This is a genomic window from Mammaliicoccus sp. C-M13 (assembly GCF_022386845.1).
GTDB classification, from domain to species: Bacteria; Bacillota; Bacilli; order Staphylococcales; family Staphylococcaceae; genus Mammaliicoccus; species Mammaliicoccus lentus.
Genome location: NZ_JAJNHQ010000001.1, coordinates 115,343 through 173,013, shown reverse-complemented (window position 1 = coordinate 173,013; position 57,671 = coordinate 115,343). Strand labels below are relative to the sequence as shown.

Here is a 57,671-nt window from a genome sequence, read left to right as displayed (position 1 = left end):
ACGATTACAATTTAATATGTGCTATTTTTAAGTACAACACAATTTAATATAGTTTATAATGAGGGGAATTAAAAAATGGATAACAAACATTATTCAAAAGAGGAAATCATTCAAAGTACGCCACGTACTGGTTTTTTCGGTCATCCTAAAGGTTTATCAACTTTGTTCCTTACTGAGTTCTGGGAAAGATTCAGTTATTATGGAATGAAAGCCATCCTTGCTTACTACATATACTATTCAGTAGCTAAAGGCGGATTTGGTATAGACCAAGGTTTAGCACTACAAATTGTCTCAATTTACGGAGCACTAGTATACATGAGTGGTGTTATCGGTGGTTGGATCGCTGATAGAATTACAGGTACTCGTCATGCCTTATTCTATGGTGGTATTCTAATCATGATAGGTCACATCTTACTATCATTACCAAATAACTTTACTTTATTACTTGTCGCGCTTTTATTCTTAATCATTGGTACAGGTTTATTAAAACCGAATATTTCATCAACAGTTGGTCTGTTGTATGAGAAAAATGACCCAAGATTGGATTCAGCGTTCACAATTTTCTATATGTCTATTAACTTAGGTGCATTAATTTCACCATTAATCATTGGATGGTTACAAGTAAATGTCGGATTCCACGCAGGCTTTGCAGTGGCAGCTGTAGGTATGTTCGTTGGTTTAGTTATTTACTTTATTACGAATAAAAAATATTTAGGTTTAGCTGGTATTGAAGTACCAGATCCACTTAATAAAGAAGAGAAAGCTAGAATAACTAAAATCGTAGCGATAGTTGTGATTATTGCCGCAATTGTTTGTCTCATTTTAAGTTTATTCGACCAATTAACTTTACCTAACTTTGCAAACTTCATTTCAGTATTAGGTGTATTATTACCTATTTATTACTTTATTAAAATTACAACAAGTAAGAAAACTGAAGACTATGAGCGTTCAAGAGTGTATGCTTATATACCGTTATTTATTGCAGCTGTTGCATTCTGGATGATTCAAGAACAAGGATCTACAGTGTTAGCTCAATTTGCTGATACAAAAACTGAATTAAGCATGGCGAAACTAACTGGTGGTGCTATTGATTTCAATATTCCAGCAGCATGGTTCCAATCACTTAATCCATTTTTCATTATTTTACTTGCACCTGTATTCTCAGTATTATGGGTAAAACTTGGTAAATTTAATCCACCAACTGTTTATAAATTCGCAATTGGTGTCCTATTCGCAGGATTATCATATATTATTATGGTCATCCCATTATCAAGTGATTCTTCAATCATTCACCCAATTTGGTTATTCGGTAGTTTCTTATTAGTTACTATAGGTGAGCTTTGTCTTTCACCTATTGCACTGTCAACTACAACTAAATTGGCACCTAAAGCTTTCACTGCTCAAATGATGAGTGTTTGGTTCTTATCAAACGCGATGGCTCAAGGTATTAACGCGCAAATGGTTAAATTATATACAAGCATAAGTACGAACGATTACTTCCTATACTCTGGTATAGTGGCAATCGTAATTGCAGCATTATTAATGGTTGCAAGTCCTAAAATCAAAACACTTATGGCTGGTGTTAAATAATATAAAGAAGACCGAGACAAATTTATGTTTCGGTCTTCTTTTTATATTATATTTTTTAAATATTCATAATATTAGAACTTATACAAATTTTATTGAATTTTTTATTTTAGAGGTTTAAACTATTCTTTAAACTTACCTAAAAATTGGGGGAGAGTTTAGAAAGGAAGCGATTTTTATGGTCAAAATGACGCGCGAGGAAATGGTTGAAACTGTTCCTCAACATGGATTTTTTGGGCATCCACGCGGCTTAGGCATACTGTTTTTTGTTGAATTTTGGGAACGTTTCAGTTATTACGGTATGCGTGCTATTTTGCTGTACTATTTATACTTCTCCGTAAGTCAAGGCGGACTAGGATTAGATAAAATTACTGCTCAGCAAATTATGGCAATGTACGGCTCACTGATATTTATGACAGGTATTCTAGGTGGTTGGGTTGCAGATAGATTACTTGGTTCGAGAAGATCCTTACTCTTAGGTTCTATATTGATTATGTTCGGTCACGTTGTATTATCTTTACCATTTGGATTGGGCGCATTTTTAATCTCTATGATTCTTATTATTGTCGGGTCAGGCTTAATGAAGCCAAACATTTCTAATGTTGTAGGTGGCCTATATCACAAAAATGATAATAGATTAGATGCGGGATTTGTTATTTTCTATATGTCAGTTAATATGGGGGCTTTATTATCACCTCTTATTATTGACAAAGTACGTTTGAATGTTGGTTTCCACCAAGGTTTCTCTATTGCAGCATTTGGTATGTTCTTAGCTTTAATAGCATACGTACTATTCCAAAGAAAAAGTCTTGGTGAAGTAGAGAACTTCCCTTCAAACCCTTTAAATCATAAAGAAAAAATTAAATACTCTAAAATATTTACATATAGTACGATAGGTATTCTTATATTATTAGGTATTTTATACTTAGTTGATCAACTTACATTTAATTCTATAAGTTTAATTGTCTTAATAGTCGGAATAGTAGTACCATTTATTTACTGGTCTATTATGTACCGAAGTCCAGATATTGATAGTACCGAGAAATCTCGATTGTTAGCTTATGTACCACTATTCTTAGCTTCAGTACTTTTCTGGAGTATACAAGAACAAGGTTCAAACGTTCTAGGTGTATTTGCTCAAGAGAAAACACAATTAGATTTATCTGTGTATGGTATTAACTTCGAAATTCCAGCTGGTTGGTTCCAATCAATCAACCCATTTTTCATCGTAATATTTGCACCAATTATTTCAATGCTATGGCAAAAATTAGGTAAATATAACCCTTCTACACCTCTTAAATTTGTAATTGGTCTTACTTTTGCAGGTGTGTCATTCATTGCGATGATGATTGCGATGTCTATGCAACAAACTGAGTTAATGAATCCTATATGGCTAATTTTAAGTTTCTTCTTATGTGTAATTGGAGAGCTATGTTTATCTCCTACAGGATCAAGTGTTTCTGTGAAACTTGCACCAAGAGCATTCTCTGCACAAATGCTAAGCTTATGGTTCTTAACTAACGCAACTGCACAAGGAATCAACGGACAACTTGTAAAATTAATAAAACCATTAGGACACCAAAATTACTTCGGTCTTATTGGTGCAATCGCAATTGTTGTAGCATTAATTGTGCTTGCTATGACACCAAAAATCAAAAAACTTATGCAAGGTATACATTAAAAGAAGCCCAATCAATAGATTGGGCTTCTTTTATCATTTATATTGAGTTTGTTAGCTTAATTCTTGTGATATTAAATAATGAAATACCACAATTACTTTATAGATTCGGATAAGTTTTTCTGTTTATTGTATTCTCCATTTTCACCTAAGAAGTATTCTTCTACTTCTTTCCAATTGTATACTTTTGGCCACTTATCATAATCAATATTATGTGCTGCTGCATACATAATTGAATGATTATTAAAGCTTTCTAATTGTCTAGGATTGTCATCGATTAAGTAATCTGTATTTACAATTCCTTTATCACCGCAAAATACAAAATGTTGTGGATCAATAAATGGTAAGTGTTCTCTTAACCAAGCATATTTATCAGCAAATGATGTAGGTACGTCCATTGCAGCTGTAACGATAAAAACATCATAATATTCGTTTAATTTTCTTACAACATCTACAGCATCATCAAATACTTCTAAATCTCTGAAAAATCCATCTTCCCTAAGAATATCAGTTAAAATACCTTGGTGTTCAGGCATCATATTTCTAATTTTACTACCTTTTAGTTCTTCCATAGTAACGTTTGAAGAAGTTTCTTGATTATAACGCATTAATAATTTTTTAATTGTATCAACTAACACTTCATCCATATCAATACCGATTGTTTGTTTCGCCATTATACCTTCTCCTTTTATATCTCATGTATACTATTATAACAAAGAACTTATTCACTTTCCTTTTTTATGAATTCACTTTTTCGAAAAAGGTTTCTAATACTTTAATCATTTTATCATTATGCTCACTAAAACCAACTGTAATACGAACCCCATTAGGAAACGGCCTTGTGATAAAACCTTCTTTTAATAATTGATTGTATAGTTCTTGAGGTTTATCTGTGTTTACGAATACAAAGTTTGTTTGACTGTCGTATAAATGTTCTTTAAATGAAGAATTTAAGAATTTTTCAATTTCAGTTCTATTCTTGTTAGTAATATCTTTTAAATATTCTTGATCTTGTAACGCTGCGTTAGCTGCAACTGCGGATAGTGACGTTACATTGAAAGGTAGACGAACAATATCAAGTTGGTTGAGTAATGATTCATCGGCAATCGCATATCCAATTCGTTGTGATGCTAAGCCATATGCTTTAGAAAATGTTCTTAATACAACAACTTGTTTATATTTATCTAATAATTCTAAACTTCTAGGCATATCTTCAGCAACAGCGAACTCTATGTATGCTTCATCAATTAACACGATAATATTATCTGGAACTTTTTTAATAAACGATTCTAGTTCCTCGTGTGGTAAATATGTTCCAGATGGATTGTTAGGATTACAAATCCATATTAATTTCGTCTTATCAGTAATTTCTTCGTACATTGCATCTAAATCAAAATAACCATTATTAAGTGGCGTCGTCTTAACTTGTGCACGTTCAATGACAGCATGATGTTTATATTGTCCAAACGTCATATCACTCGTTAATATTTCATCATCTGCTTCTAATACTGCTCTAGAAATAATCATGATAACTTCATCTAAACCAGATCCAAAAAATATTTGTTCTTTCTTCACGTTTAAAAACTGACTCAAAGTATCTTTTACATCAAATTGTTTCACTTCTGGATAATAAAATAACTCATCTAGACTTTCTTGTATTGCATCTTTAACTTTCGGAGAAGGGCCGTACAAATTTTCATTTGAAGCAAGCTTTACCATATCCCCTTCAATGCCGTACTTTTCTTTTAGTTGCCTTGGTGATAAACCAGGCTGATAAGCCTGTAACTCTTTTAATTGTTGCTTCATATCCTATGACCTCCATATTTAAAAATAAGTGTGACATAGAAATCTATTCGTTCTCATAAAATTTCTATGTGTCACTCCGTTAAAGATAACTAGATTGAAAGGCTTGATACAAGGACATTTTCAAACCAGATATCCATTGCAAATATAACATTTAAGGCTGAGTCATTTGTTTATGTCTCAGCCTCAATTAAATAATATTATAGACCTAACCATTTTCATAAATCAATGGCTTTAGTCAATTAGATTATTCTTCTTTAAATATTCTTCTGCAACTTGATATGCATCTTCATCTTTTACCGTAACACGATAATTCATTTCTTGCATTTCTTCGTCACTAATTTTACCTTTTAATTTGTTCATTGCTTTCACTACATCAGGATGCTTTTCAACAGTTTCTTTTTTCATCATTGGTGCGCCTTGATATGGTGGGAATAACTTTTTGTCATCTTCTAATACAACCATGCCATATTCTTTTAATTCAGCATCTGTTGAATATGCATCTATTAAGTCAATATCATTACTTTCAATCGCTTGATAACGTAATTTAGGTTCCATTGTTTTTACATCATTGAATTTCAAGTTGTATTTATTTTGAATGCCTTTATAACCATCTTCACGGTCGTTAAATTCTAGCGTAAAGCCTGGTCTAATATCATCTTCAACTTTTTTCAAATCAGAAATAGTTTTTAAATTATGTTTTTTAGCATATTCTTCTTTAACTGCTAAAGCATACGTGTTGTTGTATTTCATAGGTTCTAACAATTGCATATCAAATTTCTTTTCTAAACTATCATTTGCTTGATTATATACATCTTTTTCTGTTGTTGATTTAGGTGTTTCTTTAGTTAATTCTCCTAATACAGTACCAGTGAATTCAAGATATCCGTCCACCTCATTAGATTTTAAAGCATTAAATAAGAATGAAGTCTTACCCATTCCAGCCTTCACATTTACCGTATTATCTGTTTCATCTTCAATTAAAATTTTATACATATTTGTGATAACTTCTGGTTCAGAGCCTAATTTACCTGCTAATGTAATTTTTTCACCTTTTTGTCCAAATAAAGGAGCGATAATTGTTATTAAGAAAACAAGTAAAATTGCGCCTAGAATAATAATCGATTTCTTGTATGAAATTTTCTCTAACATTCTTAAGAATACGTCGAAGAATATAGCAAGAATTGCAGCTGGTATCGCACCTAATAATATGAGTGATGAATTATTACGATCAATACCGAGTAAAATTAAATCCCCTAGTCCTCCTGCACCAATTAAAGCTGCTAACGTAGCAGTACCAATAATTAATACCATAGCTGTTCTAATACCAGCCATCATTACTGGCATAGCGAGTGGTAATTCGACTTTAGAAAGTCTTCTACCTGTTTTCATTCCTATACCTCTAGCCGCTTCAATAAGGGAAGGATCTACTTCTTTGATTCCTGTATATGTATTTCTTAAGATTGGTAATAATGCGTAAATAACCAATGCAATTATAGCTGGAATACGACCAATACCAAACAATGGAATCATCAACCCTAGCAAGGCTAGCGAAGGGATTGTTTGGAGAACTGCCGCAATGTTAATTACAACTTCAGCAATTTTATCTGTTTTCGTAAGTAAAATACCTAATGGAACAGCGATAACAACTGCAATAAGTAAAGCAATAAACGATAATTGAATATGTTCCAGTAACGTTTCTAGCAATTGTCCTTTTCTACTAGATAATGTTTCGAATAATACATTCATTATGAAACACCTCTATTCTTATCAGCTAAGTAACTAAAAACATACTGCCTAGTTACAATATGGCTTGGTTCCTCTTCGCCTTTATCCATTACAATTGCTTCATGTTCAGCTAACAATCCATATATATCATCAATGGTTTGTGTTGGTGTTACTTTAGGATAAACATCTATAGAAGTTGGATGAACTTCTGAAATAGGTTGCGCGATATCTCCTAACTGTACTTGTTTTAGTACATGAGCATCCATATTACCAATAAATGATTTAACAAATTCATTTTTAGGATGGTGAATAAAATCTTCTGTTGTGCCAATTTGCTCAACATGTCCCTCATTTAAGAGGCAAATACGGTCTCCCATTTTCATCGCTTCTTCTATATCATGTGTGACAAAGATAATTGTCTTGTTAATTTCAGATTGCAACTTCAGTACATCATCTTGTAAATTTTTACGACTAATTGGATCTAAAGCGCTGAATGGTTCATCCATAAGTACTACCGGCGGATCTGAAGCCAAGGCTCTTATAACACCGATTCTTTGTTGTTGTCCACCTGATAATTCACTAGGGTATCGATCTCTAAATATATCTGGGTCTAACCCTACCATATTCAATAATTCATCAACGCGTTTTGCAATATCTTGTTTTTTCCACTTTTTCATTTCAGGTACTTGTGAAATATTTTCTTTAATCGTCATATGTGGGAATAAAGCAATTTGTTGTAATACATAACCTATATCCCATCTCATTTCAGAAACATCATAATCACTAATTGGTTTATCATTAAAATAAATATATCCATCTGATAAATGAATCAAGCGATTAATCATTTTAAGCGTCGTTGTTTTCCCACACCCCGACGGCCCGATTAATACAAAAAATTCCCCTTTATCTACGTTGAAACTAACGTTATCAACCGCTTTTTTAGTACCATATAATTTTGAAACATTTTTAAATTTAATCATCCCAATATACCCCACATTTCCTTTTATTGTTCAAAATTAGATTTATCTTTATAATCATTTACCCTCAATAAACAATAAAATTCATTGTTTTTTAAATTGGTTGTTTATATTTTTTAATTGTATCAATAAATATTGGACAATAGTGTTTTAATTTATAACTACCTATTCCATCTATCATAATCATTTCTTTTTTAGATTCAGGTAGGCGTTTCGCAAATTGTTCTAAAATTTGGTCAGAAAAGATAGATAACGGGGATACTTCTAACTCTTTACTTAAGTCTTTTCTAACTTCAACTAGACGATTAAATAATGAGCGGTCTACATCTGTTATTGTTTGTATATCTACAATCTCTTTAGGTTTAGATTTAAATGGTGTTGTCATAATTTGTACATTACCTCTTAAAACTTCCATCGCTGATTGGTCAACACTCAATACTTCTTTATATTCATTTAAATATCCTTTAAACCTTAACTCGTCTAATAAATGGTGACATTCGTTTGTAGTATAATCTTTTAGTATTCCATAAGTACTTAGCTCTTCATACCCTAAAGATGTTATCTGAGTTGATTTCTCACCTCTAAGTACTTGTATAATCATATTCCTTTTTTCTTGTTGTTTTAATCTCGCAATGCAACTTAAAATTTTCTGTGCTTCAGTAGTCATATCGTATGATTTTTTAGCTTCTAAACAACTTGAACATCTTCCACACTCTTCAAGTTTTTCATCAGGGTTGAAATAATGAATCATCATCGCTTCAAGGCATTTCGTTGTCTTCGTGTATTGAATCATTTGTCTTAACTTCTCGCCTTGTTTTTCTTTATATTCATCATCCGCTTGGCTAGAAGAAATAAAGAATTTTTGTAAATCAATATCTCTATCAGAGAATAGCAATATACATTCACTGTCTAATTGATCTCGTCCTGCTCTACCTGCTTCTTGATAATAAGACTCGATGTCTTGAGGCATATTATAATGAATCACAAATCTCACATTAGATTTATCTATTCCCATTCCGAAAGCATTGGTAGCGACTGCTAATTTTATATCATCATCTATAAATTTTCTTTGTGCACGTTCTCTTTCTTCTTTCGGCAAACCAGCGTGATACATAACATTTTTTATATCTAAATCGTCAAAAGTCTCACTAAGTTGTTCTACTTGTTTTCTTGTTGAACAATAAATGATGCCTGATTGATTAATATGACTTTTTACATAATCTTTGACGAAGTTCAATCTTTGGTACGTACTATTTACTTTAAATGTTAAATTTTCACGTTTAATAGAAGTTTCAACAATATCTTGTTCTGCTATTCCTAGTTTCTGTGAAATATCTTCTTGTACTTCTTGAGTAGCCGTAGCAGTTAATGCAACTAATCTAAAATGATGTGGTAAACTCATAACATGAGTTATCACTTCTTGATAACTCGGCCTAAAATCATGTCCCCATTTAGATATACAATGGGCTTCATCAAATGCTATAAGTTGAATATTACATTTATTTATTAATTGTACAAATTGTGGTTGATTAAAGCGCTCTGGTGCAATATATAGGAATTTAACTTGTCCTGAAACAAGTTCTCTTTCTACTCTATTCTTCTCTTTATTTGTTAATGTACTATTTAAAAATTCAGCTTTAATCCCCATAGACCTTAAGCTGTCAACTTGGTCTTTCATTAAGGAGATTAAAGGACTGATGACAATTGTTACGCCATCTAAATAAAGTCCTGGTACTTGATAACAAATTGATTTACCTCCGCCAGTCGGCATAACACCTAATGTTGGTCGATGATCAATCACTTTATCAATAATTTCTTTCTGTCCATCTCTAAATTGTTGATACCCAAAGTATTCTTTTAAAATATTTTGCATCTATATTACACCTCTATATGCTTATAATCTGTCTGATAAGGATGACCAACGCATATAATCCTCTTCATATTGCGTTTCAATCGATGTCTTTTCTTGAGTCAATTCGTTTAATTTCTCATAGTTTGTAGCGTTATCTATCATTTCTTGTTCTATTTCTTCTAATCTTGTTTCGATATATTCTATATTATTTTCTAATTCTTCTAGTTCTCTTTTCTCTTTGAATGATAACCTTGCGTTCGCTTTTGGTTTCTCTTCTTGTTTAACTTCAGCTTTATGTTGTTGATTAGCTTTTTTATCTAATTCACGTTTATAAGCTAAATAATCTTCAAAAGTGCCTAACAATGGTTCTACTTGTTTATCATGTATATACCAATATTTATTAGCCACTTTATTTAAGAAGTATCTATCGTGACTAACTGTAATTACAGTTCCGCCAAATTCTGTAATATACGCTTCTAAAATTGTAAGTGTTTCTGTATCTAAATCATTAGTCGGTTCATCTAGTATAAGAACATTTGGTTCATGGACTAATAATTTTAATAAATATAAACGTTTTTGCTCTCCACCTGAAAGTTTATTAATTTGAGTACCATGTGTTTGACTAGGGAATAAGAAACGTTCTAGTAACTGCGTAACAGATACTACAGTACCATCTTTTTCTTTTGCCACTTCACTTTCTGCTCTTAAGTAATCAATCATTCTTTCATCAGAACTCAAACTATCATCTTGTTGTTTGAAATAAGCAATTTTAACAGTTTGACCAGTAATTAAGTTGCCTTGATATGACTGATCTAAACCACTAATAATGTTAAGCAAAGTCGTTTTACCCACTCCATTTTCACCGACAATACCTATTCGGTCTCCTTTTTGTATGATTGTAGTGAAGTTTTCAAATAGTGTTTTATCACCTATAGATTTTGTAATGTCTTCTAGCTCAAATACTTGTTTCCCTAATCGAGAATGAGCTAAGTTAAGACTTGCTTCACCTTGAGTTTTCTTATTAGATAAATCTTCTTCTAGAGTATTAAATCTTTGTATTCTCGCTTGTTGTTTAGTAGATCTTGCTTTAGCGCCTTGTCTCATCCAATGTAATTCTTGTCTATATAGCGCTTTTTTCTTTGTATGTTGTTGAGCTTCTATTTCTTCTTTTTCTGCTCTTGCTTGAATATATGCTTCATAATTACCAGGATAACTTGTCAGTTTTCCATTAGACAACTCAACGATACGTGAAGCAACTTGATTTAAGAAGTGACGATCATGCGTAACGAACATAATGGTATGTGGGTATTGTTTAATATAATTTACAAGCCATTCTATACCTTCTATATCTAAATGGTTTGTTGGTTCATCTAATAAAAGCAAATCAGGTTTACGTATTAATTCTTTAGCTAATGCTACACGTTTCTTCTGACCACCACTTAATTCAGATATTTTTTTGTGGTAGTCATTTATACCTAATTTTGATAAAATTGTTTTGACCTCTGCACTGTAATCCCAGGCGTTCAATCTATCCATATGAGATTGATATTCCATCATTAAATCAAGGTCTTTAGATTCACCAGTTTGTTGATATTTATTCAATGCATTTTCATAATTTGCTATAACCTTCGTCATCTCTGTTTCATTATTTAGTACTTCATCTATTACAGATAAAGTTCCATTTAATTCAGGTTTTTGGCTAGCATATGCAATTTGATATTGATTAGGGTAAGATGTCTTTGCATCATAATCATCATCTATATTCGCGATGACCTTTAGCAAAGTACTCTTACCAGTTCCGTTAATGCCAACAAGTCCTATTCGTTCTTTATAAGAAATGGATAAATCCAAATCATTAAATATAACTTTATCACCATATTGTTTATTAAGGTGTTCAATTTTATATGCTTCCATGTTTTAACATCCTTTAGTTTTCTCAGTTTTCAATTAATATATTATACACTCTTTTTACAATAAAAGATACGAAGGAGCACAAACAATGCAAGAGTTTTTTACAACGCTTCCACCATATTTACAAGCATTATTAGCAGGTATTATCACTTGGCTACTTACAGCTTTTGGATCGTCATTTGTTTATTTATTTAAGAACATAGATACAAAAGTTATAAATACAATGCAAGGGTTTGCAGCAGGTGTGATGATAGCTGCTAGTTTTTGGTCTTTATTACAACCTTCTATAGATCAAAGTTCAGATTCAGCCATGCCTTGGTTACCAGCTGCAATTGGTTTCTTACTAGGTGGGGTTTTCATTAGATTATTAGACTTTGTCATTCCACATGCGCACCAAAATGCACCTGATAAAAGCCAAAGAGTTGAAGGACCAGACACTAAACTTGGAAAGAATACATTATTATTCTTAGCCATCACTCTACACAATATTCCTGAAGGTATGGCAATAGGTGTAGCTTTTGGAGGTGTTGCTACAGGTAATGAAGGTGCTACTTTATTAGGTGCACTTGGTTTAGCGATTGGTATTGGTATACAAAACATACCTGAAGGCGCAGCATTATCTATGCCTATACGTGCCTCTGGTCTTTCAAGGTGGAAAGCATTTAACTATGGACAAGCTTCAGCGCTAGTTGAACCAGTATTTGCAATGTTAGGCGCATTATTAGTAGTTCTTGCCACGCCTATATTACCGTATGCATTAGCTTTTGCAGCAGGTGCGATGATATTTGTTGTCGTTGAAGAATTAATACCAGAATCACAATCAGGAAATAATACAGATTTAGCAACATTAGGATTAATGGGTGGATTTACGATTATGATGATATTAGATGTTGCATTAGGATAAACAGCAAATTGAACAATAAAAATAAGCATATCACTTTTCAACTAATATATTAGTTAAGTGATATGCTTATTTATTTTAAATTAAGACTTATGTCTCAAACTATTTTTCTTATTCTTCTTGATAGCCATTGCCAGATTTATATTCATAGCTTGATGGTTTTATTTTCTTGAAGTCTGGATTGTCATAAAATCTGAATAAGTCACCATGTAATAACTGATCTGACAATTCAAGTTCTTTTTCTACTTTATTTTTATTTTCTTGTAAGTCTTGCGGTTTAGTCTTCATCGGTTTGTTAGTCTTATTATCATAAACTGCGCTACCTATTGATTTATACTCAGGTGTAATGAAGTCACCATTTCTAAATGCTACTGTTTCATCGTGACCTTTTGATAATAAGTCTGTACCAAACATGATGTAGTTACTAGCGTCAATGCCTAATACATCTAGTAATGTAGGCATAACGTCTACTTGACCACCATAAGTTTCATCAACTCCACCTTCTAATCCAGGAACTTTCATAAAGAACGGTGTTCTATTTAAGTCCATAAATTTAGCAGGTGTAATCTCATCTTCACCTAATAGGTTTGCCATGGCTTTGTTATGGTTCTCAGAGATACCATAATGGTCACCGTAAATCATTATAACAGAGTCATCATAAAGACCTTCTTTTTTAAGTTGATTCACAAATTCTTCTAACGACTCATCTAAATAACGCGCTGTTTGAACGTAACCATCAAGCGTCGCACTACCTGTGTTTGGTTTTTCAATTGTTGCATCTTCTTTACTTAATGTAAATGGATAATGGTTAGTTAACGTAATTAAATGAGAGTAGAATGGTTCTTTCTGCTCTTTAAGATGTGCAATCGACTCGTCGAAGAACACTTTATCTTTAAGACCTAAGTTTTCTTGATTCTCTTGTTTCATGTCGTAATACGTTGCATCATAAAACTTATCAACACCAAAATGTTTATACACTTGATCTCTATTCCAGAATGTTTTGTAGTCACCGTGCATCACAGATGTTTCATAACCTTGTTTCTGGTTTAAAATCGCTGGTAGAGATTGATAAGTGTTATCTCCTTTTAATGAGAAAGCTGAACCTTGCGGAAGCCCGTAAATACTATTATCCATCGTTAACTCTGAATCGGCAGTCTTACCTTGTCCAGTTTGATGGAAAAAGTTTGGATAATATTTATATCCTTTATCACCTTTAGCAAGTGAGTTCAAGAATGGTGTAACTTCTTCCCCATTAACTTTAAAATCAATTAAGAATGATTGGAAACTTTCTAAATGAATTTTAATGACGTTTTTATCTTTGGCTATACCAAATGTTTCTTTACTAGGTTTTTGATATTTTTGCTTAGCATAATTTTTAACTTCAGTTAGATCATCTTCACTAGCTAACGCTTTTTGAGAGTTATTTTGAACTGTTTTAACACCATCATATACTGTGAAATTATATGGACCTAAATATTTAACTAAATATTTATGATCGAATGTTCTAGTAAGTAATTCTGGTCTATCAGCTTCAGCAAAAGCCAAATTTAAAAATGCTAATGCTACCGCAACGCCCATTACTACTGGAACGAACTTCTTAGGGAATGCTTTTGTATTAAGCCACTTGCTCTTAAATACAAGAACAAATAAGAATATAATCGTATCAGTGAAGTAAATAAAGTCGTACCATGAGAATGAACTATATACAGCACCAGACATAGATTCAACGTTACTTACTTGGTTCAATGTACTAAATGTTAAAAAGTCAGAGAAGAATCTAAAGTACACAACATTCGCATATAACAGGAATGTTAGTATAAATCCTCCTATGAAAATAAACCAATAAGATTTACGCCCTTTAAAGAATAAAAACACACTTAATATTAATGCAACTAAGCTATATGGGTTCATTAATAGTATTAAATTTTGTACTAGTCCCTTTACCCCAAGTGACAAGTCCACATAATAGGCAAAATAAGTCTTCAACGCAATCGCTAAAACGGTTAGCAAGAAGAACGTAAAGACGCCTATCTTCCTATTTTTTGATTTCATACCTTTCCTCCGTATCTCAACTCACATCAATTTCCTTTATAAATTCATTACAAATTATTGACCGTTGTAATATTCTTGTAATATTAATAGATGTTCAGTATTATAATTTATACTACTTTACAAAAAAATTCAACTAAAAACCTATATCTACCACAAAAAATGTGTAAAAGTACATATAACCGTCACATTTTATGTTTCGATTGTTTTTGCATTTCTTCTTGTAATTTATATTTTATGCCTGTCTTTATTTGTTTTACAAATTGTGCATGTTTTTTCATATTTTTTTCAGCTTCTTCAATACTTAATGTCCTAAAGATTATTTTGGAACCTTGTTTTTTCTGTGCAAGTTTATCTATGTGATATGAGGCAATAGTCCCTAGTTGAGGGTAGCTTGATAATGATTGATGATCATTCAACATAATAACGAGTTGATTTTCTTCATTTAATAAAACTGTACCTTTTTTAACGCTTAAGAATGATTGATCGTTAATTTCTCTATTAACGATTGATTCTCCCTCTAACGTTAATCCTGTTCTATTAAAACGATTGGATACCTTATACACTCTATTTTCTAGATTTTTTATTTCATCTTGTTTGAAATGTGACATACCTTCTCCTGAAATAATATGGAAGATGTCCGTGAAATAATTTAAAGCAAGTGTATATTGGTCTATACCCCAATCTGCCGTTTTAGTTTCTTCTAAATTGGCGAATAGTTTCTTTTGTAATGGTGAATAATTTCTAAAAAGCTCTATTTCATCGCCTTGTTGCAATAAACGTCCTTTATGTCCACCCATTCCTAATCTAATACTAGTAGATTTTGAACCTAACCATTCATCAGCCACTATTCCCCCTGCTATTGCAAGATATACCCTAGTACCTTTATGAGCATCCTCAAAACTGAGTACTTCTCCTTTATTCATTAAATGAATTTTATACGGTAATATTTTCTTGTCATCACGATATGCAGGAAAATGTGCACCGGTAATTGCAATTAATGTTGGTTCTGTAAATTGTATACTCGGCATTTTAAAAGTCATTTCTAACAATGCTTCATCTTCATCATTACCTACTAACATATTTGCTAATCTATGATTAAGTTGATCAATGGAACCATTTTTCACGATACCAATATGTTGGAATTTTTGTCTACCTAAATCTTGAATTGAAGTGTATAGACCAGGTTCTCTCATAATTAGTGACATGGTTTATACCCTCCACTCTCAATTGTTTCTCTATCTACAACATTTAAAACAACATCGTCACCAAAGTTTAATTTACATTTACTTTCTTCTCTATCAAACATTTCAACTTCTGTCCAACCTATAACTGGCCAACTACCATTTGTATCTGTAGTCGTAATAAAAAGCTTATCTCTTTCAATACATAAAGATCCTTTAGGAATAAATTGTTTATAACCCGAATTTTTAGAATGCAATCTGTGGCTTAACCCCGATAAGTATGGACAGCCTGGTGTGTGGCCAATCATAGAAACAAAGTATGTTCTTGATTCTAAAACTTGTATTTGTTCTTCATCTGACAAATCAGTTAGACCGTCAAAATCAGGCCCATATATCCCGCCTACAACCACATCGATTTCAACAGCAGTCTTACGAACTTCTCTATCCTTTAAGTCTTCTTTCTTTTTCTTAATTATACCTTCTATTAATTCATGCATATAATTGAAAGGTTGAGAAATATCATGATTCATCATCATATTATATGGGTGATAAACAACCATTAAACTATTTTCACTTGGTATAACCTCATCGATAAATGGCATATTTTTGTTTAGTATGTCCATTCTAAATTCATTTATTTCGTGCGTTAATTGTCTAGAAGGTTCTCTATCACTCATAACAGTTAGAGCAGAATCACCTTTAGGATATATGCGCATATAAAGACACCTCATTCTGTTTCGCTATATCATGTACCATTACTTGCGATAAAACACATCTGTTAAGTCTATAAAAACAGACGTAATTTGATTAACAAATAAACCTACAAATAATATTGATATCGCAAATCCTATATATAGAAAAGCAAAACTCTTCTTATTATTGTTTCTTCTCAAATGTGTTAACACAATATTCTTCATGTAAAAAACAACTAAAATGATAATTATTAAATATAATAATGCTAAGAACATTTATTTTCACCCGTCCTTATAAGATGGTATCTATTTTACTATTTGTCATCATAGATTGCCATCAAAATTTTAAATCTATCTCTATCCATTCTCTCAAACTATTAATCATAAACAGTTTAATTTTACGATTTTTAATACCATCTAATAACATATCCTTATTTATAATTCGTTCTTTTATTATTTCATCTCTTAGTAAAGATTGTCTCATACATCCATTTAAAATTTGATTACTAAATGGTGGTGTGAAGTAATCACCATCTTCAAAAATAACGACATTTCCAATATCAAACTCGGTTATTTGATTTTCTTCATTATAATATAATACAACATTCGTTTCATGTGAGTGTTCAAAATGCTTTCGCGCAGTAGTCTTATTGATTGTATATAACGTCGGAACTTCTTTAGCAAGCATTAATTGTGCTGTAAATGGTTTATTAGTATTACTCAATTCATTTATTTCCACTTGAAAATCTCCTAAGCGGTCCAATTCAATCCTTAACTTATATGTACCATTTGAGTGATTTTCTAAAGCGGTATCCAGTACATCATCCCATTGATTACGGTTAAAAGGGATATTCAATTCAGCAGCGCTTTTTTCAATTCTTCGAGTATGTTCTTTACGCCTGCTTACTTTTCCATTTTCAATACGTATAGTTTCTATTAAATGAACATTTGGATTATCTAGTATTTTTGTTTTCATTTTAAATTCTTTTATTTCTGCGTGAGGATTTGAATCAATTGTTATACCCGCCCCAACACCGTAGATGGATTTATCTTTCTTGTTTTGTATTGTACGAATTGGAACATTAAAAATATTTCTGCCATCAGGTAACATTAAACCGATTGTTCCACAATAAACACCTCTCGGTAATGTTTCAAGTTCATGAATAATTTTCATAGTTGATTCTTTAGGAGCGCCAGTTATCGATCCACACGGGAATAAAGCTTGTAATATATGATATAGACTTTGATTAGAGGAAATTTCGCTATAAATCGTACTCGTCATTTGATATACGGTCTTATATTTCTCAATCATAAATAAATCGGTTGTTTTTACTGTACCTGTTTTAGAAATTTTACTTAAATCATTTCTTAATAAATCCACAATCATAACATTCTCAGCTTTATCTTTATTAGATTGATTAAGAACATCGAAATTAATTTTATCTTCTTCGTTATTTTGTCCTCTAGCAATTGTACCTTTCATTGGTTTCGTAACAATGCAATTATTTTTATTACGATATGGACCAGTTTGGAAGAATAGTTCGGGTGATACCGAAATAATGCTTTCATTATCGTTCTCGATATATGCTTGATAATCACCATTTGATTCATAAGTTAATAATTTAAAATAATGATAAGGTTTTTTTATACGGTTTCCTATTAAACGCGTCGTATAGTTCACTTGATAAGTGTTTCCTTTAATAATTTCATTATGTATGAAATGTATATTAGATTGTATCGTTTCTTCACTATCAACTGGGTGCCAATTTATATTTTTTAAAGATGTTTCATAAGCAGACTCATTTTCAAATTGATTAACAGGACTTTTATAAACTTGTAACGATCCGTAGTTTTCTTGATCATTATATACTTGCAATGCTTTATCGAAAGCTGGCGCACTTTCATAAGGTAAACTTAAGACTACATAATAACCACTACTCTGATAATACTCTGCTTTATTTATTAATTTTTCAACCTCTTCGATAGTATTAGCAACCATATAATAAATAGGTTTTTCAAACTTTAAATTTAATTTTTCTATATTATCTTTATCATTGATATATTTAAATTGTATATGTGCTTTCAACTTCAACACCTACCTTCGTAAGAAAATTTGCAATTTGCTCTTTGCCAAATTCGCTCAAAATAGATTCAGGATGATATTGAACCGCTTCAATTGGTAAGCTTTTGTGTCTTATTGCCATTGGAATATTCCCCTCAACCGTCCATGCTGAAATAATAAATTCATCTGGAATACAAGTATCATCTGCTATTAATGAATGATACCTCGTTACATTAAATGAAGACGGTAAGTTTTGGTATATTCCTTTACCATCATGTTTAATAGCAGCAACATGACCATGAATAGGCTTTTGACCGTTTACTATTTTTCCATTAAACGTAGCTATTAATAACTGAAACCCTAAGCAAACACCTAAAATAGGTATGTGTTTATGTATTTGATACAAATTTTCCATCAGCTTTGGATAATCGTTAGGGTGTCCCGGACCTGGTGAAACAATAACAGATTTAGGGTTTAAACTATTAAGCATATCTATATTGATATCTTCATTTTTATAAATTCTAATTTTTTCATTAATAGTAATAATTTTTAAATATTCGATAATGTTGTATGTAAAAGAATCATGGTTGTCTATCATAATAATCATAAAAATACCTTCACTTTGTTTATTATTTTCAGACCTATCATACCATATCATAAACTTGCTTTTACAATTTGATTGTATTATCATTTGTATATTCAATAAACTAAGAGGTTCCTAGCTCATACCCTCTATAAAAAACTAGACACTTCGTCTACCTTTTTTATAGAAGGCAGGCTTTTTTTATGCCTTTTTAAAGGAGAAAGATTATGTCAGAAACATTAAAAAATGATAAAGCACTTGTCGTTTTTAGCGGTGGTCAAGACAGTACGACATGTATGTTTTATGCGAAAGAAAATTTTAAAGAAGTAGAACTCCTTACTTTTCAATACGGACAAAGACATGATTTAGAAATAGAAGTAGCAGAAAATATTGCTAAAGAACAAGGTTTGAAACATCATATTCTGGACATGTCACTACTTTCACAATTATCTCCAAACGCTTTAACAGATCACAATATGGAAATCGAAAATAATGAAGATGGTATACCAAACACTTTCGTACCAGCTAGAAATTTATTATTCTTATCATTTGCTGGTGCACTTGCTTACCAAATCGGTGCTAAACATATCATCACTGGCGTTTGTGAAACAGACTTTAGCGGTTATCCAGATTGTAGAGATAGTTTTATTAAATCTATGAACTTATCTCTTAATTTATCAATGGACAAAGATTTTGTTATACATACACCTCTTATGTGGCTTAACAAACAAGAAACATGGGCGTTGAGTGATGAATTAGGTGCACTTGATTATGTTCGTGAACATACATTAACTTGTTATAACGGTGTTATAGCTGACGGATGTGGTGAATGTCCTGCATGCAAATTAAGAAATCAAGGTTTATCACAGTACCTTGAATTGAAAGGAAGTCTATAATGTTACAACAAATATACCCTAGCGTTCAGCATCCATATGCTTTTGAACTAAATAAAGACTTTAATTTTTCAAGCGCACATTACATTCCTTATGAAGAATCTGGAAAATGCCATAATGTTCATGGGCATACATATTTCATTAATTTAACAATCGCTGGTGATGAATTGGACAAAATGGGATTTTTAGTGAATTTCAGTGAATTAAAATCACTTATACACAAGAGATATGACCATCGTTTATTAAATGATTTCGAAGAGTTTAAAGACAACAGCCCTTCAACAGAGCAAGTTGCTCAAACAATATATAATATTGTACAAGAATCATTAGATAATCGTGATAATAAACCTAAATGTGTACAAGTCTTTGTTAGAGAGACACCAACAAGTTATGTCGTTTATCGTCCTGTGAAACAGGGTGAAAATAATGCCTAAAATTCCTGTACTTGAAATATTTGGTCCGACTATACAAGGAGAAGGCTCGGTTATTGGAAGAAAAACCATGTTTGTTAGAACAAGTGGTTGTGATTATAGATGTAGTTGGTGTGATTCAAGCTTTACTTGGGATGGTTCTGCTAAAGACGATATTCGACTACTAGAACCTGAACAAATCCTTTCAGAACTAGATCAACTTGCTCCTAATCAATATCAACATGTCACTATTTCTGGTGGTAATCCAGCTTTAATTAAAAATATCGGCCCTCTTGTTGAAGCATTTAAAGAAAGAAAGATTCAAACTGCGCTAGAAACACAAGGTTCTAAATTTCAAGAATGGATGGTGGATATAGACGACTTAACAATCAGTCCTAAACCACCAAGCTCTGGTATGAAACCAAGTCTACCTATTTTGGATGACGTGATTTCAAAATGTACTAAAGAGAGTTTATCTTTAAAAGTTGTCATATTCGATGATGAAGATTATAAATTTGCTAAAGATATTCACGCTCGATACCCAGACATTCCGTTTTATTTACAAGTTGGAAACCCTTATTTAGATGATAGTGTTTCAAATCACACAGAGAAATTACTAAGTAAATACGAAGAACTTATAGATAAAGTCATGAACGATACACTAAACGATATATATGTATTGCCACAATTGCATACATTACTATGGAGCAATAAAAAAGGCGTATAGCCAGAAGTCTCCAACCCTAGTCATCCTTGCCGGGGTGGGACTACGAAATCTATTTATTAAAATGAGATTTCTGTCCCACCCCCTCTTTTTTATTAGATCCAATCAGTTTATAAATCCCATAAATTGCGACACCCACTATAATATATAACCACCAAGGTATGTATACTTTAGTCATATCTCCAAATGCTATATTTGGTCCTATAATTATAATAGCTGGTATTATCCCTACTATAATTCCACCATATAAGCTTTCTTTTAACATTTTATACTTAGATTTATCAAAAATATATTTTTGAATAATACGAAATAAAGCTTTTACGATAAAGAATCCCGCAATAGGTACTATTATTAACATTGATATTAGCGATAATAGTGATGTTTTATAATCTGCAAAAATACCCGCTATTCCTGAGGTTATGAAGTATATACTATAGAAATAAACCATTCCCATCACAACCATATTCATAATCGCTTTGTTAGATTCATTAGGTAATTCCTCTAAAATTTCATCTGCATGACCTTTCACGTCATGACCAAAGAATTCAATAGCTGATCTACCGTTAGATGTCGCTTCTAGTAAGTGATCTAATACATCATTTAATATTACTTCTGTCTCATGTTCACTTACTCTTAAATCTGTTCGCACATATAATAAAAAATCTTCATAAACTTCTAAATCTTCTTCATTTAATTGTTCACGCTTTTTATTGTTCAAATCAATCAGTTGTTTTGTTGTTTGCGTCATAATCTACACTCCTCGTTAATAGTTCATCGATTGGCCCTTTAATTTTATTCCATTCTCCTGTAACAATTTCTAGTTCTTCTTTACCTTTTTCTGTAATGAAATAATATTTTCTCTTTGGTCCTTGCTCGCTCGGTTTAACTTCACTATAAATAAATTCCTTATTTAATAACCTTAAAAGAATGGGATAAATCGTTCCTTCAGAGACTTCTGCGAATTGAAAATCATTCAATTTCTTAGATAATTCATAACCATACACAGGTTGTGATTGGATGATTGATAATATACATGCGTCTAATAGACCTTTTCTCATTTGTGTTCGAATTGACATGTTTATAACCTCTAATCTTTTATAGCTATTTTGTATTACAAAGTAGCGTAAATTTATCTTATTATAATTTTCATATTTTTGTCAAATCGTAATTGAATTTTAATTGTCATACTATATTTCGTGATTAAATGAATAGAAATTGATATAATTCGAAGATGAGACTATTTTAAGGCAGGAGACAGACATGGCAATCCTAGTTATGATTAATATCATTCTCTGTATCGTCTTAATGTCATATAACTTTGTAGTAATGAATAAGAAACAGCACATCGATCATTATGCTATTTCTATAACAATTGCTTTGAATGGATTAGTATCTTTTATAATCATTAAAGAAATCAATTTCATCACGATTGCTGTAACAGCTATGTTACTTATATGGGCATTTTTACATACATGGATTCAGATTAGATACGTACCAAATTATATTCAAAATCAATTTTTCGTTCTTTATATAATAATTATTATTTTTAGTATGTCTTTAAATATTGTATTTTTAGACAGTGACGAATCAATTTATCAATCACTACCTTACTTTGGCGTGAGTTTATTTATCTTCGGTCAAATAATTGCTTATCTTTCGTTATTCACCGAACCAACTGAATTAAATGGAAGACGTCTTGCGAAGACTTACCAAAAAGGTATATATAAATACTTTATTCATCCAAGATTAGTAGGTGAAATCGTTACAATCGTTTCATATATATGTATGATAGTTCTAACGCCTCATTGGTTTTTACTCGTTCCTGTATTTCTTATTTATATTTTCTTTATTTTATGGCAAAAACTATTCAAAACAACGAACTATGTTTCAGCTGAAAATTAATGGGTAAATATAGAAAGTAAACAAGAAACATATAAGGAGGCACATACTATGTTGAGTTTTATAGTTATGTTAATCGTAGGCGGTTTAATCGGTTGGCTAGCCGGAGCAATTTTAGGTAAAGATATCCCAGGTGGTATCATTGGTAACATCATAGCTGGTCTAATTGGTTCAGCTATCGGTGGTAAAATTTTAGGAGAAATAGGCCCAGTATGGGGCGGCGTAGCAATTATTCCAGCTCTTATTGGCTCTATCTTATTAATCTTAGTATTATCATTTATCTTAAAAGCGGTTAGAAAATAATTGAAATTCTGAAATAAAGAAAAAATAAAAAACCACTGTGCTATTAGATTTGTCTAATGGCACAGTGATTTTTTATTTTATGCTCACAATATATCTTAATGTAAATATATAGAGCCCATGATTAGTACAAACACTGAATTAGCTATTTCAATCATCCCCACTTGCATAATTTTAATTTTGCGTCCGTAAAGAACAATAGCTCTTACTAAACTTGGTATATACATAACCATGATAATTGGATGTATTAATAATCCAATTAATACAATAAACGCATGATAAAGCCATGAGCTCCATTTATACTTTTGAGATTTTTTCTCTCTAATCATTGTCTTAACATATAAAATGGTACCAAAGAAATATAGAAAACTAATAATAAAGACAGTAAACCATTTGTTTACATCTAATAATGATTGATTTAACAACGTACTAATTATACCAAATAGACAAAATATTATTACAGCTATTAAATCATTTGTAAATGCTCTTTCGTTTTTCTTTTTAGCAAAATAAGCATTAACTAGTGACAATGGTATCATAAGTAAAAATATGTAAAATGTTTCAGGTCGTAAAATCACGATAGGAATAAACGAAATAAGTACAACAATAAAGAAAATGCCCGCTGTATACAAATACCCTTTCTGCTTTTTCCTCTTTTTTAAATAGAAAAATACTTGATCACTCATAAAATAAACTGCTAAAACACCTAAATATAGTAGTAAATGTAAAAACGAGAATCCTCCAACAGCAATACCAAAAGCAATTGGAAGTACAATCATTGACCATACACCGTGTTGATTAGGTTTTTTAAATTTAAACATAAAAACACCTCCACATATTCATTCTACTAAAAGATATATATAAAATACATCTTATTTCAAACAAATTTGTGAAGGTTAATTTATTACATATCGCCTATTTTTACTTCGTCTGGATCTCTAAATTGTCTTTCATTAATATTCAAATCGTCTATTTTTTGAATGTCTTGAGCATTTAATTCAAAATCAAAGACATCAAAATTCTCTTTTATTCTATTATTATTTTGGGATTTTGGTATAACAAGTCTACCTTGTTGTAAATGCCATTTAATAATAACTTGAGCAACGGTTTTATCGTACTGTTGGGCAATACTTTTCAGTGTTTCATTGTTTAACCATTCTCCGCCTCTCATAAGTGGACTCCAAGCCATAACTTTTATACCTTTACTTTCGCAATAAGCTTGCAATGCATCTTGATTGAATAAAGGGTGAAACTCAATTTGATTAACAGCTGGCACTATTTCTGTTTCTGCTAACAAAGCATCTAAATGATGTTCTTTAAAATTACATACACCAATAGCTTTAATTTTGCCATCTTTATATAGTTGTTCTAATGCTTTATAAGTTTCTATAAATAATTCATCTTCTGGACATGGCCAATGAATTAAATACATATCTAAATATGTTAAATCTAAACTTTCCATTGATTGTTCAAATGCTTTTATTGTTCTATCATATCCTTGAAAATCATTCCACAGCTTTGTTGTAATAAATAATTCTTCACGTGGTACATTTAAATTTTTCAATGCTTTTCCTAACGCTTTTTCATTCTTATAGAACCAAGCTGTATCTATTGCACGGTATCCTGCATCTACTGCCGTTTGAACTACCCTTTCAACATCTTGATCTTCTATTTTGTAAATGCCTAATCCTAATTCTGGAATCTCTACATTGTTATTTAACTTGACCATTTTAAAATCCCCTTTATTTAGATTTCATACGCTCTCTTTTCGGCTCATATGAAAGTGTTTGAGTAAGTGTATTAAATTCCTCAGCTGTTAAATCTCGCCACTCTCCATATTTGATACCATCTAACTTAATGTTCATTATACGTATACGTTTTAACTTCTTAACATTATAGCCTAATGTTTCACACATTCTTCTAATTTGACGATTTAAACCTTGCGTTAAAATAATTTTAAAAGTTTTATCATTGAGTTGTTCTAATTTCGCCGGCAATGTCTTTTGATTTAATATAACAACACCATTAGACATATTTTTAATAAATTCTTTCGTGATAGGTTTATCAACTGTCACGACATATTCTTTTTCATGATGGTTTTCACTACGCAATATTTCATTTACAATATCGCCATCACTAGTAAGTAACAATAAGCCTTCTGAATCTTTATCTAATCTACCAATATGAAATATTCTTTCTGGGTGGTTCACATAATCTACTACATTGCCTTTAATATGCTTTTCTGTAGTTGAAGTAATGCCTCTCGGTTTATTCAAAGCAATATATACATAACCTTTATCAATCGTTATAACTTTATTATCAACTTTTACGACATCAGAATCTTCCACTTGTGAGCCTAAAGTTGCTAACTCATCATTTATCCTTACACGTTTATCATCTATCCATTTATCTGCTCCACGACGTGAACAGACACCAGCTTCACTTAAAAATTTATTAATTCTCATACCTATGGTTCCTCTCTTAATCCATCTTATATTATTATTCTACACGAAGAAAAAGATTAAAGAAAATAGAATACAAAAAAGAGTCTGGAACAGTTAATTATGTCCCAGACTCTTTTAAAAATTATTTTATTATATTATCGTAAGTCTTACTGTTAATAAAGAAGCGATCAAATATAAAAGTACCAAAAGGAATAAATGCTGAAATTAAAGCTACTATTGGCCATTTTATATGAATGCGCACTATGGTCGTCATTATTAAAATCATAATGAGATATAAAGAAAATAAAACGCCATGTAACATACCTATAACAGAGACTACAGTTGGAATATCTAACATATATTTAATTGGCATCGCTATTAATATTAATAATAACAACGAACCGCCTTCTAAATAGCCTGTAAATCTAAAAAGTGATGTTAAAGTTGTTTTATTCACGTCTTAATCCTCGTCTTCTTCATCTTCGTCAAAGAGATTTTTTCTTTCTTTTATAAATTCTTTATGGAGTGCTACAGTTCTAATTTGATGATTTTCTACATCTATGACAACCCATTTGTCATATTCTGTATCGACATAGTCATCTTTCTCTATTTCAGGATTGTGAGCTTGTAGCCAACCACCAATTGTATCTATATCATCTGAATCTTCAAAATCAATTCCAAATTTGTCTTCTAATTCAGAAAGTGTGACACGCCCATTTATTTGGTAAGTATCTTCACCAGTTTTGATAATATCATTTATTTCATCGTCATCGAATTCATCTCTAATTTCTCCGACAATCTCTTCTAGTATATCTTCCATTGTAATAATACCAGCAGTACCACCATATTCATCTATAACTAATGCCATATGAACATGATCTTTTTGCATTTTCACTAATGCATCACTGATTCTTGTAACTTCATGAATCAGTGGTAAATTATGAATGTAGGCATTAATTTTAATTTTGTTGCCTGAAGCATACTCTGTTAAAAATTCTTTTACATTGATAAAGCCTTTTATGTGGTCTTTATCGCCGTCTTCAGAAATTGGATAACGTGTATAATGATGTTCATTAATAATTTCGAGCAGTTCTTCAATATTAAATGGTTCAGTTAATGTAACCATTTGTGTTCTAGGTACCATGATATCTTTTGCTAATCTTTCGTCGAATGAGAAAATATTTTGCATATAAGCTAATTCTGTATGGTTAATTTCACCACTTTGATAGCTTTGAGTCATGATAAGCTTTAATTCTTCTTCAGACATTGCTTGTTCTTCATTTGTAGGTTGAATACCAATAGTACGTACAAGTATTCTAGCTGTTCCGTTCATAGACCAAATTAATGGTTTCATAACGATACCGAAATAATAAAGCGGTCTAGCAAAAAATAATGATAGTTTTTCCGCTTGTTGAATAGCAACAGTCTTAGGTGCAAGTTCACCAACTACTACGTGAATAAATGTAACAATTAGAAAACTGATAACGATAGAAAATGTAGTAGTAAGTGCATCTGGTAAATTAAAGAAGTCTAATGCAGGATGTATAAGAACTTCAAATGTTGGTTCACCAATCCAACCTAATCCTAGTGAAGTCACAGTAATACCAAGCTGACAAGCAGATAAATAGTAATCCAATTCTTTTACCATTTTATATACAATTTTAGCAGACTTACTTCCTTCAGATATAAGTTGTTCTATTCTCGTCATACGTATTTTAACAAGCGCGAATTCAGAACCTACGAATACCATTGTAAATGCAATTAATATAAAGAATACAATAAAGTTTATTATGGTCGAAATTTCCAATTAGTTCCCTATTTCTAGGGATTCACCTCCAAATATTTTGCGGTGACGCTTGGGCCACCTTTTTAGTTCTATTTTTAAAGAAAACATGCTTGAATTTAAGTGTAAAACTAAATCCTCCCCATTTTGCGTCACCTCTCCCGACTATAGCATATTGAGTTAAGTCTAACACATTTTACTACTAATTAAAATGAATAAGAAGAAATGTATGCATATATTATTTTACGCATACATTTTCCATTAAAAAGATAGTTCGTTGTGTTTCATTATAAACTGTGAACTAATTTTATTAAATTCTTCTGGCTTATCTATATTGCATACATGCCCTGCTTGTTCGATAACTTCTAAATAAAAGTTCTCATAGTCTTTTACTAACCGTTCTACAGGTGGCATAAACAAATAATCTTCATCTCCCATAATAAATAAAGTCGGGATATTCTTTGTAGCCACTTGCAAATGCGCTAAGTATGGATTCACTAATTTGGTTAGCTTAACCCATTTTATAAATTGTTTTTGTGAAACTTTTTTAGCTTCGTTTATAAACCTCAATCGAGATTCTTCATGTTCTTTTCTAGGCATAATGATATAAGCAAATAATTTATAAAGTAACATATAAGGCACAAAGTTCATAATAGTCCTACCAATAGCTAATAAGAATTTAGTTCTTAAATTAACATTAATAATTGCGCCACCTAAAACTAACGTTGTAATTCTTTCAGGATACGAATCTGCCATTGTTTGCCCAACAATTGTGCCTAAACTCATCCCAATAATATGCGTCTTTTTAATTTTTAAGTGATCGAGTACGTCTATGACTTCTTTAGCTAAATGTTCAAATGAATCATTTTTCTTCCATTCTTTATTTGCAGATTTGCCGTGACCTCTTAAATCAACAAGTAAAACATTAAAGTGCTTTCTATAATATCTCATTTGTTTAAACCAAATAGAAGAGCTACCTCCAGCCCCGTGTAACAAGGTAACCCATTCTGCTTCTTCAGATTTTATAATCGTCTTATAATATAACATGTTTTACATCTTTCCTCTTAATTTCCATATTATGAAATCTTACAATATTTTTATTCATCATATAAAATTTTATCAATGATTTCAATAAAAAACCGACAACGTAATTTTACAATGTCGGTTTTTTTATATAAATTTTTAATTTTTTATTCTATTTCTTCAGCTATATCAATTTGATCTTGTGTTAATTTAGGTTTAAGTAATCCGTATATAATAGCACTTACTAAAGCACCTATTATTACTGCTAATAAAGTTTGTAATACATGACCAAAGTCTGTAGCTAATATTACAAATATACCACCATGTGGTGCTTGAATGCTAGAACCTAAACCTAAAGCTATCGCACCACCAATTCCTGAACCTACCATCATTGATGGAATGACACGTAGTGGATCCGCTGCTGCAAACGGGATGGCACCTTCTGTTATAAAGGAAAGTCCCATAACATAGTTTGGTAAAATAGAACCTTTTTGAGTTTTTGTAAATTTATTTTTGAACAGTAACATTGCTGTAGCAATTGCGATTGGAGGTATCATACCACCGACCATTGCTGCTGTAATAGCTGCTGCGTTACCTTCTGTTAATGCTGCTGTAGCAAATACATATGCAGCTTTATTGAATGGACCACCCATGTCAATTGCCATCATAGCACCGATTACTAAACCTAGTAATACAATATTCGAACCTGATAAATCATTTAATCCATTTAATAATAAATTATTTAACCACGCTGTAGGTGGGTTAATCACATAAACCATTAGTAAACCAGTAATGGAAACTGAGAGAATTGGATATATTAATGTCGGTTTCAAACCTTCAAACATTTGAGGTAAGTTTTTAGAAACATATTTAATACCTTCAGTTAAATAACCCGCTAAGAAACCTGCTATAATACCACCTAGGAATCCTGAACCACCTGCCACTGCTAACATACCACCGACAAGACCAGACGCGAAACCTGGTTTATCTGCAATACTACGTGCAATGAAACCAGCTAAGATTGGTACAATTAGTTTAAAGGCACTTTCACTACCAATTTGCCATAAGTTTGCTGCAAATTCATTATATTGTGAACTTTTAGCATCAAATGAGTTTTCTCCAAATAAGAACACGATTGCCATTAAGATACCACCAGATATAACAAGTGGTAACATATTTGAAACACCGTTCATTAAATGTTTATAAATTGTTTTAGATACACTTTGTTTTTCATTTGAAGTTGATGAGCTTTGTTTGCCACCTTTAGCTACAAATGGTTTACGACTAGTATCTTGAGCCATATTGATTAATTCTTCTGGTCTTTTTATACCATCTGCTACAGGTACTTGCACAACATTTTTACCATCGAAACGGTCAGTTTCAACATGTACGTCTGCAGCGACAATGATTCCTGTTGCTTTTTCAATATCTTCATCAGTTAGATGGTTTTTAATTCCGCCTGAACCATTTGTTTCTACTTTAATTGGTACACCCATTTTTTTAGCCTGATTTTTCAATGAGTCAGCTGCCATATAAGTATGCGCGATACCTGTTGGACAAGCTGTAACTGCTAAAATTAATCCTTCTTCTTCAACGTTTTCAGATTGAATCGGAGTTGCTTCTGATACCTCGTTAGACTCATCATCTGTCGCTTCATCATCATGTTTGTTAATAATGTTTAAAATTTCTTCTTCACTATTAGCTTGTAACAGTTCTTCTCGTACTGCTTCATCCATTAAAATACCCGAAAGTTTAGCTAACGCATCCAAGTGAGTTTGAGCTCCGCCAGCCGGTGCAGCAATCATAAAGAATAAATGCGCTGGTTGCATATCTAACGATTGATAATCAACGCCTTCAATCGATTTACCAAATGCAATTGCTGCTGATTGAACAGCATCTGTTTTAGCATGTGGTATAGCAATACCTTCACCAATTCCAGTTGTGCTTTGTGACTCTCTTGTATGAATTGCTTCTTTAAATGTTTTTTCATCACTTAATTTACCAGCTTTATCTAATTGAGATACAAGTTCATCTATTACTTGATCTTTAGTCGTTGCTGATAAATCCATTGCTATTGTTTCCTTAGTTAAGAGTTCTGTAATCCTCATAATATTAACCTCCCTATTTTACAAATGCTTAATCGTTACTTTAGATAGAATTCTTTCTATATCTTCATGTTCAGCTAAATCTGCATTGAAAGCTGTAGCTGTTCCACAACTTACAGCTAATTTGAATGCTTCTTCAATATCCTTACCAGTTGTTAATCCAGCAACCATACCTGCCACTGTACTGTCACCCGAACCTACAGTGTTAACTACTTCTCCGTTAGGCACAATTGCCTTAAGTTGAATGTTCGAATCCACATAGATTGCACCTTCACCACCTAGTGAAACGATGACCGATTGAGCGCCTTCTTCTATTAACTGTTTAGCACACTCAATTACTTCTTGATCTGTATTAATTTCTTTATCAAAAATTTCTTCTAATTCTGTTTTATTTGGCTTCACAAATTTCGGTTCAAAAGAAAGTATAGATTTCATTAAATCTTTCTCTGCATCAACAATTAGAGTAGCACCGGTTTCTTTTAATATTTCTGCAACTTCTTTATATACTAGTTTCTTTAATGTACTTGGTACACTTCCAGCGATTATGACTGTATCAGACGAAGTTGTTTGTTTCATTTTATTTAAAAATGATTCGTAATGTTGTGATTCGATATTTGGACCTGGACCATTAATTTCAGTCTCAGAACCAGTTTTTAACTTTACGTTAATTCTTGTATCTTCTTCTACTTCAATAAAATCAGTTAAAATATTGGACTGTTCTAATTTATCTTTAATAAATTCTCCAGGAAATCCTCCAACAAAACCTGTTGCTGTATTTTCAACTTTTAAAGTATTCAACACTCTTGAAACGTTAATACCTTTTCCTCCAGGAAACTTATTTGTTTCATGTGCTCTATTTAATCCACCTACTTCAAATTGATTTGTAAACATAACATAGTCTATAGATGGATTAAATGTTACTGTATAAATCATTTTAAACCTCCACTAATTTCATACTTTTCTTTATAAAGTGTAATATTCTCTATTTCATTAATTGCTTTTTCAGAAGTTAATATTTCAAAACCTTTATCAATTTCCACTTCTGCAAATGATACTTCATTAAACTTAGAATGATCTAATAGCACATAAATGTGTGAAGCAAGATGAATTGCTGTTTCTTTCATTTTTGATTCATCTGGATCAGGTGTAGTTAAGCCATACTTTAAATCTATACTATTCATGCCCATAAAAGCCTTATCGAATCGATATTTCTGTAAAGATTTAACGGCATTTACACCTATATTCGCTAATGTTGTAGATTTAATTTCTCCGCCTGTCATATAAACTTTTATACCTTTTTCTAATAATGGTTTTACATGCGTTAAACCGTTAGTTACGACAACTATATCTTGCTGATTAATATAAGGTATCATTTCTAAAGTTGTTGTTCCTGCATCTAAATAAATCGTATCGCCCTCTGAAATTTGTCTAGCTGCAACTTTCGCTATTTCTCTCTTTTCATTTTGATAACGCATTTCTTTATCTGACATATCTCTTTCTTCATGTCGTTTCGTTATTTGCGTCGCGCCACCATGTACTCTTTTTAAAAAGCCATTTTGTTCAAGTAGCGATAAATCTCTTCTAATAGTTGAAGTACTTGATTGCGTTAATTGAATTAAATCTTGTAAAGATACTGTTTCCCGTTGTTTAATCGTCTCAATTATGAGTTGATGCCTTTCTTCAGTTAACATCACATCACCCCTGTTCATTGATATGATAAAACGTTTTCATTAAAAAGTCAATCACATTCAACCAAAAACATTCAAAAACAATCATAAAATTTTTTTGGTATTTATAAGTGCAAATATTTCATACAAAAAAAGATTATTGTTATACTTTTTTTGTATATTTAAGGAGGCAAAATATGAATGATTTAAAAGAAAAATTATTTAAATTGATTGAAGAAAGAGAAAATGAAATGATAGAGATTAGAAGACATCTACATCAATATCCTGAATTATCATTTGAAGAAGAAAATACAGCAGAGTATATCAAATCATTTTATCAAGATAAAAATGTTAAAATATCACAACCTGTTAAAGATGAACATGGAATTATTGTAGAAATTAACGGTGGAAAAGAAGGTCGCAGAATCGGATTAAGAGCTGATTTTGATGCATTACCAATTACAGAAGAAGCAGATGTACCATTTAAGTCTACAAATGAAGGTGTAATGCATGCATGTGGTCATGATGTGCATACTGCTTATCTAATGGGGCTAGCTGATGCACTAATAGAATTAAAAGAAGAATTACCAGGAACAATTAAAATCATTCACCAGCACGCTGAAGAAAAACCTCCAGGTGGCGCTAAAGCTATCGTTGAATCTGGAGCCTTAGATGATATTGATGAGATTTATGGTATTCATATCGTTCCTGTAGCTAGCCCTGACTTTATTGGCTATCATAAAGGAAAAGCTTTTTCAGGTAGCTCAACATTTAAACTAACTATTAATGGACTTGGTGGACATGCTGCAAGCCCACACAAAACACACGATGCTTTAGTAGCTGGCACAAACTTTGTAAATACAATCCAAACAGTTGTATCAAGAAGAATTGATCCTCTTGAAATGGGCGTTATTACAATTGGTGCATTTGAAGCTCCAGGTGGATATAATGTGATTCAAGATAGTGTCACGATTAAAGGAACAGCAAGATATTTAAATCCTGATTATGAAGAAAAAATGTACGAAGAGATCAAGAAAATATCAGATAGTATCGCTTTAGGTTTCGATGTTGAATGTAATTTAGACTATCATTATGGCTATCCAGTACTCTATAACCATGAAGAACAAACGGATAAAATGGTAGATATTCTTGAGAAAAGTAAAGGCGATTATTTCAATCACTTGATAGAAATACCACAAGCATCAGGGTCAGAAGACTTTGCTTATTATTTACAAAAGATTCCTGGTACTTTCTATATTGTTGGTAGTAAACCTGAAAATACAGATACACCTTATATGAATCATCATCCTAAATTCGAAGTGAATGAAGATTGCATGGCTGTTGCAAGTAAATCATTAGGAGAAATCGTGCTAAATCGACTTGATTTAGAATCATAAAGACATCTATGTGACATAGAAAAAAGCACTAAACCGTTGAATTTCATTAACGATTTAGTGCTTTTTTCTATAATATATCTTCTCCACGCGACGCTACATATATATCAAACCATTCTTGGTCTGTTAACGATATTTTAGTTGCTTTAACCGCTTCGTCTACTCTTTCAATTTTACTTGAACCAACAATAGGCATAACTTTTGATGGTAAACGTAATAACCAACTGTATATAATCGTGCTTATACTAACGTTGTATTTAGCAGCTATTGGCTGAATTGTATCTAATATACGTTTTGCTTTTGGATCATCTTCATTAAAAATCGCTCCACCAGCCAATGGACTCCAAGCCATAACTTTTACGTCATGTTGTAACATTCTATTCAGTGTACAATCTTCAATATTTTCTAATTCATATGGCGATACTTCAACTTGGTTAACCGAAATATGTGACATTTCTTTTTTGAGGCTTTCATTCAATAGTTCATATTGGTTACATTTAAAATTCGAAACGCCAAAAGCTTTTATTTTCCCTTGTTCTACAAGGTGCATGACAGCTTTAGTCACTTCATCAGGATCCATCAGTGGAGATGGTCTATGAATAAGCAACGTATCGATATAATCCGTTCTTAAATTCGTCAACGAACGATCAACAGATTGAATGATATGTTCATAACTTTGGTCATAGCGATGCCCATTAAATTCAGTGTTACTTTGATTAGGTAGAATTATTCCGCATTTTGTTACAATTTCTAATTTTTCTCTTAAGTTCGGCGTAAGCGCTAAAGCATCACCGAATAAACTTTCACATGTGTAATTGCCATATATATCTGCATGATCCATTGTTGTAATACCGCGATCAACTATATCGTGCATATAATCATTTAATTGTTGGTTACTATAACCCCATTCATTTAATCTCCAAAATCCATGAATGATTCTAGAATAACTGACGTGTTTATTTATTCGAATACGCTCCATCCCATCATCTCCTAAGTAAAGTTCAACATGTCTAATTTATTACGTAAATATGCTTTATCTATTGTTTCCCCTATAATAACAATTGTTAACGGCATGTTCATCATTTCTGGTTCATACTGAGGCACTCCGAACGCATACTGGAATAAAAAAGTCTGATCTGGTTCTTCTTGGAATTTTACAAATCCTTTTATTCTCAATATAGAATCAGGTAACTGTTGTAAGAAACGAATTAAAAGTTCCATCTTTATAGGTCCATCAAACGTATAATTAATGGATTGAATACCATGATGATGACTATGTTTACCTTCTATATTAATTATTGCATCATCACGTTCAATTATTTGGTCTATTTTAGAGTAATTTGTAAAATAGACATCTGGTTGATGTTTTATTTCGTTTAGATGATCCTCAAGCATCCCTTTTTCTTCATTAGACAGTTCATCAGATTTGTTAACTACTATTACATGTGCATTTGCCATTTGTTCTTCCATTAAATGTTTAGTTTGATTAGAATAGCGATCTCTTTCTATGTATCTTTTACCATCCATAACACCAATAATAAAAGGCATATGTACTTTATCTACAATAGTAGGATTTTGACATGCATCAACTATTTCTACCGGGTGCGCTATCCCAGTAGCTTCTATAATAACTAAATCTGGTTTCTCACTGTGGTATAAGTTATGAAGTACAACCTCCATATCATCTTTTAAAGAACAGCATATACAGCCGTTTAATAAGCTTTTACTTGAAATACCTTCACCTAAAAGCTGGCTATCAACATCAAAAGAACCAAATTCATTCATAACAATTGCAACTTTTTTACCTGCTTCTTTCGCTTCTATTATTAACCTTTGTAGTAAAGTTGTTTTTCCGCTTCCTAAAAAGCCCGTCAGCACTGTAATATTCATTTTATCTTTTATATTTTTGCCACTACTCATGTTTCTACCACCTTTCTGTCATTATATGATATTCCAATATAAACTACAAAGTCTTAAGCGTTTTAAAGTAAACAACATTATTATTTCTATAGATAATCGGAATCATTATTAAAGATATTTACAAACTAAAATTATTCATTATATAATAGATTAGAAGTTCGGAAATAAAAAGCTATTTCATTTGTAGTTTGGGGGAAAGATTATGCCGGATAATTTAAATATCCAGAATCAATTGTGTTTTAATTTGTATAATGCACAAAGACAAGTCAATCGTTATTATTCTAATAAAATTTTCAAAGAATATAACATTACATACCCACAGTATTTAGTACTAACAATTTTGTGGGAAACAGCACCGGTCAATGTCAAAAAACTTGTAACAGGTCTAGCACTTGATACAGGTACAGTATCTCCTTTATTAAAAAGAATGGAAAACCTCCATTTAATTAAACGTAAAAGATCGGATTTAGATCAACGTGAAGTTTTCGTCCACTTAACAGATAAAAGTCTAGAAATGAAAGAAAAGTTATACCAAGCTTCTCATTTAATACAAGACGTATCTCAATTAACTGATGAAGAAACAGAACAATTAAACATACTTTTACAAAAAATGATTAAAAACATAGATAAAATTAATCAAGAAAAATAATAATTAAGAGTTCGGGACAATAGTTAATGTCCCGAACTCATTTTTGTGTTAGTAGTAATAGACTGGACACTTATATCGCATGCGGCTCTTGTCTTGTAAATTTTAAGTTCCTTATTGCCTTTTCTTAGCAAACGTGTCAATAACGGTAGCCTTATTGTCTTTTCTCATCAAACGTGTCAATAACGGTAGCCTTATTGACTTTTCTCAGTAGTCTTGGCAACAAGGAGTCTTTATGTTGCACGTGCATCTCGTCTTGCAACTTTCGAGGGCTTTATGTTGCACGTGCGTCTCGTCTTGCAACTTTCGAGGGCTTTATGTTGCACGTGCGTCTCGTCTTGCAACTTTCGAGGGCTTTATTTACTCAAACAAAAAGCTGAGACTTTTTATGTCTCAGCCTTAATTTTGTATGCAGTGAAAAACGGGTTCTAGAAGAATAACATGTTTCAACTTCTTAATCTTTTTAATACATCAATACGCTTTATTAAAGTTTACTACGTCATATAAATAGCCCTGCTCTTGTAGCAATGTTTGATAATCACCTTGTTCTAGAATTTCTCCTTCATTCATAACTATTATATGGTCGAAATCTTCAAGGTACTTCAAATTGTGTGTCACGATTACTATTGTATCGTCAGTACTTAATAAATTGTTCATAATGATTTTTTCATTTTCTTCATCAAGAGAAGCAGTTGGTTCATCCATAAGCCAAATGTTCGCATTTCGTAATAGTAATCGAGCTATTGATAGACGTTGTCTTTCTCCTCCTGATATATTTTCTGCATTTTCTGTGAGATTGTCATCTAATTTCAAATGTTCTAATCTCACTTTCATTAATGCATTTTTCATATTCTCATCAGTTTCTTCTATTAATAAATTCTCTCTGACCGTTCCTTCAAAATAATGATTGTGTTGTAACATTGTATTTATTTCGTCTACGTATTTTTCATGTTCAACATGAGACAAAGCTTTACCTTTATACGCCAATAAACCTTCGTTAGAACTATATAAGCCCATTAACAAACTTAATAATGTAGACTTACCTGAGCCTGATGGACCTATAATAGCAACATGCTCACCTTCGTTAATTTTAAACTGAACATTTTTTAACGTTTTTCTTTCTTGAAAATCGTATTTAAAATTCAATTTTTCAGCATAGTATAAAGCGTTATTGCTTGTTTCATATGTTTCTCGATTTTCAAAATTCTGATTTATAACTTCTTCGATATTTTTAAGACTTCTAGTAGTATCTGCTTTGTAAAAAGCTACGTTTGTCATTGGAATAGCTTGCTCAAATAATGTAATGACAATCATGAGTATACTTGCAAAAAACACTGCATTTAACGCGCCATCTTGAATTTGCCATATACATAAGATAGTGATACACCAAATACTTATCATAGCGCATATATTGAGCATAAAATCATACGTACTTAAAAATTTCTGCTCTTTATATTTTTTATTTTCGTAAATATTTTGTTGATTAAAAACTTTATCTTTAAAAATGTTATATTGTTGGAATCTATTTAATTCCGCTTTACCATTTTCAAAATCATAGTATTCTGCCACATATTCTTCTTCACTTCGTTGAACATCTTCTGCTAAAATGTTTGCACGTTTTGTAGATAAATAAGGTATGACGATAACAGACATCATCATTGAAATTCCAATAATAATACCAACATAAACACTCCAATTTATCATGACTAAAATTGTTGCGATAGTCGTTAATATAATTACGATTGGGGGATAATAAACGCGTAATAGAATGTTCTGTAATCTTTCGACATTATTTACCATTTGTGTTAGTAAGTCACTTGAACGATATCTTCTAAACACATTAGGGACAATTGGAATTAAATAATTGAAGAGTTCAACACGTATATTTCTTAACATCGTAAATGTAGATCGATGTGAATATAACCTTTCAAAATATCTCGTAATAGCTCTTACAAATCCAAATAATTTAATAGAAACAATTAAAATCATCAAAGCGTATAGCGGTGTTCCTAAAGCACTTTTTGAAATCATATAACCACTCAACGCAAACATACCTAAAGCAGTGAGCATACCTAAAACACCTATGATAATTGATAAATAAAAATCTTTATCAAATTTGATAGTTAATTTTTTCATGTGAACTGACCACCTTTCAGTGGGCTATTTGTTACTTGAACATCTCCATTGTTAACTTTAATGAAATTGTCGGCATATTTTAATACTTCTTGTCTATGTGCAATCGTAATGATTGTTTTTTCTTTAGAAAATTGATTCACAGTGTTAACGATAAGTTGTTCTGTCTTAATATCTAATCCAGTTGTTGGTTCATCAAATATAACCACTTCAGGATTTAATAATAGTAATCTTGCTAATTCTACACGTCTCATTTCCCCACCTGAAAGCATTTCATAACCGTCACCAATTTTCGTTTCAATACCTTTTGATAACTCACTAACTTTCTCTACAAGACCAACTCTTTGTAATACATCTTCAATTTGTTGTTTATCGTAATTTTGGAACATTGTGACATTATCTTCTAAAGATGCACTGAAAATGTAAGGTCTTTGGGATAGATAGCCAATTTTAATATCTTTTTTATACTGAACTTGTCCTTTAATGGGAGAGAGTTCATTCATGATTAATTTCACTAAAGTAGATTTACCAGCACCACTCTGCCCTACAATTGCAGTATGCATATTTTCTTTAATGTTTAAATTTAAATGGCTAAACGCAAAATCTTCACGTTCAGGGTATGAAAAATAAACATCATTTATTGTTATGATGTCTTCTTGACTCATATCTGGATTAATCGTTATTGGTTTATAGATTTCATTCTCTTCTTTATTTATATCTTCTATTATTTCGATATAGCCTTCACTTTGCTTACCTGTATGGAAAGCTTGTCCTAAATCTTTAATAGCATTGTAAAATTCAGGTGCTAATAATAAAGTAATGACTGCAACTAAGAATGAAACATCATGAAATACAATTAATCTTAATCCAACTTCTAAAGCAACAATACCAATCCCTAACATAGAAATAAATTCTAGCATCAAACCTGATAGAAAAGCGCTTTTTAATATTTCCATCGTTAAATCTCTAAATGATGTACTAGATTTATGAATTTTGTTCACTGTTTGATCTGTTCTATTAAATAATTTTAAAGAAACAAGACCTTTCGTTAAATCAATGAATTCTTTTGCAAATTGATCTAAAGATTGCATTTGATCTTTAGCTTTATCACGTGTTCTTAGTCCAAAAACAATATAAAATAACGGAATAAATGGTGCTGTTATCATCATAATGAGAGCAGCTGGCCAATGAATAAATAATAATGTTATAACGATTGCAACAGGAATGAGGGTTGATTTAAAGACTTGTGGTAAATAAGATTCGTAAAAAGGATGAATACCCTCCACTGCTTCTGTTAATATCGTTAATTTCGATCTCTTTGTATCTTTATTAATTAATTGATTTCTAACATCTTTTTTAACATTAAAAGAGAGTTTCTGCCCTGTTAATTGATTTAAATAATTAAAAGTAGCCCGTAATAACAGTACAGCTAATAAAATGAATACCCATTGGTAAAGTTGTTGGTAACCTTCTTTAACAACAAGCATTTGATTTATAATTTTACCTAAATATATATTTTGAAATACGACTGATAAACTGAGTAAAAATGATGCTAAAAACATCAATATTTGCAACGGTTTATACTGAGCACTATACTTTGTTAATTCTTTCACAATGTCACCACCTTTTTCCATTATAACGCCTTTATTAAAAAAATAAACCAAAATGTATTATTCTTTATATGCATATTATAAAGCATTATTTGGTACAATAATCTTAAAGTGATATCAACTGCATATCATAAAGTTTTCTAGAGGAGATCGAACATGTTTATAATCGAATTAATTAAAGCAATCATTCTAGGTATTGTAGAAGGTTTAACAGAATTTGCTCCTGTTTCATCGACAGGGCATCAAATTTTAATTGATGATATGTGGTTAAAATCAAAAGCATTCCTAGGTAGCGAATCAGCTTTCACTTTTAAAGTTGTAGTACAGTTAGGTTCTATCCTTGCTGCTGCTTGGATTTTTAGAAGCCGTTATATTGAGATGTTGCACGTTAAACAAAATGAGAAAAAGAAACATCATCTTAAACTTTCTCATATAATAGTCGGACTCGTTCCTGCAGGTATTTTAGGCTTATTATTTGATGATTTTATTGAAAAACATTTATTTAGTGTCCCTACTGTATTAATCGGATTGTTACTTGGAGCAGTCTATATGATTGGCGCAGATATCTATTCAAAACGTGTCATGAATCCACATACAGTTGATGGTATGAATTATCCAAAAGCTTTCGTTATTGGTTTGTCACAAGCTATCGCGCTATGGCCAGGTTTCAGTCGTTCTGGTTCAACTATTTCAACCGGTGTGTTCTTAAAATTAGATCATAAAGCTGCATCTAATTTTACTTTTATAATGGCAGTACCTATTATGTTTGCAGCAAGCGGTAAAGCATTACTTGGAAACTTAAAATATATAACATTAGATCAAATACCTTTTTATATTGTAGGATTTATCGCTTCATTTATATTTGGTTTTATTTCTATAAAGTTATTCTTAAAATTAATAAACCGTGTAAAATTAATACCATTTGCCATTTATAGAATTATTCTTGTTATAATTATAGCAATTGCATATTTCGGTTTTGGAATTGGCCAAAACATAGGATAATAAACGCTTTTTACAGTTTGAATAAGCTATTAAAGGGTAATTAAATAAGATATATAATTAGAATTGATATGGAGGAATTATACATGAATGATAAAGTAAAATTACTTGTTAATACATTGCCGTTAATAATCGTACCACTTATAACAGAGCGAAAAAAATTCAAAGAACATCCAGATGTTAAAAATATCACAGGAAAAACTTTAGATGTATCACATAAAGTGAAAGATAAATCTATCCAAACAAAAGATAAAATCGCTGAAAAATCAGAACCTGTAAAATCATATGTCGTTCAAAAGAAACGTTTATATGAATACAACAAACAAATGAAACAACCTTTTAAAGAGGAAGAAAAAGAACAAAAGGAATTACAAAAAGAGATTGATAAGCTAGATAAAAAACTTCAAAAAAATATAGAAAATCGCCATAAAGAAGAAGAAAAAGCTCAAAAAGAAAACCAAAAAGCGCGAATAGAAGAGCTTAAACATTATCAAAAAGAAGAAGAAAAAATGGCTAAAAAAGGCGAGAAATTAGAAAAAGAAAACGAAAAAGATGTTTCAAAATTAGACAAAAAACTTCAAAAAAATATAGAGTCTCGCGAGAAAGAAGAAGAAAAGAAAGAAGAAGAGAATAAAAAAGCTCGTATTAAAGAAATTAAAAAATACGATAAACAACAAAAAGAAGAAACTGCTATTCGTGAAAAAGGTTCTGAGATTGCAGATAAACAAAAAAGCGAAATAGCTCCACTAGAAGAAAAGTTAGAAAGAAATAAAGCTTATCGTTTGAAAGAAGAGATGGATCGACAAAAAGAAAATCAACAAAAACGTATTAATGAACTGGAAAAATATAATAACCAATCAACACAAAACATTCAAGAACTTATCGATGAACGTGTTCGCGGAGAGAAAAAACCAGCTCCTAAACATGCATTATACAATCAACATAAATCATTAATGTCAGAACACATTAGTAAATTCCCATACGATAAACACCGTGAAGAACATTTAAAAAATCAAAAACGCAATCGTCGTTCAAAATGATTAATCGAATTATTATAGATGGAGATGCTTGCCCAGTTACGGATGATATAATCCGTATAACTGACTCAACAAGCATCTCTGTTCTTATTATAAGAAGTGTAAATCACTTTTCACTAGCTGATTACCCAGAACATGTTTCTACAATTTATGTTGATCACGGTGTCGATAGTGCTGATTTTAAAATTGTTAAATTAACGACTTCTGAAGATGTTGTTGTTACTCAAGACTACGGTCTAGCAAGCCTTATTTTGAACAAAGCGAAACATGTTATTCATCATAAAGGTTATGAATATACTGCAAATAATATGGAACAATTGTTAACGCAAAGACATATTTCTGCCCAAATAAGACAACAAGGTGGCCGTACAAAAGGTCCAAAAAAGTTAACTCAAGAAGATCATAAAGTATTTTCAGATTTTCTAATAGATTTAATAAATAGTGACAACGCCGATACTTGACGTTGTCTTAATCTAATAACTGCTTTTTAGATCTATCTAAATTAACTTTATCGTTTTCTTTCATCTGTTCAAGTTCAATGCGCATTTTTTCAGTTTCTAATAAATAATTTTCGTGTTTCGTTTTTTCTAGTTCTAGTTCATCTTTTACACGTTCTGATTTAATTTTTTCTAGTTTTACTTTTTTAGATTCATGATCTTTAATAATTTTTGCAACAGTAGAAATTAGTACAATTAAAACGACCATTAGAAATACATTCATTCTAAATCCTCCCTTGTCAATAAAGTAAACGCTTTATTATAATTATAATACATAGCTGAAAGGAGCAATAACTTATGAAAAGAATAGCAGTTTTTTGTGGCGCTAGTAAGGGTAATGACCCTATTTATACAGAACAAGCTTATGCATTAGGTAAATATTTAGCAGAAAATCATTATGAATTAATTTATGGAGCTGGATCTATTGGGATGATGGGAGCTGTAGCAAATGGTGTAATCGACCATAATGGTATTGCTATAGGTGTTATGCCTAAATTCCTCGGAGAGCGTGAAATAGCACATGAGAACTTAACAGAGTATCATGTTGTAGATTCCATGCACGAAAGAAAACAAATGATGTCTGATATGGCCGATGCATTTATCATGTTACCAGGCGGAGCTGGTTCCTTAGAAGAATTCTTTGAAATATATACATGGGCTCAAATTGGCTTACACCACAAACCTATTGGTGCTTTAAATACTAAACAATTTTTCAAACCAATGCAAAGTATGATTGAGCACTTAATTTCTACAGGATTTGTTAGCGAAAATTATAAAAATTTAGCTATTATCAAAGATGAAGTTCCTGAATTATTTGATGCCTTGCAAGTAGCCGAACCTGTTAAACTTCGAGATTATCAGAAATAGATAAAAAGGTTGTTTCATCAAAAACTTTAATATTATTTAATGTTAGAAGGGCTGTCGTTACACCGACACCTTCTTTTTTTGTACCTGAAAATGTTCCATCATATATAATCGAAGCTCCACATGAAGGGCTGTCACTTTTTAAGATGACAGTATTGGCTTTTAAGTCTCTAATAATAGACAACGTTCTCTTAGCACCTTCTTTAAATTGGTGCGTAACATCTTGGCCAGATACCGTTATAACTTTAGCTTTATCATTCCAAACGTCAAAACCATCTCCATCAATAATTTCAGCTGGTTCTCTCGGTATTTGTAAACCACCTAGTATTTCTGGACAAACACTGATCGCTTTTCCTTCATCTATTAATTGTTTATAAAATAAATCCAACTTATGTTTGCCATCATATCTTACTTTTTCACCAACTAAACATGCACTGATCACGATCATAAAATCCACTCCTTATAAAATCTTATGATATAAAACATGTGTTGCTAATTTTTCATCGTCAACAACATTAGGATGCAAAAAATTCTCAATATGATTCATTTCTAATTTTTCCATCACTCTTCTAGAAGGCTTATTAATTTCTGATGTAAAGCTATAAACTTCTTCAATGCCTTGCTCTTTAGCATAACCCAACACGGCTTCAGCTGCTTCAGTTGCAAGTCCATTGCCCCAAACTGTTTTATCTAATCTCCAACCTATCTCATAAAAAGGTAGTTGTGATAAATTGAGATCACTATTTTCAGGTATATAATTAATGCCTACCATACCTATAAAGCTATTAGTAGCTTTTAATTCCACAGCAAACAAACCAATTTTTTGTTTTGTGATAACTTCTTGCATTTGGTTAACTATATTTTTTGTTGCTTGATAGCTTAATATATCTGGAAAATATCTTCTCACTTCAGGACTTGCATTCATGCTCTGAAATATTTCGATATCTTTTTCTTCCCAATCTCTTAATATTAAGCGCTTTGTTTCAATATATGTACTCATTTCAATCACCCAACCTTCATAATAATAAAAAAAGGATGTACTATTATTTTAGCACATCCTCTTACAAATTATGATCTTACTGAACTTCTAATGTGAAATCTTTTTCCAGTTGGGCCTTCAATACTGAACATACCGCCTCTTCCATCAACAACATCTAATTCTAGATTAGTATGTTTCCAGTATTCATATTGTTTTTTATTCATATAGAATGGAACGCCTTCGATTTCACCTAGTTTAACATCAACATCTCCAATGATTAGTGTGCCTTCAACAAAAAGCATCGGAGAGCTACCATCACAACATCCACCTGATTGATGAAAAATCAAGTTTTCACCATGTGTCTTTTTTAAATCTCTAATGAGTGATTTGGCTGTTTCAGTTGCAGTAACTTGTTCTTTCATTTAGAACAGTCCCGCTGGTTTCTCACTATAACTTACAAGTAAGTTTTTAGTTTGTTGGTAATGATCTAACATCATTTTGTGATTTTCACGGCCAATACCACTCATTTTGTATCCGCCAAACGCTGCGTGAGCTGGGTAAGTATGGTAGTTATTTACCCATACACGACCTGCTTGGATACCTCTACCGAATCTATATGCTTTATTTTGGTTTCTAGTCCAAATACCTGCACCTAAACCGTATAAAGTATCATTTGCCATTTCTAAAGCTTCTTCATCGTCTTTAAATGTTGCTAATGATAATACAGGTCCAAATATTTCTTCTTGGAAAATTCTCATATCTTGTGTTCCTTTGAAAATAGTTGGTTCGATGTAATAACCATTTTCTAAGTCACCAGATTCTTTACGTACATTACCGCCTACTAAGATTTCAGCACCTTCTTGTTTACCGATATCTAAATAACTTTTAATTTTTTCAGCTTGCTCTTGAGAAGTTTGTGCACCAAGCATTGTTTCCGGATCAAGAGGGTTACCTGTTTTAATTTCGTTTACACGTTTAACACATTTTTCGATAAATTTATCGTAAATATCTTCGTGTACTAACGCTCTTGAAGGACATGTACATACTTCACCTTGGTTAAGTGCGAACATTACTAAACCTTCAACAGCTTTGTCTAAGAAATCATCTTCTTCATCCATTATATCTTTAAAGAAGATGTTCGGTGATTTACCACCTAATTCTAGTGTTACTGGAATTAAGTTTTGACTTGCATTTTGCATGATGATACGTCCTGTAGTCGTTTCACCTGTGAATGCTACTTTATTAATATCTTCATGTGTAGCTAATGCTTGTCCTGCTTCTGCACCGAATCCGTTTACTACGTTAATTAAACCTTCAGGTAACAAGTCTTGGATTTTTTCAATAAGGTGTAAAATAGACACCGGAGTTTGTTCTGCTGGTTTTAATACAACAGCATTACCAGTTACGATTGCAGGCGCTAATTTCCAAGTAGCCATTAACAATGGGAAGTTCCAAGGAATGATTTGACCTACAACACCAATCGGTTCTTTAAAATGATAAGCTACTGTATCGTTATCTATTTGTGAAATGCCACCTTCTTCTGCTCTTACAACTCCAGCGAAATATCTGAAGTGGTCAACCACTAAAGGTAAATCTGCTGCTAAACACTCTCTAATTGGTTTACCATTATCAAATGTTTCGATTACAGCAAGTTCTTCTATATTTTCTTCTATTCGATCTGCGATATCTAATAATAATTGAGAATGTTCTGTAGGAGATTTTTTAGCCCACTCTACTTGAGCTTTATGCGCTGCTTTTACTGCTTCATCAACATCTTCTTTAGTAGAACGAGGTATTTTTGCGTATACTTCCCCAGTTACCGGTGAACCATTGTCGAAAAATTCACCATTTTTGGGGTCAACCCATTTACCACCGATAAAATTCTGATATTTATCTTTTACTTTATACTTTGCATTTGTTGCAGTTGGATATTCAAAAGCCATATTAAAACGCCTCCCTAAATGTAGTTACAATTCTATTTTAATTGATGAAACCGCTATCATCAACTAATTAGCATTTTAAAATAAAACAATAAATTTTTCAAGAAAGAAAAATAAGTAACTATAAAATTGCGCGGAATTTAATAATAAAATTATTCTTCCGAGGTTAAATAGCTAATCTTATTATTTAAATACCCAGTGATAAACTAAATATTCCAATCCAATTGGATTGGAATATTTAGTTTTTGTAAAGTGTATAAACAAGAAAATATCATGTTCATTTATTCTACTGTTAAAGTTGTTTGTGCTATAACATTTCCACCTGATAGTACTTCTACTTTTACTTCTTCATCCGCTTCATTTGCGATTTTAGTTTTAAAGTACCAATCTGTTTTTCCATTTTTAATTTTTGGATTAACTGATTCTGATATACCTGGAGCTTGTCCATTAAACATCCCTACTTCTCTACCGTCTTTATTTTTTATAGATAGTTGGAATTTTTGATTGATTAGTTTAGATTCATCTACATGTACTGTTATATTGAATTTTTCTTGTCTTGATACAGATGAAGGAATATCAAAAGTACTAGTGTCATTATTTGTTGTATTATTATCTTCTTCTGTTGAGTGCTCAGTTTTATTTTGTTTTGTACCTTTGGCACCATAGCTTCCAGATGCATATGTTGAAGCATCATACCATTTATATCCACGTTTTGGTGTTCCCCAAGGTTCTTGTTCAACTTCTTGACTGTTCTCAGGTTGTTCAAATCGTTTTAGAGGCGTTTTATCATCAAGATTTATGTCCATAGCTTTAAAATCTTTTTGATTTTCTTGCTTATTTAACCATTCAACAATTTGCATAACCATTTTTTTATTATCTTCTTCTTTGAAACCATCATATGTTTTTTTGTTTTCTCCGTTATCTTCTCGTTTATATTTTGGAGTCTTATCTTCTACCATCGAAGAGTCCCCAATGAAAGCTCCTTTTCCTTTTTCTACTTTACTAATCGCAATATAAGGTCCTTCATTCTTACCCCCACCGTTATAAATACCTTCATCTACAGCATTATTCCATTTATCATGTTTACTCAGTTGTGGAACAAAAGCTATTCCTTTTGCTTTATTCGGGTCAGTAATAGCAATTGTTGATCCTGCATGCATTGATACTGCTTTTATACCATTAGTAATATTAAAACTTTCTTCGCTTGAAGCTATATCGTCAACCTTAATATTACCTAATGCATTATATCGAAAGCGCAAACCGAACACTTCATTTAGAAAATCTCTACTTTCTACACCTTTCATTTTTTCTGATGCTCTTTCTTCAGGCGACATACCTTTTGTTGGATTGTCAAAAGCGCCTCTTCTATATCCGTTCATAACTTCAGATGAATCAAACCTATTAAAGTTTCTATCCGCATTATAGTGATCGCTTATCATTAAGATACTACCACCAGCTTTCACATATTTCTCAATAGCATCTTGTTCACTTTTCTTAAGAGGATTATTCGCTTCAGGAATCACTACTAGTTGATAGTCTTGCATTGTCTTGTAATCTAATAGTTGATTGTATCCTAAATCTGTAACTTCATAATTTTCTTTCGTTAGTGCGTCTGCAAAATCAGAAAAACCTCCATCAATTACCCAATCAGCACTCCCGGCTGTTTGTCCATGTGCACTATCGAATAGTACTTTACCTTTTATGTCGCTACTCTTTGGAGAAAGAACTATCTTGCCATCTTCTCCTTTTTTCTCTTCATTACCGTTAGAACAAGCTACTAATACAATTGAGAAAACTATTATTAAACTTAAAATTAGCATCTTTAATTTCATTTTAATCTCCTTATGTAAAAATAAAGGAGCGGGACAGAAATCTCATTGTTCTCACAAGATTTCATCGTCCCACTCCCTTCTATATTGATTTATTTATGATTTTCTAAAATATGTTAATAATTTAATCAAGACAGGCTCAGTATCATAATTTTTGAAGCCTCTTGGAACTTCAATTGTAGCATCAACAATATCATTATTGTCATTAAACCGATAAGTAACTTGATTAACGTTTGATTTACGATCAAAAATCACAGCCTCAGATGGCCAACTTCTTATTTCACCTGTTGTTGATTGTAATGTACGGCCAGTAATTGTTTCAAGTTCTTGTCCTAATTCTAATAGTGTCAGCTTTTGACCTTCAATCAACACGAAATTTTCTTCATGCACGGTGACATCCCTCTTTTCAAATAATCATTAGTAATTTATTCCCTATAATCATTTAAGATAAACGCATGCTATATATTCAATTCGAATGATTTCACTTTTTCTGAAGCATGATCATATGAACGTGTTTTACTAACGCCGCCTTGAATATCGAATGTTGCTTTTTTATCTTTTATAGATTGATACATTTCTGTTGAAATCGGTATAGATTTCAAACTCTTTGTCTGTTCTTTAGGTTGATATTCATCAATATTCTCTTTTGATTTTTTCATATATTTTTCATTATGAGAATCTGGAATAAAAGATGCATAATCTGAACGTTGATTCCGGTCTCCGTTTTTAATAGATGCAGCATTATCATAATAAAGTTTTTGTTCTGTAGTATTTTCTGTCATCACTTCATAAATAATAACATATCCATCTTTAGCTCCGTTGAATAATAATACCTGACCTTCTGGCATATTATTTACTTGGAATATTTGCAAATGGTCAACATCTACTTTCATCCCACTATCTTCAAAGTGAAAATTTTGATCTTGTAAATCATTCACTAATTCAACATCTCCGTTAGTAGATGTACGGATAGTATTCGGGAACGTTTTTTCATCATTTTTGCTTTTCTTACTAGAAGTCTGTTTAGCTTTATCTTCTTTTGAATCCTTTGATTCATCATCAGATTTTTCATTATCTGAACTGTTGTCTTTTTCTCCTAGTTCATCTTCAATCTTTTTTAATTTTTCTTCTTTTTCTTTAATGTTTTCTTTTAATTTATCATTTTCTTTTTTTAATTTCTCTTTGTCTTTTTTATAATCACTAGATGATTGTTCCAATGATTTAATTTCTTTTTCTAAATCTTCCTGCTCGTTATCTTTACCACAAGCAGCTAAAATAACTGTTGTCATCACCATTAGTAAAAATGCCTTCTTCATAGGTGCCGCCTCCTATACATATTCTTAAATATTTTACCATACTAATGGTGAGCTATCTATTGATAACAGGTTAGATACTGTTACCTAATACAATCATTTCATCGTAATTGACAGATTCTCTCAATTTAATAGCAAGAGCACGTGTTATTTTCTCATCCTCAATTAATTCATTAATCATTTCTCTTTGAATTCTTAAAGCATATATTTCCATTTCTGTATAAATAGCAGTGTGATTACTCACGAAATTATCAGGCGTTAGTCTTTCAACTTTGTTTAAGTAAGAATCACATACAATACTAATTTCAAATTCGTTTTCTTCATTCATTTCTTTAGATAATCTTTTTACAATTTGGAAATGAACTTCTCGTGTAATATATCTCATTTCTCTTAAGTTTGCTTCTATTGATAATGAACTTGTCGCGTTAATATATGTTTTAATTTTTCTACGACGAACAAATAATTTCATCATCAATTTAACTTTTGTAACAAGTGATGCATTTTTAAATGTAGATGATCTCTCTGTAATTTGAGTGTAATTATCAAATGTGTTTTGCGATATTTTGTCATTCTTTATTAAATTATCTAAAGTTCGAAACTCTGTATCTATTGCGATTCGTTGAAGTCGCTCTAATTCTTTTAAGTCTTCATCTTCTTCATTGCTAGCTTTTAAAAATGATAATTGCATATGATAACTTCGGGTGATTTTACCATATACATAGCTTGTTTCTTTACTATAAAATTCTTGTAATTTTATTAACGCACGTTCAATTAACAATACTTTTGCTTCGTTAAATGTAAGCTGACTTTGTTCTTTAACTTTAGCTTTTGGCGTAATAAGCGGTAGAACAACTTGAGCTAGCACTAAGCTGATTAAGATAACACCTGTAGCTATGAATAATAAATTATCTCTATATATAAAATCTGTATGTTCTGATAATTTATAAGGCAACATCAATGCGATTGCTAATGAAATAGTACCGTGAACGCCACAAATAGTCATAATAAAAGCATATTTAAAACGATTTGGTTTATCGGCTTCTGTTTGAGGTTCAATATCCTTACCACTCGTTAACATTTTTGAAAATCTGCTTTCTGGTAAATAGAAATATGGATATGAAAATAGTACCCAAATGTATCTAAACGAGTATACAAGCACAGTCACAAATAACGTCATACCGATAACATGTAATATTTCCTGATTAGATTCTTTTAAAATATTAATCAGTACTTCTGGTATTAAAAATCCTAATAAAATGAATACAAAACCATTTAATAAGTAACTCAATAATTCCCAAGTGTGGTTGTAAGTAACTTGTTCTTTCGTAGTTGCTTGAGCTATTCTATCTTTTTCAACGCCATGTATTAAACCTGCAACAACTGCTGCAATAATACCTGATGAATGAAAAGTTTCAGCTATAATATAAACTAAAAACGGGGTTATAACCTGAATAAAAGTTAACATGTTACCATTATTAATACCGTTTTTCGTTAAATAAACACGTAATTGTACTCGCCCATAACCAAGTATAAGCCCAACAATTGCGCCTCCAAATGCTGTTAAGAAAAATTGACCTACTGCTCCTGTAAGTGAGAATGAACCGCCTACTAATGCAGCTAATGCGATTTTGAATGATAAAATTCCCGCCGCATCATTTAATAGTGATTCACCTTCTAATATTGTCATAGAACCTTTTGGTAACATTTTCCCTTTAGCTATTGCTTGAACAGCTACTGCATCAGTTGGAGAAACAATTGCACCAATTGCAAAACATGCCGCTAGTGGTAATTCTGGCCAAACTAAATGTATTAAAAATCCAATACCTAAAACTGTTGAAAATACAAGTACCATAGCCATAGACATAACCGGCTTTAAATACCTGGCTAAATGTACACGTGATACTGATATACCTTCTAAGAATAATAAAGGCGCTATTATCCCCATCATAAACACTTCAGATTCAAAATCTAATGCCACAGGTATCGGAGATAAAAATATAACAAAACCTATAACAATTTGAATGAAACTTAAAGGTATTTTAGAAATATAATGGTAAATTATTGAACTGAGGATAATTCCCATGATGAACCATAAAAAACCTTCAAATATTGCCATCAAATACCTCCCTTCTTAACTAAAATAAATGTTTCCTCATGATGTATTTTTCCGTTTCATACCCCATTGATTCATTGATATGCAACATACTTTTATTTTGGGCATGAACTGTAGAAACGATTGATGATGCACCTTTATCGATTGCCCACGTTTCTAATTTTTTCTTTAATTTCGCTGCTATCTTATTGTTTCTATAAGATTCACTAACAAATAGATTATAAACTTTAACTTCATTATCCTTATTATCAAATTTAGCCCATATAAATCCAATACATTTTTGATTATCTAATGCACCGAAAACAACGCTTTCCTCATATGCTAAAGAACGTTTAATCGCTTCAAACTCTAAAGATTCAGCAACTTTAGTACTCTGATCTTCCCTTTTAAAGTACGCAGCCGCCATCTGACTTATCTCATACAACGTGCTTTCGTCACGTATTTTTTTAAATTCAATCATTTTTATCACCTGCCTAGTTATTTTCTATTAAAAGTTTAACTGCTAGTATAAAAATAACGACAAACATTATTGCTTTTAATTTTTTTTCGGGTAGTGAAACCGTTAGTCTCCCACCTATAAAACCGCCTATCCCACAACCTAATGCTAAACTTATAGCAAATGGCCAATTGACGTATCCTTGAAAAATAAATACAAATGTAGATAATGATAAGTAAATGGTAATAATTAAAGTCTTCATACATTGAACTTCCGCATAATTTAAGCGTGGTATTAATAAATTAAGTGCGATAATAAATAAAAATCCAACTGCAGCTTGAACCATTCCACCATAAATACCAAGTGCAAGGAAAACTAAAACAAGCATGACTTTTCTAAAAGAGGATAATTTTTCAGATTGATTATGACCATCTTTCCATTTCGTAGGCATAATCATAATTATTAAGACAAGAAGCATAATGATGCCTAACATTCGATTAAAAACATCGTCTGGAAGGCTTATAGCGTAATGAACACCAATAAAAGAGCCTATAATGGCAGGAATACTTAAAATAATACTTAATTTAACGTTTTTCATGCCTTTTATATAAAATACATATAAGCCCATTATATTTTGTACTAGAATAGCAACCCTGTTTGAGGCGTTAGCAACAGTGGTTGGTAATCCGAAGAAAATCAATAAAGGTAAAACAATTAGAGAACCGCCTGCTGATACAATATTAATAGTACCAGCAAAAATACCAACTAAAAAAATGATAAATAACGTCAAAATCTCCAATATTACACCACCAGTCATTATTAATGATAGCGAAAAATTTATCATCTGTAAAAAGTATAAACCTGATATTAATAATGTTTTTATTACAAAATACTTGTTAGAATATAATTAATGAATAAAGAAAGGAAAACGCTGATGAAAAAATCAACACGTGACCTTATTATTGAGAACAACGTAAAACGGTTAAGATTGAATTCACACGATAAAGAAGTTTACGAAAACTATTTAACTTATGTACGTGCAAATTTAAGTATCAATGAGCATGAATCAGAGAAGATGTTACTGGATATATTGAACCATTTGTTAAAAGCAGAAAAAGATGGCATGCTCGCGATGGAATTTTTCGACCATGATCCAAAGAAACATGCTGATAATATGATTAATAATATGCCGAATCGAACAATTCAGAATATATTTAAATTCATAGGCCTCCATATTTTAATATTGCTTGGTGTCTTTTCATTTATTAGAGGTTTTACCGGATTTTTCACTCAAATAGAATACACATATTTATATACATTTATCATCACATTTATTACCGGTTTTTCTATGATATTCTTCTTTATATGGATGATATTCAAAGTTGTACAAATTAGAATATACAGTTTATCTAACTGGACCACTATGCTTACGAACATTTTAATAGCTGGATCATTTATATTAACGATTTTGTCCTTTTATTTACCCGGCTATTACTTGCAACTTGGTCCAAAAATATATACATCTAATTGGATGTACATCATCATTTCTTTAATACTTACACCACTTGGTCTTTATATAGACCATCGTAGAAAAATTAACCAACCTGAAACAAGATAAATAAAAAAAGATTCTGAGACAATTATTCATGTCCCAGAATCTTTTAATTTTATCCCCTCTTTCAAAAGTGTACGCTTACTTATCATATTAAATAATCATCAATCCTATGTATAAAATGATAAAGCTTATAAAAGTTTCAATATTGATAATAAATACATTTGGCTTAAACCCCATTTTATGTTTAGTTATGTAATAAGTGAGTATACTGACATAATAAAAAATAAATAAACTACTTATTAATATAATGATGCCTAATAATATATTAGCATTTTGAATTACGGTAATGCCTAACAATAATAACCATATTACTTTAAATATATGTGCAATCATTTCTATAGGATCTGATGCGATTTTAAATATTTTTTCTATATACTTTTCACTAACAAGTTGCGTGTTAGACAATATATTACATATAACCTGAATAAACATCGAAAAACTAATCAGAAATATAAAGACTAAGCCGATAGTTAATGCGGCGGTATTTAATGTGCTATTTAATTTTTCATAATACATAATTGGCACTTGGCTGAAACTAAGAAATATAAGAACAAATGTAAAATGTATCGTTGTATATTTCTTTTTCTCAAGTAAAAATTTATATGTTGCAAACAGCATCAAGTATAATATCAAACCAATTAATACAATATTCAATATGTTTCTATCCCTTCCTTAAAACTTATCGTTGACGATAGCGTATAAATAATGATCTTTCCATTCACCTTTAATACGTACGTTAGCTCGGTTTAAACCTTCTCTTTTCATTCCTATTTTTTCTACCACTCTGACTGAAGCGATATTAGATGGTTGGACGCCCGCTTCAACACGATGAAATCCTAATTCTTCAAATGCGATTCTTATAACTTCTTTTGCAGCATATGTGGTATAACCTTTACCGCTATATGCTTCATCAATTGCATATCCTATCATACAACTTTGAATATTATGTCTGACCACGCTAAATAAATCAATAGTCCCTATAACCTTATCTTCGTCACTAACAATAACATAGTGATACCCTTCGTCATTTTTCATATTTTGTAATTGCTTATCAACCTTTTTTCTATAGTTATATAAACGATAATCCGAGTCTTTTTTATCTGCTGCTGAAAATGTTTCAAACAAAGTTCTATTTCTATAATCCATATTCAAAATTTCTTCTGCATCATGGATTTCAACCCTTCTAATGGCTACCATATACTCTCCCCTTCAATCACTACATTTATAATTATTATACACTTGTTAATATAAAATCTAAAAAATTAACCTATCTATTAATTATTAATATTTTGTTATTTTCTTATCTTTTTACTCAGAATTGATTGAAACTTTTGAATTATCTGATTATAATGGCAGATATAACTAAAGGAGGTTAACACAATGACTCAAGAAAATTGGAATAAAGAAACATTAGCAATTCATGGGGGTCAAGAACCAGATCCTGTTACAGGCTCAACAGCCGTTCCTATCCATCAAACGACTTCATTTACATTTAAATCTACAGAACACGCTCAAAATTTATTTGCGTTAGCTGAAGAAGGCAATATATATTCTCGTATTATGAATCCAACAAATGATGTATTCGAAAAAAGAATCGCACTTTTAGAAGGTGGTGTTGGTGCGCTAGGTGTTGGTAGTGGACAAGCTGCTATTACATTAAGTATTTTAAACATCGCTGAAAGTGGTTCTGAAATTATCGCTTCTACTAATTTATATGGTGGTACTTATAATTTATTTGCAGTTACATTCAAAAAATTAGGTATCAAAGTTAATTTTGTAAATCCCGATGATCCTGAGAACTTTAAAGCTGCAATTAATGAAAATACAAAATTAATTTTCGCCGAAACAATAGGTAACCCTCGTATAGATGTTTTGGATATAGAAGCTGTATCTAACATCGCGCACGAGAATAGCATTCCTTTAATTGTTGATAATACATTTGCTACACCACATTTATTACAACCTATAAAACACGGTGCTGATATCGTAGTTCATTCTGCAACAAAGTTCATTGGTGGACATGGTACTTCAATTGGTGGTGTTATCGTAGACAGTGGTCAATTCAATTGGGACAACGGTAAATTCCCAGGTTTAGTAGAACCCGATCCTAGTTATCACGGTGTTTCTTATGCAAGGGATGTAGGTGCTGCTGCATACATAACAAAAGCACGTGTTCAATTGTTAAGAGACTTAGGCCCTGCTTTATCGCCTTATAACGCACATCAATTTTTATTAGGTTTAGAAACATTGCACTTAAGAGTAGAACGTCATTCTGAAAACGCTCAAAAAGTAGCTGAATTTTTAGAAGCACATGACAAAGTAAGTTGGGTTAATTATCCTGGATTAAAATCTAATTCATATCATGAATTATCCAACAAATATTTACCAAAAGGACAAGGCGCTATTCTAACATTTGGTGTTAAGGGCGATGTTGATTCCATAGCTAATTTTGTAGAGTCATTACAATTATTCTCACACTTAGCTAATGTTGGAGATTCGAAATCACTAGTCATTCACCCAGCGAGTACAACACATCAACAACTCTCAGACGAAGATCAAATAGCTTCAGGAGTAACGAAAGACTTAGTACGTTTATCAATAGGTACAGAATCTGTTGATGACATCATTAATGACTTGGAAAAAGCATTAAATCAAGTTTCATAATCAATATTTAAGGGTGGGACATTAAATGATGTCTTACCCTTATTTCAATTTTGCGGTTCGATAATTTATTTTTATCGACCTGTATTTTGCATTTGCGGTTCGATAATTTATTTTTATCGACCTGTATTTTGCATTTGCGGTTCGATAATTTTATTTATCGACCTGTATTTCGTGTTTGCGGTTCGATAATTTTATTTATCGACCTGTATTTTGCATTTGCGGTTCGATAATTTCATTTTATCGAACCGCATTTACCTATCTACAAAAAACGCTGAGCTACTTAGTATGAGTTTCTTTATTATTTTTGCTAAAATTTAATTATATAAAATATTAAAGGAGTAACTTACGTATGAAGCAATCAGTGTATGATTTAACACAACAACATCGTTCTATAAGGAATTTTAAAGATGAACCATTATCAGATGAAACAGTAAAACAATTAGTAGAAGCTGGGCAAATGGCTTCAACTTCAAGCTATGTTCAAGCTTATTCAATTATAGGTATTCGTGACCCAGAAATTAAGAAAGCTTTAAAAGAAGTATCCGGACAACAACACGTAATAGACAATGGCTATTTATTTGTATTCGTCATAGATTATTATCGTCATAGCCTAATTAATGAAGAAGCAGAAGAAAATATGCAAGATAGTTTTGAATCTGCTGAAGGTTTATTGGTCGGCACAATTGATGTTGCTTTAGCTGCTGAGAATGTCGCATTAACCGCAGAAGATATGGGCTACGGCATTGTATTCTTAGGTTCTTTAAGAAATAACGTTGCACGTGTAAGCGAAATTTTAGACTTACCTGAGCATGTCTTCCCTCTATTTGGAATGGCAATCGGTGTACCTTCTGAAGATGATCAAGGTTCACCTAAACAAAGATTACCTTTTGAACATGTGTTCCATGAAAATAAATACAACGCAGATAAAGTTCAACAGTTGAATCAAATTAAAGACTACGACAAAGATATACAAACATATTATGAACAACGTACGAATGGACAACGTTCTGAATCATGGTCACAACAAATTGCTAAAATGATGAGTAAAAAATCACGCCCAGATATTTTAGAACGTTTAAATCAAAAAGGATTTATCAAAAAGTAATATAAATATTAAAAACGCCCAATCCAAAGTTTGCGGATTGAGCGTTTTATTTTGAATGCTTGTTTTTTACATTTTCTTCAATTATAAAATATTATGAAACTTGTTCTTCAATTTTTCCATCACTTAGTTTTATTACTTTATCAGCGAATTCAAAAATTCTTTCATCATGAGTAATCATAATTCCTATTGATTGATTATTTTTAACATTATCTCTAATCATTTTAACCACTTCTATTGCACGGTTAGAATCTAGACTTGCTGTTGGTTCATCAGCTAAGATTAATTTAGGTTCATTCATCCAAGCTCTCATGATAGCTACACG

56 protein-coding genes and 1 pseudogene (1 of these 57 cut by a window edge) are annotated in these 57,671 nt (G+C 31.5%); 17 read left to right on the top strand and 40 right to left on the bottom strand.

The window, feature by feature from the left end; genetic code table 11:
• Positions 1–75 precede the first annotated feature (75 nt).
• Together LQ615_RS00860 and LQ615_RS00855 are read left to right on the top strand one after the other, a co-directional pair.
• A complete protein-coding gene (locus LQ615_RS00860) occupies positions 76–1,590 on the top strand; it encodes a peptide MFS transporter (protein WP_017000369.1) in 1,515 nt (504 codons plus the stop codon).
• Between the two features lie 175 nt (positions 1,591–1,765).
• The gene (locus tag LQ615_RS00855) at positions 1,766–3,268 is read left to right on the top strand and encodes a peptide MFS transporter (protein ID WP_017000370.1); all 1,503 of its coding nucleotides are present in this window, start codon (positions 1,766–1,768) and stop codon (positions 3,266–3,268) included.
• Between the two features lie 92 nt (positions 3,269–3,360).
• Here LQ615_RS00855 and LQ615_RS00850 read toward each other — a convergent pair whose 3' ends face one another.
• The 6 genes from LQ615_RS00850 to LQ615_RS00825 form a co-directional block, all read right to left on the bottom strand.
• Positions 3,361–3,939 (bottom strand): 5' nucleotidase, NT5C type, encoded by a 579-nt coding sequence (locus tag LQ615_RS00850; RefSeq protein ID WP_017000371.1) that lies wholly within the window; start codon positions 3,937–3,939, stop codon positions 3,361–3,363.
• A gap of 64 nt (positions 3,940–4,003) precedes the next feature.
• Positions 4,004–5,071 carry a histidinol-phosphate transaminase gene (hisC, locus tag LQ615_RS00845; RefSeq protein ID WP_135021991.1) on the bottom strand — a complete coding sequence of 356 codons (1,068 nt, stop codon included), beginning with the start codon at positions 5,069–5,071 and terminating at the stop codon, positions 4,004–4,006.
• 231 nt (positions 5,072–5,302) lie between these two features.
• Positions 5,303–6,817, bottom strand: a complete 1,515-nt coding sequence (locus tag LQ615_RS00840; protein ID WP_064204696.1) for an ABC transporter permease/substrate-binding protein — start codon at positions 6,815–6,817, stop codon at positions 5,303–5,305.
• Positions 6,817–7,776 carry an ABC transporter ATP-binding protein gene (locus tag LQ615_RS00835; protein WP_239703968.1) on the bottom strand — a complete coding sequence of 320 codons (960 nt, stop codon included), beginning with the start codon at positions 7,774–7,776 and terminating at the stop codon, positions 6,817–6,819. The genes LQ615_RS00840 and LQ615_RS00835 overlap by 1 nt, the downstream gene beginning before the upstream one ends.
• Before the next feature lie 91 nt (positions 7,777–7,867).
• Positions 7,868–9,646: a DNA helicase RecQ gene (gene recQ / locus LQ615_RS00830; protein ID WP_017000374.1), complete on the bottom strand. Its 1,779-nt coding sequence runs from the start codon at positions 9,644–9,646 to the stop codon at positions 7,868–7,870.
• A 21-nt stretch (positions 9,647–9,667) separates the two neighbouring features.
• Positions 9,668–11,539 (bottom strand): ABC-F family ATP-binding cassette domain-containing protein, encoded by a 1,872-nt coding sequence (locus LQ615_RS00825; protein ID WP_103268629.1) that lies wholly within the window; start codon positions 11,537–11,539, stop codon positions 9,668–9,670.
• 85 nt (positions 11,540–11,624) lie between these two features.
• Between LQ615_RS00825 and LQ615_RS00820 the strand changes: the two genes are divergently transcribed.
• A complete protein-coding gene (locus tag LQ615_RS00820; RefSeq protein WP_017000376.1) occupies positions 11,625–12,440 on the top strand; it encodes a ZIP family metal transporter in 816 nt (271 codons plus the stop codon).
• 108 nt (positions 12,441–12,548) lie between these two features.
• Here the strand turns inward: LQ615_RS00820 and ltaS are convergent, their stop codons facing one another.
• The 5 genes from ltaS to LQ615_RS00795 all read right to left on the bottom strand — a co-directional run bounded on the left by ltaS (position 12,549) and on the right by LQ615_RS00795 (position 19,031).
• Entirely contained in the window at positions 12,549–14,489 is a 1,941-nt protein-coding gene (gene ltaS / locus LQ615_RS00815; protein ID WP_017000377.1) for a polyglycerol-phosphate lipoteichoic acid synthase LtaS, read from the bottom strand.
• Positions 14,490–14,671: 182 nt separating this feature from the next.
• Positions 14,672–15,694 carry a 5-oxoprolinase subunit C family protein gene (locus tag LQ615_RS00810; protein WP_103268631.1) on the bottom strand — a complete coding sequence of 341 codons (1,023 nt, stop codon included), beginning with the start codon at positions 15,692–15,694 and terminating at the stop codon, positions 14,672–14,674.
• The gene (locus tag LQ615_RS00805; protein ID WP_017000379.1) at positions 15,685–16,386 is read right to left on the bottom strand and encodes a carboxyltransferase domain-containing protein; all 702 of its coding nucleotides are present in this window, start codon (positions 16,384–16,386) and stop codon (positions 15,685–15,687) included. Before LQ615_RS00805 ends, LQ615_RS00810 begins: the two co-directional genes overlap by 10 nt.
• Positions 16,387–16,699: 313 nt before the next feature.
• Complete coding sequence (locus LQ615_RS00800) at positions 16,700–18,457, bottom strand: bifunctional chorismate-binding protein/class IV aminotransferase (protein WP_239703967.1); 1,758 nt, start codon at positions 18,455–18,457, stop codon at positions 16,700–16,702.
• The gene (locus tag LQ615_RS00795) at positions 18,426–19,031 is read right to left on the bottom strand and encodes an anthranilate synthase component II (protein WP_167543713.1); all 606 of its coding nucleotides are present in this window, start codon (positions 19,029–19,031) and stop codon (positions 18,426–18,428) included. The genes LQ615_RS00800 and LQ615_RS00795 overlap by 32 nt, the downstream gene beginning before the upstream one ends.
• Positions 19,032–19,234: 203 nt before the next feature.
• Between LQ615_RS00795 and queC the strand changes: the two genes are divergently transcribed.
• From queC to queE, 3 genes are read left to right on the top strand one after another with little or no spacing between them, the layout of a single operon-like run.
• Complete coding sequence (gene queC, locus LQ615_RS00790; RefSeq protein WP_239703966.1) at positions 19,235–19,903, top strand: 7-cyano-7-deazaguanine synthase QueC; 669 nt, start codon at positions 19,235–19,237, stop codon at positions 19,901–19,903.
• Positions 19,903–20,334 carry a 6-carboxytetrahydropterin synthase QueD gene (queD, locus tag LQ615_RS00785; RefSeq protein ID WP_103268635.1) on the top strand — a complete coding sequence of 144 codons (432 nt, stop codon included), beginning with the start codon at positions 19,903–19,905 and terminating at the stop codon, positions 20,332–20,334. The genes queC and queD overlap by 1 nt, the downstream gene beginning before the upstream one ends.
• On the top strand, positions 20,327–21,037 hold the full coding sequence (queE, locus tag LQ615_RS00780; protein WP_103268636.1) for a 7-carboxy-7-deazaguanine synthase QueE: 711 nt from the start codon (positions 20,327–20,329) through the stop codon (positions 21,035–21,037). Before queD ends, queE begins: the two co-directional genes overlap by 8 nt.
• 49 nt (positions 21,038–21,086) lie before the next feature.
• Here the strand turns inward: queE and LQ615_RS00775 are convergent, their stop codons facing one another.
• Together LQ615_RS00775 and LQ615_RS00770 are read right to left on the bottom strand one after the other, a co-directional pair.
• Entirely contained in the window at positions 21,087–21,782 is a 696-nt protein-coding gene (locus LQ615_RS00775; RefSeq protein ID WP_147641093.1) for a DUF1129 family protein, read from the bottom strand.
• Complete coding sequence (locus LQ615_RS00770; protein WP_064204687.1) at positions 21,754–22,110, bottom strand: PadR family transcriptional regulator; 357 nt, start codon at positions 22,108–22,110, stop codon at positions 21,754–21,756. The genes LQ615_RS00775 and LQ615_RS00770 overlap by 29 nt, the downstream gene beginning before the upstream one ends.
• Before the next feature lie 184 nt (positions 22,111–22,294).
• On the opposite strand from LQ615_RS00770, the gene LQ615_RS00765 reads away from it, so the two are divergent.
• Together LQ615_RS00765 and LQ615_RS00760 are read left to right on the top strand one after the other, a co-directional pair.
• Positions 22,295–22,936 (top strand): hypothetical protein, encoded by a 642-nt coding sequence (locus LQ615_RS00765; RefSeq protein WP_017001200.1) that lies wholly within the window; start codon positions 22,295–22,297, stop codon positions 22,934–22,936.
• Between the two features lie 51 nt (positions 22,937–22,987).
• Positions 22,988–23,236: a GlsB/YeaQ/YmgE family stress response membrane protein gene (locus LQ615_RS00760; protein ID WP_026023751.1), complete on the top strand. Its 249-nt coding sequence runs from the start codon at positions 22,988–22,990 to the stop codon at positions 23,234–23,236.
• 95 nt (positions 23,237–23,331) lie between these two features.
• Here the strand turns inward: LQ615_RS00760 and LQ615_RS00755 are convergent, their stop codons facing one another.
• From LQ615_RS00755 to LQ615_RS00715, 9 genes are all read right to left on the bottom strand, one after another.
• Positions 23,332–24,054, bottom strand: a complete 723-nt coding sequence (locus LQ615_RS00755) for a YwiC-like family protein (RefSeq protein ID WP_064210855.1) — start codon at positions 24,052–24,054, stop codon at positions 23,332–23,334.
• A gap of 83 nt (positions 24,055–24,137) precedes the next feature.
• A complete protein-coding gene (locus tag LQ615_RS00750; RefSeq protein WP_103268639.1) occupies positions 24,138–24,962 on the bottom strand; it encodes an aldo/keto reductase in 825 nt (274 codons plus the stop codon).
• Positions 24,963–24,975: 13 nt separating this feature from the next.
• Positions 24,976–25,698, bottom strand: a complete 723-nt coding sequence (locus LQ615_RS00745; protein WP_239703965.1) for a pseudouridine synthase — start codon at positions 25,696–25,698, stop codon at positions 24,976–24,978.
• Between the two features lie 121 nt (positions 25,699–25,819).
• Positions 25,820–26,134 carry a DUF3817 domain-containing protein gene (locus LQ615_RS00740; protein ID WP_017000968.1) on the bottom strand — a complete coding sequence of 105 codons (315 nt, stop codon included), beginning with the start codon at positions 26,132–26,134 and terminating at the stop codon, positions 25,820–25,822.
• A 3-nt stretch (positions 26,135–26,137) separates the two neighbouring features.
• Positions 26,138–27,484, bottom strand: coding sequence for a hemolysin family protein (locus tag LQ615_RS00735; RefSeq protein WP_017000969.1), 1,347 nt, complete (start codon positions 27,482–27,484; stop codon positions 26,138–26,140).
• A gap of 237 nt (positions 27,485–27,721) precedes the next feature.
• Positions 27,722–28,507 carry an alpha/beta fold hydrolase gene (locus LQ615_RS00730; RefSeq protein ID WP_017000971.1) on the bottom strand — a complete coding sequence of 262 codons (786 nt, stop codon included), beginning with the start codon at positions 28,505–28,507 and terminating at the stop codon, positions 27,722–27,724.
• 143 nt (positions 28,508–28,650) lie between these two features.
• The gene (locus tag LQ615_RS00725) at positions 28,651–30,591 is read right to left on the bottom strand and encodes a PTS fructose transporter subunit IIABC (RefSeq protein ID WP_239703964.1); all 1,941 of its coding nucleotides are present in this window, start codon (positions 30,589–30,591) and stop codon (positions 28,651–28,653) included.
• 18 nt (positions 30,592–30,609) lie between these two features.
• Positions 30,610–31,521, bottom strand: a complete 912-nt coding sequence (gene pfkB, locus LQ615_RS00720; protein ID WP_239703963.1) for a 1-phosphofructokinase — start codon at positions 31,519–31,521, stop codon at positions 30,610–30,612.
• Positions 31,518–32,279 carry a DeoR/GlpR family DNA-binding transcription regulator gene (locus tag LQ615_RS00715; protein WP_239703962.1) on the bottom strand — a complete coding sequence of 254 codons (762 nt, stop codon included), beginning with the start codon at positions 32,277–32,279 and terminating at the stop codon, positions 31,518–31,520. Before LQ615_RS00715 ends, pfkB begins: the two co-directional genes overlap by 4 nt.
• Before the next feature lie 173 nt (positions 32,280–32,452).
• Here LQ615_RS00715 and LQ615_RS00710 point away from each other — a divergent pair, with 173 nt between their 5' ends.
• Positions 32,453–33,652, top strand: coding sequence for a M20 metallopeptidase family protein (locus tag LQ615_RS00710; protein WP_239703961.1), 1,200 nt, complete (start codon positions 32,453–32,455; stop codon positions 33,650–33,652).
• Positions 33,653–33,719: 67 nt separating this feature from the next.
• Here the strand turns inward: LQ615_RS00710 and LQ615_RS00705 are convergent, their stop codons facing one another.
• Together LQ615_RS00705 and LQ615_RS00700 are read right to left on the bottom strand one after the other, a co-directional pair.
• Entirely contained in the window at positions 33,720–34,628 is a 909-nt protein-coding gene (locus tag LQ615_RS00705; protein WP_239703960.1) for an aldo/keto reductase, read from the bottom strand.
• Between the two features lie 11 nt (positions 34,629–34,639).
• Positions 34,640–35,569, bottom strand: coding sequence for a CobW family GTP-binding protein (locus LQ615_RS00700; protein WP_218688233.1), 930 nt, complete (start codon positions 35,567–35,569; stop codon positions 34,640–34,642).
• Between the two features lie 202 nt (positions 35,570–35,771).
• Here LQ615_RS00700 and LQ615_RS00695 point away from each other — a divergent pair, with 202 nt between their 5' ends.
• Positions 35,772–36,218, top strand: coding sequence for a MarR family winged helix-turn-helix transcriptional regulator (locus LQ615_RS00695; protein ID WP_017000978.1), 447 nt, complete (start codon positions 35,772–35,774; stop codon positions 36,216–36,218).
• A 468-nt stretch (positions 36,219–36,686) separates the two neighbouring features.
• Here LQ615_RS00695 and cydC read toward each other — a convergent pair whose 3' ends face one another.
• Both cydC and LQ615_RS00685 read right to left on the bottom strand, forming a co-directional pair.
• Positions 36,687–38,351, bottom strand: a complete 1,665-nt coding sequence (cydC, locus tag LQ615_RS00690) for a thiol reductant ABC exporter subunit CydC (protein ID WP_103268645.1) — start codon at positions 38,349–38,351, stop codon at positions 36,687–36,689.
• Positions 38,348–39,961, bottom strand: coding sequence for an ABC transporter ATP-binding protein/permease (locus LQ615_RS00685; protein ID WP_174700884.1), 1,614 nt, complete (start codon positions 39,959–39,961; stop codon positions 38,348–38,350). Before LQ615_RS00685 ends, cydC begins: the two co-directional genes overlap by 4 nt.
• Before the next feature lie 153 nt (positions 39,962–40,114).
• Between LQ615_RS00685 and LQ615_RS00680 the strand changes: the two genes are divergently transcribed.
• From LQ615_RS00680 to LQ615_RS00670, 3 genes and pseudogenes are all read left to right on the top strand, one after another.
• Positions 40,115–40,960, top strand: coding sequence for an undecaprenyl-diphosphate phosphatase (locus LQ615_RS00680; protein WP_070045658.1), 846 nt, complete (start codon positions 40,115–40,117; stop codon positions 40,958–40,960).
• A gap of 83 nt (positions 40,961–41,043) precedes the next feature.
• Positions 41,044–41,667: pseudogene (locus LQ615_RS00675) on the top strand (hypothetical protein); the annotation flags it as partial.
• 329 nt (positions 41,668–41,996) lie between these two features.
• Entirely contained in the window at positions 41,997–42,455 is a 459-nt protein-coding gene (locus LQ615_RS00670; protein WP_239703969.1) for a YaiI/YqxD family protein, read from the top strand.
• Positions 42,456–42,462: 7 nt separating this feature from the next.
• Here the strand turns inward: LQ615_RS00670 and LQ615_RS00665 are convergent, their stop codons facing one another.
• Positions 42,463–42,714, bottom strand: a complete 252-nt coding sequence (locus LQ615_RS00665; protein WP_017001171.1) for a hypothetical protein — start codon at positions 42,712–42,714, stop codon at positions 42,463–42,465.
• Positions 42,715–42,788: 74 nt separating this feature from the next.
• Between LQ615_RS00665 and LQ615_RS00660 the strand changes: the two genes are divergently transcribed.
• Positions 42,789–43,358 carry an LOG family protein gene (locus tag LQ615_RS00660; RefSeq protein WP_064210846.1) on the top strand — a complete coding sequence of 190 codons (570 nt, stop codon included), beginning with the start codon at positions 42,789–42,791 and terminating at the stop codon, positions 43,356–43,358.
• Here the strand turns inward: LQ615_RS00660 and LQ615_RS00655 are convergent.
• The 10 genes from LQ615_RS00655 to LQ615_RS00610 all read right to left on the bottom strand — a co-directional run bounded on the left by LQ615_RS00655 (position 43,333) and on the right by LQ615_RS00610 (position 52,764).
• Positions 43,333–43,803, bottom strand: a complete 471-nt coding sequence (locus tag LQ615_RS00655; protein WP_064210845.1) for a 2-thiouracil desulfurase family protein — start codon at positions 43,801–43,803, stop codon at positions 43,333–43,335. The two genes, LQ615_RS00660 and LQ615_RS00655, sit on opposite strands and share 26 nt — an antisense overlap.
• A 12-nt stretch (positions 43,804–43,815) precedes the next feature.
• On the bottom strand, positions 43,816–44,355 hold the full coding sequence (locus LQ615_RS00650; protein WP_064210844.1) for a GNAT family N-acetyltransferase: 540 nt from the start codon (positions 44,353–44,355) through the stop codon (positions 43,816–43,818).
• A gap of 68 nt (positions 44,356–44,423) precedes the next feature.
• Positions 44,424–44,756 carry a DUF779 domain-containing protein gene (locus LQ615_RS00645; RefSeq protein ID WP_017001167.1) on the bottom strand — a complete coding sequence of 111 codons (333 nt, stop codon included), beginning with the start codon at positions 44,754–44,756 and terminating at the stop codon, positions 44,424–44,426.
• Positions 44,757–46,277: an acetaldehyde dehydrogenase ExaC gene (exaC, locus tag LQ615_RS00640; protein ID WP_064204673.1), complete on the bottom strand. Its 1,521-nt coding sequence runs from the start codon at positions 46,275–46,277 to the stop codon at positions 44,757–44,759. It abuts the gene before it with no gap.
• A gap of 278 nt (positions 46,278–46,555) precedes the next feature.
• Positions 46,556–48,106 carry a DNA-binding protein gene (locus LQ615_RS00635; protein WP_218688234.1) on the bottom strand — a complete coding sequence of 517 codons (1,551 nt, stop codon included), beginning with the start codon at positions 48,104–48,106 and terminating at the stop codon, positions 46,556–46,558.
• Positions 48,107–48,199: 93 nt separating this feature from the next.
• Entirely contained in the window at positions 48,200–48,493 is a 294-nt protein-coding gene (locus LQ615_RS00630) for a hypothetical protein (protein WP_182093771.1), read from the bottom strand.
• A gap of 68 nt (positions 48,494–48,561) precedes the next feature.
• Positions 48,562–49,419 carry an SA0632 family lipoprotein gene (locus LQ615_RS00625; protein ID WP_017000981.1) on the bottom strand — a complete coding sequence of 286 codons (858 nt, stop codon included), beginning with the start codon at positions 49,417–49,419 and terminating at the stop codon, positions 48,562–48,564.
• A gap of 70 nt (positions 49,420–49,489) precedes the next feature.
• Positions 49,490–51,532 carry a cation:proton antiporter gene (locus tag LQ615_RS00620; protein ID WP_239703959.1) on the bottom strand — a complete coding sequence of 681 codons (2,043 nt, stop codon included), beginning with the start codon at positions 51,530–51,532 and terminating at the stop codon, positions 49,490–49,492.
• Positions 51,533–51,551: 19 nt separating this feature from the next.
• Complete coding sequence (locus LQ615_RS00615; protein ID WP_017000983.1) at positions 51,552–51,989, bottom strand: GNAT family N-acetyltransferase; 438 nt, start codon at positions 51,987–51,989, stop codon at positions 51,552–51,554.
• 13 nt (positions 51,990–52,002) lie between these two features.
• The gene (locus LQ615_RS00610) at positions 52,003–52,764 is read right to left on the bottom strand and encodes a sulfite exporter TauE/SafE family protein (protein ID WP_064204671.1); all 762 of its coding nucleotides are present in this window, start codon (positions 52,762–52,764) and stop codon (positions 52,003–52,005) included.
• Between the two features lie 135 nt (positions 52,765–52,899).
• Between LQ615_RS00610 and LQ615_RS00605 the strand changes: the two genes are divergently transcribed.
• Complete coding sequence (locus LQ615_RS00605) at positions 52,900–53,583, top strand: DUF1129 family protein (RefSeq protein WP_064204672.1); 684 nt, start codon at positions 52,900–52,902, stop codon at positions 53,581–53,583.
• An 87-nt stretch (positions 53,584–53,670) separates the two neighbouring features.
• On the opposite strand, the gene LQ615_RS00600 is transcribed toward LQ615_RS00605, so the two are convergent.
• Both LQ615_RS00600 and LQ615_RS00595 read right to left on the bottom strand, forming a co-directional pair.
• Entirely contained in the window at positions 53,671–54,234 is a 564-nt protein-coding gene (locus LQ615_RS00600; RefSeq protein WP_239703958.1) for a hypothetical protein, read from the bottom strand.
• 18 nt (positions 54,235–54,252) lie between these two features.
• Positions 54,253–54,777: a GNAT family N-acetyltransferase gene (locus LQ615_RS00595; protein WP_064205362.1), complete on the bottom strand. Its 525-nt coding sequence runs from the start codon at positions 54,775–54,777 to the stop codon at positions 54,253–54,255.
• A gap of 183 nt (positions 54,778–54,960) precedes the next feature.
• Between LQ615_RS00595 and LQ615_RS00590 the strand changes: the two genes are divergently transcribed.
• A complete protein-coding gene (locus LQ615_RS00590) occupies positions 54,961–56,244 on the top strand; it encodes a homocysteine synthase (RefSeq protein ID WP_239703957.1) in 1,284 nt (427 codons plus the stop codon).
• A gap of 349 nt (positions 56,245–56,593) precedes the next feature.
• A complete protein-coding gene (nfsA, locus tag LQ615_RS00585; RefSeq protein ID WP_064205361.1) occupies positions 56,594–57,349 on the top strand; it encodes an oxygen-insensitive NADPH nitroreductase in 756 nt (251 codons plus the stop codon).
• A 91-nt stretch (positions 57,350–57,440) separates the two neighbouring features.
• On the opposite strand, the gene LQ615_RS00580 is transcribed toward nfsA, so the two are convergent.
• Positions 57,441–57,671, bottom strand: the final stretch of a protein-coding gene (locus LQ615_RS00580; RefSeq protein ID WP_016998403.1) for an ABC transporter ATP-binding protein. Its footprint extends 447 nt past the window's final position; the window shows 231 of its 678 coding nt (coding positions 448–678); the start codon falls outside the window, past its right edge; the stop codon is at positions 57,441–57,443.

Coding starts and splice junctions, on each gene's coding strand:
- LQ615_RS00860 (WP_017000369.1), top strand. CDS start 76: ATGGATAACAAACATTATTCAAAAGAGGAAATCATTCAAAGTACGCCA.
- queE (WP_103268636.1), top strand. CDS start 20,327: ATGCCTAAAATTCCTGTACTTGAAATATTTGGTCCGACTATACAAGGA.
- LQ615_RS00655 (WP_064210845.1), bottom strand. CDS start 43,803: ATGATCGTGATCAGTGCATGTTTAGTTGGTGAAAAAGTAAGATATGAT.
- LQ615_RS00710 (WP_239703961.1), top strand. CDS start 32,453: ATGAATGATTTAAAAGAAAAATTATTTAAATTGATTGAAGAAAGAGAA.
- LQ615_RS00770 (WP_064204687.1), bottom strand. CDS start 22,110: ATGTCAATTCGAACACAAATGAGAAAAGGTCTATTAGACGCATGTATA.
- LQ615_RS00605 (WP_064204672.1), top strand. CDS start 52,900: ATGAAAAAATCAACACGTGACCTTATTATTGAGAACAACGTAAAACGG.
- LQ615_RS00755 (WP_064210855.1), bottom strand. CDS start 24,054: ATGTTTAAATTTAAAAAACCTAATCAACACGGTGTATGGTCAATGATT.
- LQ615_RS00650 (WP_064210844.1), bottom strand. CDS start 44,355: ATGAGTACATATATTGAAACAAAGCGCTTAATATTAAGAGATTGGGAA.
- LQ615_RS00680 (WP_070045658.1), top strand. CDS start 40,115: ATGTTTATAATCGAATTAATTAAAGCAATCATTCTAGGTATTGTAGAA.
- LQ615_RS00590 (WP_239703957.1), top strand. CDS start 54,961: ATGACTCAAGAAAATTGGAATAAAGAAACATTAGCAATTCATGGGGGT.
- LQ615_RS00660 (WP_064210846.1), top strand. CDS start 42,789: ATGAAAAGAATAGCAGTTTTTTGTGGCGCTAGTAAGGGTAATGACCCT.
- LQ615_RS00765 (WP_017001200.1), top strand. CDS start 22,295: ATGGCAATCCTAGTTATGATTAATATCATTCTCTGTATCGTCTTAATG.
- LQ615_RS00705 (WP_239703960.1), bottom strand. CDS start 34,628: ATGGAGCGTATTCGAATAAATAAACACGTCAGTTATTCTAGAATCATT.
- LQ615_RS00825 (WP_103268629.1), bottom strand. CDS start 11,539: ATGGAAGCATATAAAATTGAACACCTTAATAAACAATATGGTGATAAA.
- LQ615_RS00745 (WP_239703965.1), bottom strand. CDS start 25,698: ATGAGAATTAATAAATTTTTAAGTGAAGCTGGTGTCTGTTCACGTCGT.
- exaC (WP_064204673.1), bottom strand. CDS start 46,277: ATGGCTTTTGAATATCCAACTGCAACAAATGCAAAGTATAAAGTAAAA.
- hisC (WP_135021991.1), bottom strand. CDS start 5,071: ATGAAGCAACAATTAAAAGAGTTACAGGCTTATCAGCCTGGTTTATCA.
- queD (WP_103268635.1), top strand. CDS start 19,903: ATGTTACAACAAATATACCCTAGCGTTCAGCATCCATATGCTTTTGAA.
- pfkB (WP_239703963.1), bottom strand. CDS start 31,521: ATGATTTATACAGTAACATTTAATCCATCTATAGACTATGTTATGTTT.
- LQ615_RS00820 (WP_017000376.1), top strand. CDS start 11,625: ATGCAAGAGTTTTTTACAACGCTTCCACCATATTTACAAGCATTATTA.
- LQ615_RS00665 (WP_017001171.1), bottom strand. CDS start 42,714: ATGAATGTATTTCTAATGGTCGTTTTAATTGTACTAATTTCTACTGTT.
- LQ615_RS00775 (WP_147641093.1), bottom strand. CDS start 21,782: ATGACGCAAACAACAAAACAACTGATTGATTTGAACAATAAAAAGCGT.
- LQ615_RS00795 (WP_167543713.1), bottom strand. CDS start 19,031: ATGATTATTATGATAGACAACCATGATTCTTTTACATACAACATTATC.
- LQ615_RS00840 (WP_064204696.1), bottom strand. CDS start 6,817: ATGAATGTATTATTCGAAACATTATCTAGTAGAAAAGGACAATTGCTA.
- LQ615_RS00635 (WP_218688234.1), bottom strand. CDS start 48,106: ATGAAATTAAAGATGCTAATTTTAAGTTTAATAATAGTTTTCTCAATT.
- LQ615_RS00620 (WP_239703959.1), bottom strand. CDS start 51,532: ATGGCAATATTTGAAGGTTTTTTATGGTTCATCATGGGAATTATCCTC.
- LQ615_RS00645 (WP_017001167.1), bottom strand. CDS start 44,756: ATGAAAGAACAAGTTACTGCAACTGAAACAGCCAAATCACTCATTAGA.
- LQ615_RS00805 (WP_017000379.1), bottom strand. CDS start 16,386: ATGCGCATATATCCTAAAGGTGATTCTGCTCTAACTGTTATGAGTGAT.
- ltaS (WP_017000377.1), bottom strand. CDS start 14,489: ATGAAATCAAAAAATAGGAAGATAGGCGTCTTTACGTTCTTCTTGCTA.
- LQ615_RS00855 (WP_017000370.1), top strand. CDS start 1,766: ATGGTCAAAATGACGCGCGAGGAAATGGTTGAAACTGTTCCTCAACAT.
- LQ615_RS00850 (WP_017000371.1), bottom strand. CDS start 3,939: ATGGCGAAACAAACAATCGGTATTGATATGGATGAAGTGTTAGTTGAT.
- LQ615_RS00835 (WP_239703968.1), bottom strand. CDS start 7,776: ATGATTAAATTTAAAAATGTTTCAAAATTATATGGTACTAAAAAAGCG.
- queC (WP_239703966.1), top strand. CDS start 19,235: ATGTCAGAAACATTAAAAAATGATAAAGCACTTGTCGTTTTTAGCGGT.
- LQ615_RS00715 (WP_239703962.1), bottom strand. CDS start 32,279: ATGTTAACTGAAGAAAGGCATCAACTCATAATTGAGACGATTAAACAA.
- LQ615_RS00700 (WP_218688233.1), bottom strand. CDS start 35,569: ATGAGTAGTGGCAAAAATATAAAAGATAAAATGAATATTACAGTGCTG.
- LQ615_RS00595 (WP_064205362.1), bottom strand. CDS start 54,777: ATGGTAGCCATTAGAAGGGTTGAAATCCATGATGCAGAAGAAATTTTG.
- nfsA (WP_064205361.1), top strand. CDS start 56,594: ATGAAGCAATCAGTGTATGATTTAACACAACAACATCGTTCTATAAGG.
- recQ (WP_017000374.1), bottom strand. CDS start 9,646: ATGCAAAATATTTTAAAAGAATACTTTGGGTATCAACAATTTAGAGAT.
- LQ615_RS00725 (WP_239703964.1), bottom strand. CDS start 30,591: ATGAGGATTACAGAACTCTTAACTAAGGAAACAATAGCAATGGATTTA.
- LQ615_RS00625 (WP_017000981.1), bottom strand. CDS start 49,419: ATGAAGAAGGCATTTTTACTAATGGTGATGACAACAGTTATTTTAGCT.
- LQ615_RS00810 (WP_103268631.1), bottom strand. CDS start 15,694: ATGTCACTAATTATGAGAGAACCTGGTCTATACACTTCAATTCAAGAT.
- LQ615_RS00750 (WP_103268639.1), bottom strand. CDS start 24,962: ATGGTCAAGTTAAATAACAATGTAGAGATTCCAGAATTAGGATTAGGC.
- LQ615_RS00695 (WP_017000978.1), top strand. CDS start 35,772: ATGCCGGATAATTTAAATATCCAGAATCAATTGTGTTTTAATTTGTAT.
- LQ615_RS00615 (WP_017000983.1), bottom strand. CDS start 51,989: ATGATTGAATTTAAAAAAATACGTGACGAAAGCACGTTGTATGAGATA.
- LQ615_RS00730 (WP_017000971.1), bottom strand. CDS start 28,507: ATGTTATATTATAAGACGATTATAAAATCTGAAGAAGCAGAATGGGTT.
- cydC (WP_103268645.1), bottom strand. CDS start 38,351: ATGAAAAAATTAACTATCAAATTTGATAAAGATTTTTATTTATCAATT.